The 54281-nt window shown below is 71.0% G+C and carries 59 protein-coding genes and 1 tRNA gene; 33 read left to right on the top strand and 27 right to left on the bottom strand.

Going from position 1 to position 54281, the window contains the following annotated elements; translation table 11 throughout:
- Nucleotides 1–119: 119 nt before the first annotated feature.
- Nucleotides 120–263: a hypothetical protein gene (locus tag ABD329_RS37445; protein ID WP_198281867.1), complete on the bottom strand. Its 144-nt coding sequence runs from the start codon at nt 261–263 to the stop codon at nt 120–122.
- A gap of 148 nt (nt 264–411) precedes the next feature.
- On the opposite strand from ABD329_RS37445, the gene ABD329_RS37440 reads away from it, so the two are divergent.
- The 3 genes from ABD329_RS37440 (at nt 412) to ABD329_RS37430 (ending at nt 3102) form a co-directional block, all read left to right on the top strand.
- Nucleotides 412–1404 carry an MASE1 domain-containing protein gene (locus ABD329_RS37440; RefSeq protein WP_198281865.1) on the top strand — a complete coding sequence of 331 codons (993 nt, stop codon included), beginning with the start codon at nt 412–414 and terminating at the stop codon, nt 1402–1404.
- Between the two features lie 159 nt (nt 1405–1563).
- Nucleotides 1564–2244, top strand: coding sequence for a histidine phosphatase family protein (locus ABD329_RS37435; protein WP_198281866.1), 681 nt, complete (start codon nt 1564–1566; stop codon nt 2242–2244).
- A 459-nt stretch (nt 2245–2703) separates the two neighbouring features.
- Complete coding sequence (locus ABD329_RS37430) at nt 2704–3102, top strand: helix-turn-helix domain-containing protein (RefSeq protein WP_425574431.1); 399 nt, start codon at nt 2704–2706, stop codon at nt 3100–3102.
- An 85-nt stretch (nt 3103–3187) separates the two neighbouring features.
- Here the strand turns inward: ABD329_RS37430 and ABD329_RS37425 are convergent, their stop codons facing one another.
- Both ABD329_RS37425 and ABD329_RS37420 read right to left on the bottom strand, forming a co-directional pair.
- Nucleotides 3188–3793 (bottom strand): ClpP family protease, encoded by a 606-nt coding sequence (locus tag ABD329_RS37425; protein ID WP_344317536.1) that lies wholly within the window; start codon nt 3791–3793, stop codon nt 3188–3190.
- Between the two features lies 1 nt (nt 3794).
- Complete coding sequence (locus ABD329_RS37420) at nt 3795–4448, bottom strand: ATP-dependent Clp protease proteolytic subunit (protein WP_210949954.1); 654 nt, start codon at nt 4446–4448, stop codon at nt 3795–3797.
- A 205-nt stretch (nt 4449–4653) separates the two neighbouring features.
- Here ABD329_RS37420 and ABD329_RS37415 point away from each other — a divergent pair, with 205 nt between their 5' ends.
- Nucleotides 4654–5349, top strand: coding sequence for a restriction endonuclease (locus tag ABD329_RS37415; protein ID WP_425574430.1), 696 nt, complete (start codon nt 4654–4656; stop codon nt 5347–5349).
- 60 nt (nt 5350–5409) lie between these two features.
- Here ABD329_RS37415 and ABD329_RS37410 read toward each other — a convergent pair whose 3' ends face one another.
- A complete protein-coding gene (locus ABD329_RS37410; protein ID WP_344317533.1) occupies nt 5410–6138 on the bottom strand; it encodes an SDR family oxidoreductase in 729 nt (242 codons plus the stop codon).
- 145 nt (nt 6139–6283) lie between these two features.
- Between ABD329_RS37410 and ABD329_RS37405 the strand changes: the two genes are divergently transcribed.
- Nucleotides 6284–6760 (top strand): RrF2 family transcriptional regulator, encoded by a 477-nt coding sequence (locus tag ABD329_RS37405; protein WP_344317549.1) that lies wholly within the window; start codon nt 6284–6286, stop codon nt 6758–6760.
- Between the two features lie 6 nt (nt 6761–6766).
- On the opposite strand, the gene ABD329_RS37400 is transcribed toward ABD329_RS37405, so the two are convergent.
- On the bottom strand, nt 6767–7435 hold the full coding sequence (locus ABD329_RS37400; protein WP_344317547.1) for a nitroreductase: 669 nt from the start codon (nt 7433–7435) through the stop codon (nt 6767–6769).
- Nucleotides 7436–7560: 125 nt separating this feature from the next.
- On the opposite strand from ABD329_RS37400, the gene ABD329_RS37395 reads away from it, so the two are divergent.
- Nucleotides 7561–8211, top strand: coding sequence for an FMN-dependent NADH-azoreductase (locus ABD329_RS37395; RefSeq protein WP_344317532.1), 651 nt, complete (start codon nt 7561–7563; stop codon nt 8209–8211).
- A gap of 226 nt (nt 8212–8437) precedes the next feature.
- Here ABD329_RS37395 and ABD329_RS37390 read toward each other — a convergent pair whose 3' ends face one another.
- On the bottom strand, nt 8438–8923 hold the full coding sequence (locus ABD329_RS37390) for a MarR family winged helix-turn-helix transcriptional regulator (protein ID WP_198279689.1): 486 nt from the start codon (nt 8921–8923) through the stop codon (nt 8438–8440).
- A gap of 122 nt (nt 8924–9045) precedes the next feature.
- On the bottom strand, nt 9046–9864 hold the full coding sequence (locus tag ABD329_RS37385; RefSeq protein ID WP_198279688.1) for a TetR/AcrR family transcriptional regulator: 819 nt from the start codon (nt 9862–9864) through the stop codon (nt 9046–9048).
- Between the two features lie 149 nt (nt 9865–10013).
- Between ABD329_RS37385 and ABD329_RS37380 the strand changes: the two genes are divergently transcribed.
- Together ABD329_RS37380 and ABD329_RS37375 are read left to right on the top strand one after the other, a co-directional pair.
- Entirely contained in the window at nt 10014–11156 is a 1143-nt protein-coding gene (locus ABD329_RS37380; RefSeq protein WP_198279687.1) for an FAD-dependent oxidoreductase, read from the top strand.
- Between the two features lie 26 nt (nt 11157–11182).
- Nucleotides 11183–12049 (top strand): class I SAM-dependent methyltransferase, encoded by an 867-nt coding sequence (locus ABD329_RS37375; protein WP_198279686.1) that lies wholly within the window; start codon nt 11183–11185, stop codon nt 12047–12049.
- Here the strand turns inward: ABD329_RS37375 and ABD329_RS37370 are convergent.
- Nucleotides 12013–12534 (bottom strand): cupin domain-containing protein, encoded by a 522-nt coding sequence (locus ABD329_RS37370; protein WP_198279690.1) that lies wholly within the window; start codon nt 12532–12534, stop codon nt 12013–12015. The two genes, ABD329_RS37375 and ABD329_RS37370, sit on opposite strands and share 37 nt — an antisense overlap.
- Before the next feature lie 303 nt (nt 12535–12837).
- Here ABD329_RS37370 and ABD329_RS37365 point away from each other — a divergent pair, with 303 nt between their 5' ends.
- Nucleotides 12838–13086: a hypothetical protein gene (locus tag ABD329_RS37365; protein WP_198279685.1), complete on the top strand. Its 249-nt coding sequence runs from the start codon at nt 12838–12840 to the stop codon at nt 13084–13086.
- 232 nt (nt 13087–13318) lie between these two features.
- Entirely contained in the window at nt 13319–13549 is a 231-nt protein-coding gene (locus ABD329_RS37360) for a cold-shock protein (RefSeq protein WP_198279684.1), read from the top strand.
- Here the strand turns inward: ABD329_RS37360 and ABD329_RS37355 are convergent.
- Nucleotides 13507–14610: an aldo/keto reductase gene (locus ABD329_RS37355; protein WP_198279683.1), complete on the bottom strand. Its 1104-nt coding sequence runs from the start codon at nt 14608–14610 to the stop codon at nt 13507–13509. The genes ABD329_RS37360 and ABD329_RS37355 overlap by 43 nt on opposite strands.
- A 163-nt stretch (nt 14611–14773) precedes the next feature.
- Here ABD329_RS37355 and ABD329_RS37350 point away from each other — a divergent pair, with 163 nt between their 5' ends.
- A complete protein-coding gene (locus tag ABD329_RS37350; RefSeq protein ID WP_198279682.1) occupies nt 14774–15610 on the top strand; it encodes a helix-turn-helix transcriptional regulator in 837 nt (278 codons plus the stop codon).
- A gap of 30 nt (nt 15611–15640) precedes the next feature.
- Here ABD329_RS37350 and ABD329_RS37345 read toward each other — a convergent pair whose 3' ends face one another.
- A complete protein-coding gene (locus ABD329_RS37345; protein WP_198279681.1) occupies nt 15641–16672 on the bottom strand; it encodes an AraC family transcriptional regulator in 1032 nt (343 codons plus the stop codon).
- Between the two features lie 82 nt (nt 16673–16754).
- Between ABD329_RS37345 and ABD329_RS37340 the strand changes: the two genes are divergently transcribed.
- Nucleotides 16755–17183, top strand: coding sequence for a pyridoxamine 5'-phosphate oxidase family protein (locus ABD329_RS37340; RefSeq protein ID WP_198279680.1), 429 nt, complete (start codon nt 16755–16757; stop codon nt 17181–17183).
- Between the two features lie 151 nt (nt 17184–17334).
- On the opposite strand, the gene ABD329_RS37335 is transcribed toward ABD329_RS37340, so the two are convergent.
- A complete protein-coding gene (locus ABD329_RS37335) occupies nt 17335–18186 on the bottom strand; it encodes a helix-turn-helix transcriptional regulator (RefSeq protein WP_344317530.1) in 852 nt (283 codons plus the stop codon).
- An 88-nt stretch (nt 18187–18274) separates the two neighbouring features.
- On the opposite strand from ABD329_RS37335, the gene ABD329_RS37330 reads away from it, so the two are divergent.
- Both ABD329_RS37330 and ABD329_RS37325 read left to right on the top strand, forming a co-directional pair.
- Nucleotides 18275–19099: an SDR family NAD(P)-dependent oxidoreductase gene (locus tag ABD329_RS37330; RefSeq protein WP_344317529.1), complete on the top strand. Its 825-nt coding sequence runs from the start codon at nt 18275–18277 to the stop codon at nt 19097–19099.
- 107 nt (nt 19100–19206) lie between these two features.
- Nucleotides 19207–19572, top strand: a complete 366-nt coding sequence (locus tag ABD329_RS37325) for a VOC family protein (protein WP_198280180.1) — start codon at nt 19207–19209, stop codon at nt 19570–19572.
- Here ABD329_RS37325 and ABD329_RS37320 read toward each other — a convergent pair.
- The 3 genes from ABD329_RS37320 to ABD329_RS37310 form a co-directional block, all read right to left on the bottom strand.
- Nucleotides 19562–19702, bottom strand: coding sequence for a hypothetical protein (locus ABD329_RS37320; RefSeq protein WP_198280179.1), 141 nt, complete (start codon nt 19700–19702; stop codon nt 19562–19564). The genes ABD329_RS37325 and ABD329_RS37320 overlap by 11 nt on opposite strands.
- A gap of 72 nt (nt 19703–19774) precedes the next feature.
- Nucleotides 19775–21115 (bottom strand): NsdA family TPR-like regulatory protein, encoded by a 1341-nt coding sequence (locus ABD329_RS37315; RefSeq protein WP_198280178.1) that lies wholly within the window; start codon nt 21113–21115, stop codon nt 19775–19777.
- Nucleotides 21116–21140: 25 nt separating this feature from the next.
- A complete protein-coding gene (locus tag ABD329_RS37310; RefSeq protein WP_198280177.1) occupies nt 21141–21599 on the bottom strand; it encodes a DNA-processing protein DprA in 459 nt (152 codons plus the stop codon).
- 63 nt (nt 21600–21662) lie between these two features.
- Between ABD329_RS37310 and ABD329_RS37305 the strand changes: the two genes are divergently transcribed.
- From ABD329_RS37305 to ABD329_RS37270, 8 genes are all read left to right on the top strand, one after another.
- Nucleotides 21663–21908, top strand: a complete 246-nt coding sequence (locus ABD329_RS37305; protein ID WP_198280176.1) for a hypothetical protein — start codon at nt 21663–21665, stop codon at nt 21906–21908.
- Entirely contained in the window at nt 21905–22501 is a 597-nt protein-coding gene (locus tag ABD329_RS37300; protein ID WP_198280175.1) for a hypothetical protein, read from the top strand. The genes ABD329_RS37305 and ABD329_RS37300 overlap by 4 nt, the downstream gene beginning before the upstream one ends.
- Nucleotides 22498–22743: a hypothetical protein gene (locus tag ABD329_RS37295; protein WP_198280174.1), complete on the top strand. Its 246-nt coding sequence runs from the start codon at nt 22498–22500 to the stop codon at nt 22741–22743. Before ABD329_RS37300 ends, ABD329_RS37295 begins: the two co-directional genes overlap by 4 nt.
- A complete protein-coding gene (locus ABD329_RS37290; protein ID WP_198280173.1) occupies nt 22740–22883 on the top strand; it encodes a hypothetical protein in 144 nt (47 codons plus the stop codon). Before ABD329_RS37295 ends, ABD329_RS37290 begins: the two co-directional genes overlap by 4 nt.
- Before the next feature lie 199 nt (nt 22884–23082).
- Complete coding sequence (gene tgmA / locus ABD329_RS37285) at nt 23083–23343, top strand: putative ATP-grasp-modified RiPP (RefSeq protein WP_198280172.1); 261 nt, start codon at nt 23083–23085, stop codon at nt 23341–23343.
- Nucleotides 23344–23369: 26 nt separating this feature from the next.
- On the top strand, nt 23370–24329 hold the full coding sequence (gene tgmB, locus ABD329_RS37280; RefSeq protein ID WP_198280171.1) for an ATP-grasp ribosomal peptide maturase: 960 nt from the start codon (nt 23370–23372) through the stop codon (nt 24327–24329).
- Nucleotides 24326–25459, top strand: coding sequence for a methyltransferase domain-containing protein (locus tag ABD329_RS37275; protein ID WP_309142870.1), 1134 nt, complete (start codon nt 24326–24328; stop codon nt 25457–25459). The genes tgmB and ABD329_RS37275 overlap by 4 nt, the downstream gene beginning before the upstream one ends.
- A gap of 239 nt (nt 25460–25698) precedes the next feature.
- On the top strand, nt 25699–26325 hold the full coding sequence (locus ABD329_RS37270) for a hypothetical protein (protein ID WP_198280170.1): 627 nt from the start codon (nt 25699–25701) through the stop codon (nt 26323–26325).
- Nucleotides 26326–26587: 262 nt separating this feature from the next.
- Here ABD329_RS37270 and ABD329_RS37265 read toward each other — a convergent pair.
- Nucleotides 26588–26659, bottom strand: a tRNA-Val gene (locus tag ABD329_RS37265).
- Between the two features lie 324 nt (nt 26660–26983).
- Between ABD329_RS37265 and ABD329_RS37260 the strand changes: the two genes are divergently transcribed.
- The 3 genes from ABD329_RS37260 (at nt 26984) to ABD329_RS37250 (ending at nt 29641) form a co-directional block, all read left to right on the top strand.
- The gene (locus tag ABD329_RS37260) at nt 26984–28282 is read left to right on the top strand and encodes a coiled-coil domain-containing protein (protein WP_344317527.1); all 1299 of its coding nucleotides are present in this window, start codon (nt 26984–26986) and stop codon (nt 28280–28282) included.
- Nucleotides 28283–28346: 64 nt separating this feature from the next.
- Complete coding sequence (locus ABD329_RS37255) at nt 28347–28583, top strand: FmdB family zinc ribbon protein (protein ID WP_198281683.1); 237 nt, start codon at nt 28347–28349, stop codon at nt 28581–28583.
- A gap of 173 nt (nt 28584–28756) precedes the next feature.
- The gene (locus ABD329_RS37250; RefSeq protein ID WP_198281682.1) at nt 28757–29641 is read left to right on the top strand and encodes a DUF4383 domain-containing protein; all 885 of its coding nucleotides are present in this window, start codon (nt 28757–28759) and stop codon (nt 29639–29641) included.
- Nucleotides 29642–29729: 88 nt separating this feature from the next.
- On the opposite strand, the gene ABD329_RS37245 is transcribed toward ABD329_RS37250, so the two are convergent.
- The 4 genes from ABD329_RS37245 to ABD329_RS37230 all read right to left on the bottom strand — a co-directional run bounded on the left by ABD329_RS37245 (nt 29730) and on the right by ABD329_RS37230 (nt 35763).
- Nucleotides 29730–30392: an O-methyltransferase gene (locus tag ABD329_RS37245; protein WP_198281681.1), complete on the bottom strand. Its 663-nt coding sequence runs from the start codon at nt 30390–30392 to the stop codon at nt 29730–29732.
- Between the two features lie 170 nt (nt 30393–30562).
- Nucleotides 30563–31423 carry an HAD family hydrolase gene (locus ABD329_RS37240; protein WP_344317524.1) on the bottom strand — a complete coding sequence of 287 codons (861 nt, stop codon included), beginning with the start codon at nt 31421–31423 and terminating at the stop codon, nt 30563–30565.
- On the bottom strand, nt 31420–34479 hold the full coding sequence (locus ABD329_RS37235; protein WP_344317523.1) for a phosphoribosyltransferase domain-containing protein: 3060 nt from the start codon (nt 34477–34479) through the stop codon (nt 31420–31422). Before ABD329_RS37235 ends, ABD329_RS37240 begins: the two co-directional genes overlap by 4 nt.
- A gap of 96 nt (nt 34480–34575) precedes the next feature.
- The gene (locus ABD329_RS37230; RefSeq protein WP_198282163.1) at nt 34576–35763 is read right to left on the bottom strand and encodes an HpcH/HpaI aldolase/citrate lyase family protein; all 1188 of its coding nucleotides are present in this window, start codon (nt 35761–35763) and stop codon (nt 34576–34578) included.
- A gap of 234 nt (nt 35764–35997) precedes the next feature.
- Here ABD329_RS37230 and ABD329_RS37225 point away from each other — a divergent pair, with 234 nt between their 5' ends.
- The gene (locus ABD329_RS37225) at nt 35998–37125 is read left to right on the top strand and encodes a TerD family protein (protein ID WP_344317522.1); all 1128 of its coding nucleotides are present in this window, start codon (nt 35998–36000) and stop codon (nt 37123–37125) included.
- Between the two features lie 37 nt (nt 37126–37162).
- Here ABD329_RS37225 and ABD329_RS37220 read toward each other — a convergent pair whose 3' ends face one another.
- From ABD329_RS37220 to ABD329_RS37195, 6 genes are all read right to left on the bottom strand, one after another.
- A complete protein-coding gene (locus ABD329_RS37220; RefSeq protein ID WP_344317521.1) occupies nt 37163–37891 on the bottom strand; it encodes a TerD family protein in 729 nt (242 codons plus the stop codon).
- Between the two features lie 208 nt (nt 37892–38099).
- Nucleotides 38100–39293, bottom strand: coding sequence for a DUF475 domain-containing protein (locus ABD329_RS37215; protein WP_198280315.1), 1194 nt, complete (start codon nt 39291–39293; stop codon nt 38100–38102).
- 51 nt (nt 39294–39344) lie between these two features.
- Nucleotides 39345–39920, bottom strand: a complete 576-nt coding sequence (locus ABD329_RS37210) for a TerD family protein (RefSeq protein ID WP_037962224.1) — start codon at nt 39918–39920, stop codon at nt 39345–39347.
- A gap of 141 nt (nt 39921–40061) precedes the next feature.
- Nucleotides 40062–40637, bottom strand: a complete 576-nt coding sequence (locus ABD329_RS37205) for a TerD family protein (RefSeq protein WP_037962225.1) — start codon at nt 40635–40637, stop codon at nt 40062–40064.
- Nucleotides 40638–40785: 148 nt separating this feature from the next.
- Nucleotides 40786–41244, bottom strand: a complete 459-nt coding sequence (locus ABD329_RS37200; RefSeq protein ID WP_138915865.1) for a peroxiredoxin — start codon at nt 41242–41244, stop codon at nt 40786–40788.
- 163 nt (nt 41245–41407) lie between these two features.
- The gene (locus ABD329_RS37195) at nt 41408–41848 is read right to left on the bottom strand and encodes a DUF3052 domain-containing protein (protein WP_014060347.1); all 441 of its coding nucleotides are present in this window, start codon (nt 41846–41848) and stop codon (nt 41408–41410) included.
- A 472-nt stretch (nt 41849–42320) separates the two neighbouring features.
- On the opposite strand from ABD329_RS37195, the gene aceE reads away from it, so the two are divergent.
- The gene (gene aceE / locus ABD329_RS37190; RefSeq protein WP_198280316.1) at nt 42321–45050 is read left to right on the top strand and encodes a pyruvate dehydrogenase (acetyl-transferring), homodimeric type; all 2730 of its coding nucleotides are present in this window, start codon (nt 42321–42323) and stop codon (nt 45048–45050) included.
- A 386-nt stretch (nt 45051–45436) separates the two neighbouring features.
- Here aceE and ABD329_RS37185 read toward each other — a convergent pair whose 3' ends face one another.
- Entirely contained in the window at nt 45437–45799 is a 363-nt protein-coding gene (locus ABD329_RS37185) for a peptidase inhibitor family I36 protein (protein WP_198280021.1), read from the bottom strand.
- Between the two features lie 117 nt (nt 45800–45916).
- A complete protein-coding gene (locus ABD329_RS37180; protein WP_198280022.1) occupies nt 45917–47518 on the bottom strand; it encodes an MFS transporter in 1602 nt (533 codons plus the stop codon).
- Nucleotides 47519–47645: 127 nt separating this feature from the next.
- Between ABD329_RS37180 and ABD329_RS37175 the strand changes: the two genes are divergently transcribed.
- The 6 genes from ABD329_RS37175 (at nt 47646) to ABD329_RS37150 (ending at nt 54177) form a co-directional block, all read left to right on the top strand.
- On the top strand, nt 47646–48314 hold the full coding sequence (locus ABD329_RS37175) for a TetR family transcriptional regulator (protein WP_198280023.1): 669 nt from the start codon (nt 47646–47648) through the stop codon (nt 48312–48314).
- A gap of 100 nt (nt 48315–48414) precedes the next feature.
- Entirely contained in the window at nt 48415–49620 is a 1206-nt protein-coding gene (locus ABD329_RS37170; RefSeq protein WP_198280024.1) for an alpha/beta hydrolase, read from the top strand.
- Nucleotides 49621–49705: 85 nt separating this feature from the next.
- A complete protein-coding gene (locus ABD329_RS37165; RefSeq protein ID WP_198280025.1) occupies nt 49706–50704 on the top strand; it encodes a DUF4429 domain-containing protein in 999 nt (332 codons plus the stop codon).
- Nucleotides 50705–52093: a sensor histidine kinase gene (locus ABD329_RS37160; protein ID WP_198280026.1), complete on the top strand. Its 1389-nt coding sequence runs from the start codon at nt 50705–50707 to the stop codon at nt 52091–52093.
- On the top strand, nt 52090–52767 hold the full coding sequence (locus tag ABD329_RS37155; RefSeq protein WP_044575969.1) for a response regulator: 678 nt from the start codon (nt 52090–52092) through the stop codon (nt 52765–52767). The genes ABD329_RS37160 and ABD329_RS37155 overlap by 4 nt, the downstream gene beginning before the upstream one ends.
- Nucleotides 52768–52965: 198 nt before the next feature.
- Nucleotides 52966–54177, top strand: coding sequence for an alpha/beta hydrolase (locus ABD329_RS37150; protein ID WP_198280027.1), 1212 nt, complete (start codon nt 52966–52968; stop codon nt 54175–54177).
- Nucleotides 54178–54281: the final 104 nt, after the last annotated feature.

Here is a 54281-nt window from a genome sequence, read left to right as displayed (position 1 = left end):
ATGCGCATATGCGTGCCCGCGATACGCCCCGGGAAGGGGCCGTATCGCGGGCGCGGGGGCGTCCGTGTGACGGAGGGTCCGGAGGGAGTTCACCGGGACCCCGGAGGACTCCCCGGCCTTCAGGCCGGGGATGCGTTGTTGATGACGTGGCTGATGGTGCCGGTGCCGCCGTGCGACACGATGACCATGTGGTGGAAGCGGACGCCCGGGGAGTCGGGGACCTCGAAGGCGCGGGCCGCGACGACACCGGGGGCCACGTTCACGGAGGAACCTGATGAAATCGTGCGCGTGCTGTGCTGCGCACGATCGTGCGCGTGCTGTGCTGCGCACGGGCGAGCCCGCCCCGGTGGCCGCGTGTCAGCCGCGCCGTCCGGGGGCGCCCGTAGTCTCATGGCGGCTGTGGGGCGCGATATGGGGATCCGGCGGAAGAACGGCCTCCGGCGCCACGGCGCCACCGCGCTGCGGCTCGTGGCCGTCGCCGCCCTCTACTACGCGGGCGCCAGGATCGGACTGCTCCAGGAGCTGGTGCGCGGTCAGGTCACCCCGCTGTGGCCGCCGACCGGAATCGCCCTGGCCTGTCTGCTGACGCTGGGCCCGATGGCCTGGCCGGGCATCGCCCTCGGCGCCGTCGCGGTCAACGCCCCCATCGGCCCGTCGCCCCTGGCGGTCCTCGCGATCGTGGCGGGCAACACCCTGGCCCCGGTCTGCTCGTATCTGCTGCTGCGGCGCATGGGCTTCCGGCCCGCCGTGGACCGGCTGCGGGACGCGCTGGCCCTGGTCTTCCCCGGCGCCCTGGCGGGCATGCTGATCAGCGCCACGGTGGGCACCGCCGCGCTTCTGCTGTCGGGCGCGCTCCCGGCGAGTGACCTCTGGACCGCCTGGTCGGTGTGGTGGACGGGTGACGCGATGGGTGTGCTGGTGATCACCCCCGTACTGCTGGTGCTCCGCCGCGCCCGGCTCCCGCGCGGCGTCGGCCCGTACCGCCCGCTGGAGGCGGTGGCCCTGCTGCTGGGCACGGCGGCCGTCACGCTGGTGGCCACGCGGACGGAGGTCAGCCTGCTCTTCCTGGTCTTCCCGTTCCTGATCTGGGCCGCCCTGCGCTTCCAGCTCGCGGGCGCCGCCCCGTGCTCGCTCATCGTCACGGTGCTCGCGATCGCCTCGACGGCGGAGGGCACGGGTCCGTTCTCCGACCACTCGCTCCCGGCCCGGATGGTCACCCTCCAGGCGTTCAACGGCTCGACGGCCCTGACGGCCCTGCTCCTGTCCGCGATCATCGCCGAACGCAACGCCACCCGCCGCCAGATCGAACGCGTCTGCGCCCAGCTGGCCGACGTGGTCTTCCGCCTGACCCCGGACGAGCCCCGCCCGCCCGAGGGCGACCGGAGGTCTCCGGACAGGCGATAGCGGGCCGCACCGCGGTGCCGCAGGAACACGCGGGGCGCCACCAGAACCCGCCGGGCGCCACCAGAACCCGCCGGGCGCCACCAGAACCCGCCGGGCGCCGCAGGAACCCGCTGCCCCTCACCGGCCGTCCCTTCCAGTGACTCTCGACGGACAGGGACCATGACCGCGACCCACACGGCTCACACGGCTCACACGACCGACACACCCCCCAGACCCCATGCCACCCGCTATCTCTATCTGACCCGCCACGGCGAGGCCACGCCGGACGAAGGCGCGCTCACGCCCACCGGCCGCCGCCAGGCCACGCTGCTCGGCGAGCGGCTCCGGGGCGTTCCGCTGTCGGCGATCCACCACGGCCCGCTGCCCCGGGCGGCCGAGACCGCCCGGCTGATCGGCGATCAACTCGACGGCGTACCGGCCCATGTCTGCGAACCGGCCGGGGACTATGTGCCGTACACACCCCGGCGGGACGAACTGCCCGCCGATTCCGCCGACTTCCTGCTCGAATTCGTCCACCGCTTTCCCGCCGGGGAGCGCGCCCGCGGTCCGCTGCTGGCCCGTGCCGCCGAGGAGCGCTTCACGGGTCCGGTGGACGGACCCGAGGACCGCCATGAGCTGGTCGTGACGCACAACTTCCTCATCGGCTGGCTGGTCCGGGCCGTGCTCGACGCCCCGAAGTGGCGCTGGCTCGGCCTCAACCAGTGCAACGCGGCGCTGACCGTCATCCGCTACCCTCCGCTCGGCCGACCGCCCTCGGTGCTCTTCTCCAACGACATGGCGCACCTGCCCGCGCCACTGCGCTGGACCGGCTATCCGCCGGAGCTGCGGATCACCTCCTGACCCGGGCGGTCGAACGGTCTTTCCGCCGGGGGCCGGACCCGCGCTGTTGGGCCCGGCCCCCGCCGTGTCCGAGTTACGCAAGCAGCCCAGCAAGCGTGAATAAGGACAGCCATACGCTAGGGCCCGGCACTGACAACGGGGCTCCTCGCCGGGGATGCGCGGGGTGTGCGCGGTCCGTTCACGCCACCCGCCCCATGCCGAACGCCTGAGCGATTCGCCAAGGGCAGAACGTTGTCCCCTTCCCGTTGGGCGCGACGCTCCTACCCTGAGGGGGTGAGCAGCCACGCGTCGAACCGAGCCCGCGTCATTCCCCTGCGTCCGGCCACCGCGGACCCGGCACCCCGGGCGGGAGCCACCGCCGGGGCCGGAGCCCCCGCGGCCGCCCCCGCCCCGGCGTCCCCCGCCGCTCCAGGCACCCCGGGTGCTCCCGGCCGACCGGAGCGGCCGGGCCGGGAGCCGGTGAAGGAGCCCTTGTGGCGGGATGTCGTCGGTGGCGTGCTGCGGCGCGAGCGCCTCGCCCAGCAGCGCACCCTCAAGGACGTGGCCGAGGCGGCGCGGATCTCGATGCCGTACCTCTCCGAGCTCGAACGGGGCCGCAAGGAGGCGTCGTCCGAGGTCCTCGCGGCCGCCGCCCGCGCACTCGGCCTGCGCCTGGCCGACCTCCTCGCGATGGCCCAGGGCGAGCTGATCCGGCTCGTTTCCGGCCCGCGGCGGCGCGACGGCGCGGCGGTGTCGCTCACGTCTGTCACGTCCGTCACCTCGGTCACGTCCGTCACCTCGGCCACGTCCGTCGCGGACCGCGCGGCCCGGGGGGTCCGGAACGCGGGGCGGCAGGGGGACGTACTCCTGGCCGCCTGAGGCACCGCCGCCCGAAGCGCCTCCTGAGGCCCCGACCCCTGAAGCACCGCCTCCTGAAGCACCGCCCCCCTGAGGCCCCGAGCCCTCAAAAGGCCCGGGCCATCCGCCGGCTCAGCACCTCGTCGGCGAGCCCGTACGCCACCGCCTCCTCCGCCGTGAAGACCTTGTCGCGGTCCATATCGGCGCGGAGGGTGGCGGCGTCGTGGGGCGTATGGCGTGCCAGCACCTCCTCGACCTGCGAGCGGATCCGGAGCATCTCCTTGGCCTGAAGGCTGAGGTCCGAGACCGTCCCCTGCGCACCACCGCTCACCGGCTGCCCCAGCAGCACCCGGGAGTGCTCCAGCACGAACCGCCGCCCGGGGTCTCCCCCGGCCAGCAGCACCGCCGCGGTCGAGGCCGCCTGCCCCACACAGAACGTGGAGATGGGCGCGGACACGAACGTCATCGTGTCGTAGATCGCCATCAGCGAGGTGAACGAGCCGCCGGGTGAGTTGATGTAGATCGAGACCTCCTGCTCCGGGCTCGACGATTCGAGGTGGAGCAGCTGCGCGATGACGACGTTGGCCACGCCGTCGTCGATCTCCGTACCGAGGAAGATGATCCGCTCGGACAGCAGCCTGCTGTAGATGTCGTACGCCCGCTCCCCCTGTGTGGTGCGCTCGACGACCGTCGGAATCGTGTACTGCCCCATGTCAGATCCCCATCCTGCGCCGCGTACCGGCGGGCCGTACGTCCGCGAGCGACTCCACGACCCGGTCGACCATTCCGTACTCCTTCGCCTGCTCCGGTGTGAACCACCGGTCGCGGTCACCGTCGCGCGAAATGGTCTCCACGCTCTGTCCGGTGTGCTCCGCCGTGATCCGCTCGATCGACCGCTTCATGAATTCGAGATTCTCGGCCTGAATCGCGATATCGGCCGTGCTCCCCCCGATACCGGCGGACGGCTGATGCATCATGATGCGGGAATTCGGCAGTGCGTAGCGCTTTCCCGTCGTGCCGACGGTGAGCAGAAACTGCCCCATGCTCGCGGCGAATCCCATGACGAGCGTGGAGACGTCGTTCGGAATCAGCCGCATCGTGTCGTAGATCGCCAGCCCCGCCGTCACCGAACCGCCCGGGCTGTTGACGTAGAGGCTGATGTCCGAGCGCGGATCCTCGGCCGAGAGCAGCAGCATCTGCGCACACACCCGGTTCGCGGACACCTCGTCCACCTGTGTGCCGAGAAAGACGATGCGCTGGGTCAGCAGTTGCGCGGCCAGGTGATCGTCGAACCGCGTGGGTGCCGTATCCCCCTCCGCGGCTCGCGGACTCATTGCCGGCTCCCAGCCGGTGGCGAATGTTCCCATCGGACCTCCCTGTGAATACCGCGACCCACACCGCCGCGGTCCTTTCACCATCGACCCAATTCGCCTGCTCCGAAAGGATTCTCGGCCCGCAGCAGATTCGCCCACGGCAGACCCCGGCTCCGCGCGGGGCGGTCTTGCGGCGGCGTCCCGCCGCTCCCGACACTGCGGGAGGGGCGGTGAACGAGCCGACAGGGGGGCCGTGACAATGACTGTGCGACGGCGGCGCAAAGCGGCATTACGACGGTTGAAGACACGGCTGCGCCGCACGGCCTGGAGCGGCGGCGCGGTGGCGGCCCTCGCGCTGGCCCTGGTCTGGAGGTCGGTATGGCCGTACGTCGCCGGAGTGATCCTCGTCGGGCTGCTCGGCGCCATCGGCTGGTGGCTGCGGAAAACGCATCTGCGCGCCGTGGCGCGACACCGGGCCTGGCAGACCGAGGAGGAGAACGCGGCACGTGAGCGGTCCATGGCCGAGGTGGACGCCATGACCTGGCAGCGGTTCGAACGTTACGTCGCGGAGCTGTGCCGCCGGGACGGCTGCACCCAGGTCGTCGTCTCCGGAAGGTCGGGCGACCTGGGCGCGGACGTCATCGGCCGCATGCCGGACGGCCGCCTGCTGGTGATCCAGTGCAAGCACTACGCACCCCATCGCACCGTGCCGAGCGGCGATATGCAGAAGTTCCTCGGCACCGCGAGGGCCGAACACGGCGCGGATGTCGCGGTGTTCGTCGCCACCTGCGCCTTCACCCGGGAGGCGGAGAAGCTCGCGATGAAGCACGACATCCTCGCCCTGCACCGGAACCTCCTCGGCGCCTGGGTGCGGGGCGCCACCCTGGAGTCCCTGCTCCCCCTCAACGGCACGGGCAGCGGTACAGGCCACGGGCGACGGCCGCACCGGCCGTAGGCCCTGAGCACTGTTTTCGCCGCGCCCCGGGCCGGACCGCTCCTTACGCTGGGGCGAGTGTCAGGAGAGCCAGTCGACGTAGCGGGTGGGGGCCAGCTGGGCACCCGTGTCCGTGAGGACGTCACCCTGGACGACGGCGAACATCCCGGCGGTCGGGTCGGTGACGACGGTGCGGGGGTCGCTCTTGTGGGCCAGGGTGATCCGGCCCAGCTCGTCGAGCGGGAAGACCTCGGGCCCGGCGACGTTGCGAATGCCCCGCAGCGGGGCGCCCCCGGCGGCCTCCGTCACCGCGGCGGCCACGTCCTTGGCGGCGATCGGCTGGATCGGCGTGGCGGGCAGCCGGACGGTGTCGCCGTCGGCGGTCCAGGACAGTACGGCGTCCATGAACTCCATGAACTGCGTCGCCCGGACGATCGAGTACGGGATCGGTCCGGCCGCGAGGATCTCCTCCTGGAGCGCCTTGGCCCGGTAGTAGTCCAGCTCCGGCACCTGGTCCACGCCGACGATCGAGAGGATCACGAAGTGGCCGACGCCGCCCTTCCGGGCCGCGGCCAGCAGGTTCTCCATCGAGGTCTTGAAGAAGGCCGGGGATGCTTCGTCGAAGGTCGGGGAGTTCGTCAGGTTGACGACGACGTCGGCTCCCGCGACCGCCTCGTCCAGCCCCTGACCGGTGATGATGTCGACGCCGGTGGACAGCGCGTGCGGCACCGCCTCGTGCCCGGCGGCGTTCAGGTTCTTGACGACCTGGGACCCGATCAGCCCGGTACCGCCGATGACCGCGAACTTCATGACATGCCTTTCGTCGGGTTGGGGCGTACGCGTGGCCGCGCCGCCCATCAAACTCGGACACATCTTGTCCGAGAAAATACCCGGACACAAGATGTCCGAGTAAGCGATGCGCGCCGGCGAGCTGATTAGAGTGGGGCGGGTGAAGATGTCCGGCGGAGTCGAGTGGGCCCTGCACTGCTGCGTCGTGCTCACATCCGTCGAGGAGCCCGTCCCCGCGACCAAACTGGCGGAACTGCACGACGTCTCGGCGAGCTATCTGGCCAAGCAGCTACAGGCGCTCTCCCGGGCCGGGCTCATCCGCTCGGTCCAGGGCAAGGCGGGCGGCTACGTCCTCACCCGGGAGCCCGCCTCGATCACCGTGCTCGACGTGGTCGAGGCGGTCGACGGCCCCAGCCCGGCGTTCACCTGCACGGAGATCCGCCAGCGGGGCCCGCTGGCCACCCCGGCCGAGGCATGCACCACCCCGTGCCCGATCGCCCGCGTGATGGGCGGCGCGGACGCGGCCTGGCGAGAGGCGCTGCGCACCGTCTCGATCGCCGACCTGGCCCAGGACGTCGCCGCCACCTCAGGCCCCACCGCACTGGCCCGCGTCAGCGCATGGCTGACCACACCCCAGCCCTGAGGCCCCTCAGCGGCCGTCGACGAACCTGACCGTCTCGCCGAGCGGCGCCCGTCCCGTACGGGGGTGGCTCACGGCGACGTCCTCGTACCCGATCGACATACCGCAGAACAGGATGAGCTCCTCCGGCGGCGACACGATCTCCGCGACGGTCCTGTGGTACTTCGCCCACGCCATCTGCGTACAGCTGTGCAGCCCCTCGGCGCGGAGCAGCAACATGACGGTTTGCAGAAACATGCCGACGTCGGACCACTGGGGCCCGCCCAGGTCGCGGTCGATGTAGCAGAACAGGGCGGCGGGCGCGCCGAAGCACTGCCAGTTCGCGGAGGCGGCCCGCTGCCGCGCCTCAAGGTCCTCGCGCGGAATGCCGAGCGCACCGTAGCGCTGCTCGCCGAAGGCGGCCCGGCGCTCGCGGTACGGGGACTTCAGCGCGGACGGGTACTGCTCGTACTCCGGCTCGTCCCAGGCGTCCCCCGTGGCCAGCCGCTCACCGGCGCGCTTCTTGAGCTCGGCCAGCGGCCCACCGGTCAGTACGTAGGCGTGCCACGGCTGGAGGTTCGACCCGGACGGCGCCCAGGCCGCCGCGGACAGCACCCGCTCCAGCACCTCCCGCGGGACCTGCCGGTCGGTGAATCCGCGCACCGCGCGTCGGCTCGTGACGGCCTCGTAGACGTCCAAGATCACCCTTCTCCCCTCGGCTCAAGGCGTCGCGCCTTCGTCGTACATCTTCGATACGATCGAGACAGTATCATTCGATACCATCTTACTCCGAACCATCACTGAGCACCCTTGGGAGAAAGTCCATGGTCACGCTGTTGCACATCGACTCGTCCGTACTTCCGGGCGAGGCGTCCGCGTCCCGTTCGGTCGCGGCCGCCTTCCGTACCGCATGGGAGGAGCAGCACCCGGAGGGCACGGTGATCCACCGCGACCTCGCCGCGAACCCCATCCCCCACATCACCGCCGCCGCCTGGTCCGCCGGCTACACCGCGCCGTCCGAGCGCACCCCTGAGCAGTCGGCGGCGTTCGCGGCGCGCGAGAAGCTCATCGAGGAACTGGAGCGGGCGGACGCCGTCCTGATCGGCGCTCCCATGCACAACTTCTCGGTCCCGTCGACCCTCAAGACATGGCTGGACAACGTGCTCCTGCTGGGCCGCACCGCGGGCGAGTCCCCCTCCGCCCAGGGCACCCCGACCGTCGTCGTCGCCAGCCGCGGCGGCTCCTACGGGCCGGGCACCCCGCGCGAGGGCTTCGATTTCGTCCAGAACTACCTGGAGGCCGTCCTCCACCGCACCCTCGGCCTGGACGTCGACTTCATCGTCCCGGAGCTCACCCTGGCCCCGCGCAACCCGGCCATGTCCGAGCTGATCCCCCTGTACGAGGCCTCCCGCAAGCGCGCCTTCGAGGACGCGACCACGAAGGCGAAGGAGCTGGCGGAGCGACTGGCGGCGTAGCGCCTGACGGCGTGCCCCGCTAGCCCATGGACGCCGTGTGACGCCTCAAGGACACCGAGGCCGTCACACGGCGCCCGCATCCCCTCCGAAGACGAGGCCGCACACGGTGCCCACACCCCTCCGAAGGCGAGGCCCCACACGGTGCCCACACCCCTCCGAAGGCGAGGCCCCACACGGCGCCCACCCGCTCCACCCGAAGCGGGCCGCCACATAGCGCCCAACGCCCCTACGCCCCGCCCTCCGCGGGATAGGCGAACCGGGTCAGCAGATCCTTCAGCCGCTCGGCATCATCGGACCCCAGCTCGCCGACCAGCCGCTCGGCCAGCGGCTCCGCCGCCACATGGGCCGCATCGAAGAGCTCGAGCCCCCGCGGCGTGATCTCCACCGCCCGCACCCGCCGGTCCCCCGGCACGGCCTTGCGCACCACCAGCCCCTTGCGCTCCAGGTCGTCGACTACGCGCATGATCCCCGCCTTGTCCGACCCCGTCGCCGCCGCGAGATCCCGCTGCACCGTGGGCCCGCAGTCGACCAGCACGATCAGCACGGCAAAGTGCCGCAGCTCAATCCCGAGCGGCCGAAGCGCCTCCGCCATCACCGCCCCCGCCCGCCAGTGCGCCCGACGCAGCAGCAGGCCGAGCGCGAAGGGCGAGGTGTCCCCGGCACGGCCGGTCGCCCGCGAGGCGGTGGTGTGGTGAGGGAGATCGGCGCTCATGGGGCCACATTACAGCCATTCATTCGTTCGATACCGTATCAATTGAAACCAAATCCGGCGGACGAGCCCGTTGCTCAGGCCACCAGACCCCGGGGGCTGGGGACCGCAGTTCCTCACCCCGCTCAGGTGGCGGGTGGCGGGGTGCCTCCCCGTTCGCTCGGCAGGTGGAGAGCCGTGATGCCGGTGAGGACGAGGTCGATCCCGGCGAGGAACTGCTCGCGGTCGTCGTGTTCGCGCATCTGGGCCGCGACGGCGCGGGTGAACGAGTAGTCGTCGGGGTCAAGTTCTTTCCACGCCTTCGACGCGGTGTCGAGGAACTCGGCGCGGTCCACATCGGGCGCGAGGGTGCGGGCCGCCGCGTTGTTCGCGGCGTTCTGGCCGGCGGCGCCGAGGATGTAGTGCACCAGCGCCGAGGTCGCCGTGAACCAGTGGCCCTCGGGCACGCCCAGCGCGCGGACCTGACGGCCGATGCTTTCGAAGATCTGCGGCGTCACCGCCCCCCAGGGGCTGCGGGAGAGCTGGAGGGCGAGCTGCGTGGGGAGCCACGGGTGGTCCTCCATCGCGCCGAACAGGCCGAACGCGATGGCGCGGATCTTGTCCTGCGGCGAGTCCGGGGACTGGGCGGATTCGGCGGACTGGACGGACTCGGCGGACTCGGCGGGCTGAGTTCGGTCGGCCCGCTCAGCGCGCCCGGCGGACCCGGCGCGCTCCGCGGCCAGCGCGGCGGCGACTACCCCGTCGGTCGCGGCGTCGAGCAGTTCCTCCTTGTTGGCCACATGCCAATAGATCGCTCCGGGCCCGGTGGCGAGGCGCTCGGTCAGCGCCCGGAACGTCAGGCCGCCCTCGCCGGCCGTGTCGAGCAGTTCGACGGCGGCCTCGACGATGCGCTCGCGGGAGAGCGCCTCTGTGCGCCGCTGGGACCGGCGTGTCCGTGGTGCCATGCCGCCATTTTGACATGACTGGAGCGTTGTTCCAACATGGAGCGACGTTCCAGAATGGAGCGGCGTTCCAGTTATGGAATGGCATACCAGCGAGGTTGGCCGGGTCGGCACCGGGCCGGGCGGTCTCGATTCACCAAGGAGTAGTCACGATGCGCACTCCCGTCACGATCATCGGCGCCGGACTCGGCGGCCTCACGCTCGCCCGCGTCCTGCACGTCCACGGCATCCCGGCCACCGTCTACGAGGCGGAGGCCTCCCCGATGGCACGCGCTCAGGGCGGGATGCTCGACATCCACGACTACAACGGCCAGTTGGCCGTGCGCGCGGCGGACCTGATGGACGAGTTCCGCGGCCTCGTCCTGGAGGGCCGCCAGGCGATGCGGGTCCTCGACCGGGAAGGGACCGTGCTGTTCGAGAAGGCCGACGACGGTACGGGGGGACGTCCCGAGGTGCAGCGCGGCGAGCTGCGGCGGATGCTGCTCGACTCGCTCCCGGACGACACGGTCCGGTGGGGGCACAAGGTCAGCGGTACGCGTGCCCTCGGCGAGGGCCGTCACGAGGTGACGTTCGCCGACGGCAGCACCGTCGTCACGAGTCTGCTGGTCGGCGCGGACGGCGCGTGGTCACGGGTCCGGCCGCTGCTGTCCGCCACCATGCCCGAGTACACCGGCGTGTCGTTCGTCGAGACGTACCTGTACGACGCCGACACCCGGCACCCCGCCGCCGCCAAGGCGGTCGGCGGCGGGTCGATGATGGCGCACGCGCCGGGTCGGGCGATCCACGCGCACCGGGAAAGCGGCGACACCCTGCACACCTACGTACTGCTCCCCAGGTCGCAGGACTGGTTCGCCGAGATCGACTTCACCGATGCCGCCGCGGCCACCACCCGGATCGCGCGGGAGTTCGACGGCTGGGCGCCGGAGCTCATCGCGCTGATCAGCGACGGCGACACACCGCCGGTGCTGCGCCCCCACTACGCCCTGCCGATCGAGCACCGGTGGGATCGGGTGCCGGGGGTGACCCTGGTCGGCGACGCCGCCCACCTCACCGCCCCGAACGGCGAAGGCGCCAACCTGGCCATGCTCGACGGCGCCGAACTCGGCAAGGCCCTCGCCGCGCACCCGGACGACGTCGAGGCCGCACTCGCCGAGTACGAGCGGGCCATGTTCCCCCGCAGCGCCGAGGTCGCCGCCGAAGGCGTCGGCAGCGACGAGCTCATGTTCGGCGACGACGCGCCCCACACCCTGGTCAGGATGTTCAGCGAGTTCATCGGACGGGAGCGGGCCCAATGACCCCGTGACCGCCGTAAGTTGAGTGAGTGACGACCACCGCATCGCAAGAGGCATTCCTCCAGGCGTTCCACGCCCAACGTCCGGCGGTGACCGCGGAGGCGTTCGGCCGCGGTCGCGCTCCGGACGGCCGGTCCAGCTATGAGCTCCTGTGCGACCGGGTGGCCGGAAGCAGTCGCGTACTGGACCTCGGCTGCGGTGACGGCCTGCTGTTGGAGTTCCTGGCCCGGGAGGACGGGAGGCAGCTGGTGGGGGTGGACCTGTCTCCGCAATCGCTGGCGCTGGCACGACGTCGGCCGGCCCTCTCCGGGGCCAGGCTGGAGGAGGGCCGAGCGCAGGCGCTCCCCTTCGCCGACGACAGCTTCGACGCCTGCGTTTCCCATCTGGCGCTGATGCTGATGGGCGAGATCGAGCAGGTCGCGGCCGAGGTCGCCCGGGTGTTGTGCCCCGGAGGAGTTCTGGCGTGTGTGGTGGGGGGCGGGGCGGTCGGCGGCGAGTCGTACGAACGGTTCCTCGGGCTGTTGCGCAGCACGATCGAGGAGGTGCCCGCCGCGCGGCGCATCCCCGCGCTGGGCGACAGAAGGACGCGCGGTCGCGATGGGCTCGACGAAGTGCTCGGGCCGGCGGGCTTCGGCGCGGTGGGCTGGGAGACCGTTCCCATCGATCTGAGCGGCCCGGTGGAGGAGGTGTGGGCCGCCGTCTCCGGCCTGTACGACCTCGGCCCGCTCGACGGGGAGACGGTGGAGCGGCTGCGCGAGACCTTCGCTGCCGAGGTGCGCGATATGACGACGCCGGAGGGGATCGTCCCCTGCGCGTTCACGATCCACCTCGCCACGGCGCGGCTGGATCGCACGCTCCCCTACTCCCCCTCGGGCTCGAAATCCTCGACGAAATAGCTGTCGTGCCGGATCCGAAACCGCTTGAGTTCCTCGCCACCGCGCTGCGACATCTCCGCGACCCGCTCGAAGTACTCCTCGCGCGGGGCGCCCGGGGAGAAGAGCAGGAGCATGGACATGGGCTCGTCGGTCACGTTCTTGAAGGCGTGCAGTCCGCCGACCGGTACGTACAAGAAATCGCCCGCACGGCCCGTGACCCACCTCTCGCCGTTGTAGAGCTCCAGCTCACCGGAGAGAATGTAGAAGGATTCCGACATCGCCTTGTGGAAGTGGGTCTTCGCTCCGGCGGCCCGCGCACCCAACTCCACCTTGTACAGGCCGAATTCCCCGCCCGTCGACTCATTGGTGGCGAGGTAGTGCGTAGCGCCGCCGCCGGGCGAGGAGATGTCGGGCGGGGTACTGGCCGGGCGAAAGGCCGCGTTCACCTCGCCCCTGTCGCCGTGGTAGCGGGGCTCCGGGTATTCGAGGAATTCCGGGTACGACATGGTGCGCTCCTCTCCGCAGGTCATCACCAGCATGGTGGCTCCCACCGCTGGAGCGCCGCATCGGGCCCACGGACGATCTCGGGTCCGCCTCGGGTCCGCCTCGGGTCCGCCCGTACGGAGGACTGGGGACTTAGGGCCCGCTGCGGGCCGGGCGGGCCAGGCGGCGCCCGGCGATGCGGCGCCCGGCGATGCGGCGCCCGGCGGTGCGGCCCCTGCCGACGCGGCGGCCCCCGCGATGCCGAGGTCGCGGCCACGATCGCCATCGGACGTTCCACCGTCGCCGCGTTCGCGCTGCGGCTGGCCGTGGATGTGGACCACGACCTCAATTCCGGGTGGGACTGGGACGACGAGGGGCCACCGCTCGGCGAGATGGAGTGGGACGAGGGCGGCGTCACCACCGCGCTCGCCGCGCAGAGCGTCGCGGCAGCGCGGGCGGCACTCGACGCCGACCCCGGCCTGGAACGAGGGTCCCTCGACGGCATGGTGCGACTGGACCTGGAAATACATCCGCCCGGCAGGTCCGTCACCACCTACGACCTACCTACGACCTGATCGCCCGGGTGCCGGACGCTCCGGATACCGGTCCCGTTCGCCATCGACTGGTCGGGCATCCCCCTTGATGAGCCCCTGGAATCACCGCTGCCCGCCGGGCGCCTTTTGCGGCTGGACGACAGGGCCTGCTTCTACGGTTCACCCTCGGCTTGAATGCGGAGACGAGCGACCTAAGGAGACGAGCGACTTAAATGCGGAGACGCGACCGGACCGAGCCCATAGGGTCCATCCCATGGTGATTGCGACTGTCCGCGAGTGGAGCGACGAGGAGGGGTGGGGCGTGCTCGACTCCCCCGAGACTCCCGGCGGCTGCTTCGGCCACTTCTCCGACATCCAGGTGACCGGCTTCCGCACGCTGTCCGCCGGACAGCAAGTGGAGCTCACCTGGGAAGCCCCGGGCTTCCAACAGGACGGGTACGACTACCGCGCGGTGAGCATCGTGCCGCGGCCCGCCGATTCCTGACTCGCCCCTTCGACCTTCAGGTCGCCGCGGGTCAGCGTGCGACCGAAGTCGCTGGCGAGCAGTGCGTGCGGGGCGCCGAGCTCGATCGCGCTGACCTCGTCGAGGCGGGCCAGTTGGGAGGCGGTGAAGTCGACCTCCAGGGCACCCAGATTGCTCTCCAGCTGCGCGGGGGTGCGTGCGCCGATGATCGGCGCTGTCACGCCCGGGTTCCGCAGGGTCCAGGCCAGCCCGACCTGGGCGGGGGTGTGGCCCAGTTCCGTGGCGACCTCCTTCAGGACATCGGCGATGGCGAGGTTGCGTTCGGTGAGCGTGCCCAGGGCGAGGTTGAAGTTCTTACGGGTGCCGTCGTCGGGTCCGGCGTTCGTCGCGGTCAGGTCGTCGCGGCTGTACTTGCCGGTGAGGACCCCGCCGGCCAGCGGTGAGTACGGGACCACACCCAGCCCCATCTCGCGTGCCATGGGGATCAGGTCGCGTTCCCCGGTGCGCTCGATCAGGTTGTACTCGATCTGTAGCGCGACCAACGGTGACCAGCCGCGCAGATCGGCGATCGTCTGCATGCGCGACACCTGCCAGGCCGGGGCGTTGGAGATCGCCACGTACAGGACCTTGCCCTGCCGGACCAGATCGTCCAGGCCGCGCAGGATCTCCTCGACCGGCGTCGTGAAATCCCACACGTGCAGATAGAGCAGATCGATGTAGTCCGTATTCAGCTGCCGCAGACTGGTTTCCACCGACGCGAACAGGTTCTTGCGGTGCGGGCCCCCGGAATTCGGGTCGCCGGGCCGGCGCAGCGTCGTGTATTTCGTCGCCAGCACCAGGCTCTCGCGGTTGTCGCGGGTGAATTCGCCCAGCAGGCGCTCGGAGCTGCCATTGGTGTAGGTGATGGCGGTGTCAATGAAGTTGCCGCCGCGCTCGACGTAGAGGTCGAACAGCTTGCGCGCCTCGTCCTGCTCGGCGCCCCACCCCCATTCGGTACCGAAGGTCGCCGCGCCCAGCGCCAGCGGTGAGACCCGTAGCCCGGAGCGGCCCAGCAGCCGATAGGTGTCGAGGGTGAGCGACATCGTGTCCTCCTGTGCTTGTGACCGTTGTGCTTGCGATCCGTTGCGCTTGCGATCCGTTGCGCTGCGATCCGTTGCCGAAGACAAGCCTGGGACCATCGCGAGCCGGGGATAAGGGAAGGAAGTTCCTGGGAACACCAGTCCTACCCTGGCTGTTGGATCGGACATGACGACCACCACCGTGGACGCGACACAGGAGCTGGCCGCGTTCCTGCGGACCCGACGCGAGCGCCTGAACCCGGACGATTTCGGCCTGCCGTCGCGTCGGCGGTCCCGGCGGACCCCTGGGTTGCGCCGCGAAGAGGTCGCCGAGCTGGCCGGGGTCAGCATCGACTACATCGTGCGGCTGGAGCAGGGCCGCGGACTGCGGCCCTCGGCGGACGTGGTGGAGGCGCTGTCCCGGGCGCTGCGCCTGGGCCCCGACGAACGCGTCTACCTCTTCGACCTGGCTCAGCAGCGCCGCCCGCGTAACGCCGACAGCCCCGCCACCGCCGCGGTGCCGCCGCTGGCCCGGCTGGTCACCGATCTGTCGCCGCTGCCGGCCATGCTGATGAACCACCGCTACGACATCCTGGCCTGGAATCCCGAAATGGCGAGGCTGCTCCTGGATTTCGACACCCTGCCGCCGGCGCGGCGCAATGCGATGTGGCTGTGTCTGATGCACCCGCGGATACGTGAGTTCTATGTCGACCGCGAACGCGTCGTACGGGAGGGAATAGCCCATCTGCGCGCCGCGTGGGCCGCGCATCCGGAGGACAAGGCGTTGATCGACCTCATCACCGAATTCACCGCTCATGACGAGGAATTCGCGCGCTTGTGGGCCGAGCGGGACGTCAAGGTCAACGGCCGCGGGCGCAAGGTGATACGGCATCCTGACGTCGGTGTGCTCGCACTGCAATTCGAAGTGCTGATGCCGCTTGAAGATCCGGACCAGCGGTTGCTGATCTACCGCGCCGCGGACGATGAGAGCCAGTCGGCAATGGACCGGTTGTGCGCACGGTGATGTCGAACCGTGGGTTCGTGTCCTGAGCTCTCAGGGGGCGGTCGCGGTGCGGCGGAAGTCGCTGGGGTTCACGCCTCGGACCCGTTTGAACGCCGCGCTGAACCCGAACGGGTCGGAGTAGCCCACGGTGCGGGCGACGTCCGCGACGGTCGCGGCCTCCCGCTCGACCAGGAGGTCCGCCGCGAGCGTCATGCGCCAGCGGGTGAGGTAGGTCAGCGGGGGCTCGCCGACCAGATCGGCGAACCGCTTGGCCAGCGTCGAACGCGACACCCCGGTGCGCCCGGCCAGCGCGGCGACCGTCCAGGGCGCCGCCGGTTCGGCGTGCAGCAGGCGCAGCGCATGGCCGACCACCGGGTCCCGCTGGGCGGCCCACCAGGCCGGGGGCTCGCCACCGGGCCGGTCGAACCACTCGCGCAGCGTGCAGACCAGCAACCAGTCCAGCAGCCGGTCGAGGACGACCTGCTGGCCCGGGGTGTCCACGGCGACCTCGGCGGCGAGGTGGTCCAGTACGGGGTCGGCCGTGCCCCCGGCGTCCACGCGCAGCACGACGGGCAGCGCGTCCAGCAGTCGGCGGCTGATCTCACCGCGTACGGGATAGGCGCCGACGATCAGGGTCGTCGCACCGCCGTCGTCATCGGCACCCTCGCCACCGGCCTCCCCGCCATCGTCATCGGCACCCTCGCCACCGGCCTCCCCGCCATCGTCATCGGGACCCTCGCCACCGGCCTCCCCGCCGTCGTCGTGCCAGCCGCGCCGGTGCCTGGTCCCGCCCTGCTCGGGCGCCGCGCAGTGCTCGCCGCAGGCGACCGGTTCGGCCCGGGTGCCGATCTCGTCGACGAAGGTGAACGTCCCGGGGCCGCGTACGACGATCGTCTCGTGGGCGCGGAGCCGCTCGGGCGGATGGTGCTCCGGCACGATCCAGCCCGATCCGGTGAGGACGGTGCACAGGGTCAGCGGCGCGCCGTCCACGAAGTGGAGTGCCCAGGGCGGGGACAGGGTCGAGCTGCCGAACAACGAGCCGTGGGCTCGCACCCCGCGGATCAGGTCACTGAACGCGTCCACCTCAGTGAGTTTAGACGAATACACAGGTGATCCGGCTCTTCACCCATGGGGTCGTCCGATCCGGCCGTGTTCAATCGGCGTCATGAGCAACCACGCCAGTTCGCTGACCGCCCAGGACCTCGCATTCCTCCGCCGCCCCCTGCACGGATTCCTGTCCGTGGCAGAGGGGCCGGTTCCGCCGCAGCCCCGGCCGGTGTGGTTCGAGGCCACGGCCGAGGGCACGATCCAGCTGTTCACGGCCCCGGACTCGGTCAAGGTGCGGCGCCTGCGCCGCGACCCCCGCGCCTCGATCGTCGTCGCCGCCCCCGTGGGTGAGCGCGAGCGCTGGCTGTCGGTCGCCGGCCGCACCTCGGTGGAGTCCGACGGAGCACATGAGCTGTGCGCCCGCCTGGCCGCCCGCTACTGGGACCTCGACGACCCGGCCCGCGCCGAGGACCTCGCCGAGATCCTGGCGACGGAGCAGATTCGGCTCGTCATCCACCCGGAGACCGTACGCCGCTTCACCTTTTGACCCCCGCGGCGGCCTGTTGAGGCACAACGCCATATGGGGACAACGTCGTGCTCGGCGGCATCGGCTTCGCGGTCGCGGCGGGATCGGTCTTTCCCACGCTCGGTCCGAACGGGGCGGGCGGCCCTGACCCGGCGGCCCTGGCACAGCGCGGTCAGCCGGGTACGTCCATGCGCTGTGTGCCGATCACCGACAGCAGCCGCAGGGCCTCCTCCGCCGGGGAGCCGGGATCGGCCGTGTAGATCACGACCCGCTGGTCCCGGTCGGCGATGTCCAGGACGTCGCAGTTGAGGGTGATGGGACCGATCAGGGGGTGCCGAAAGGTCTTGTGCGGGGCGGGTTCGACCGACATCTCGTAGGCGGCCCACAGTCGGGCGAACTCCGCGCTGCCGGTGAGCAGGTCATCCACCAGCGTGGCCACTTCGGGGTCGTCGGGGTAGCGGGCGGCGGCGGCCCGCAGATGCCGGGCCGCGGTACGGCCGAAAATGTCCATGCCGGACCGGCTGTACCACTGCCGCTCCCCCACTCGCGGATCGAGGAAGGTACGGCGCAGGAAGTTGCGCTCGCGCCGGGGCAGGGCGGAGAAGTCCTCCAGGAGGGCGGCCGCCAGGTCGTTGTGGGCGATCACCTCGTAGGCCGCGGACAGTACGAGTGCCGCGGCGTGCGGTAGCCGTCGCAGCAGGTCCAGGATGCTCGGGCGCACCTCGCGGGAGGGTCCCGACGGCGGGGCGGGCGGGGTCCCGGCGAGGTAGTGCAGATGGACGCGCTCGGCGTCCGACAGCCGCAGGGCACGGCTCAGGCCGGCCAGCACCTCGCGCGAGGGGCGCGGGCCGCGGGCCTGCTCCAGCCGCGTGTAGTACTCGGTCGAGATGTACGCCAGCTGCGCCACCTCCTCGCGCCGCAGCCCCGGGGTACGACGCCTCGGCCCGGCGGGCAGCCCCACATCGGCGGGGGTGATCCGCTCGCGCCTGCTGCGCAGGAAGCCCGCCAGCTCTGGTCTGTCCATGTTCCCGAGTGTGCACGGGGCCGCCGGAGCCGATCCAGGTACCGCCGGTGCCTGGATGAGGTCCACGGCCGGACACAGGCTCATCGGCATGGACAACACACGGACCACCGCCACCTCCGCCGCCTCCGCCCCCGCCGCCTCCGCCGCCTCGGGCCTGCTGACCGACAAGGTCGCCTTCATCAGCGGAGCCGGCCGCGGCATCGGCGCCGCCGCGGCGCGGCTGTTCGCCCGGGAAGGCGCCCGGGTACTGCTCGCGGCCCGTACGGAGGACCAGCTCAAAGCGGTGGCCGACCAGATCCGCGCGGCGGGCGGCACCGCGGAGTACGCGGTGTGTGACCTGGCCGACGCGACAAGCGTGCGCGCCGCCGTCGACCGCACCGTGGAGGTGTACGGCCGGCTCGACGTCGCCTTCAACAACGGGGCCGTCGGCACACGGCGGATCGGCCCCATGGACCAGGTGCGGGAGCCGGACTTCGACCAGCAGTACAGCGTCAACCTCAAGGGCGTCTGGCTGGCCCTGGCCGCTCAGGTCGCCGCGATCAGGACGACCGCCGGCACGGGCGCCATCGTCAACACCTCGTCCGTCGGCGGCTGGAGGGGCAACCCCGTACTGCCCGCGTACAGCGCGATGAAGCGAGGCGTCCACAGCCTCACCGAGTCGGCCGCCGTCGCCTACGGCCCGGAAGGCATCCGCGTCAACGCCATCGCCCCCGGCACCACGCTGACCGAGATGATGCGCGGCTGGGAAGCGGAATCGCCGGGCGTCATCGACCAACTCAACGCCCGCACCCCACTGCGCCGCGCCGCCCAGCCCGAGGAGGTCGCCGAGGCCGCCGCCTGGCTGCTGAGCGACCGCGCCTCCTACGTCACCGGAGTGGTCCTCCCCGTCGACGGCGGCATGCAGGCCTCGTGAGCCGAGACAGTGTTCTGGCTTCCGCTCCCAGCGGGCGGCGACGCAGGCGTCGGCAGGACCTCTAGGGTGTGCGTCCCAAAGGTCCATCGATCGGCCCCGGAGGTGCCATGCCCCCGCAGATGACGTTGCGTGCGATAACGCTCGATTGCCCTGACCCACTGGCTTTGGCGGCGTTCTACCAGCAGGCCACGGGCCTCGAACCGCACCCGAAATCCGATGCCGACTTCGCCGGTCTCACCTGTGAGGACGGCCTCTTCATCGGCTTCCAACGGGTCGACGACTATCGCGCTCCCCGCTGGCCCGAACAGAGCGTTCCCCAGCAGTTCCACCTCGACTTCGCCGTTGACGACCTGGATGAGGCCGAGGCACGACTGCTGGAGCTGGGCGCGGGCAAGCCGGATCACCAGCCAAATGACAGGTGGCGAGTCCTCACGGACCCGGCTGGGCACCCCTTCTGCCTGGTCAGGGGCTGATTGCGGCGAGGCGGGCCACGGTCCGTTCGATCCATCGGGTGGCGTGCTCGTGGCCGTCGAGTCCGGTCAGCTTGGCGTGCTCGGCGTCGGCCGCTGTCTGGAGTTCGATGAGTCTGTCGGGGATGCCCACGGCCGGATCATAAGCCGGTCACCACGCGCCCCCCGTCTGGCCTGCGGGCTGGACAAAGGGGATCTCGTCGTGTCAGCTTCCCAGCACGTCGATGAGGTGATCGTCCAGATCGGCGACGAAGCCCTCGCGCCGCCACGGGCGCAGCTGTTTACGCGCCTGGCGCAGGCGCAACGCTGGTACACGTCCGCCGGTGCCGGCTGCCGAATTGGCGCAGCCGTGCAGGAGATCTGCGGCCCTCTCCGGCGCATCGAGGCGAATGCAGGCCAGGGCCTGATCAGTGGAGACGATGGCTCGCTGCACCCGCTCGCGCGGCGTGTCCAGGGCCTCCGCGCTGCTGGCGAAGACGTCGTGAGCGACCGCCGCATCTCCTACGTACAGCTCGCACAGACCCTCGAAGCCGCGTAGATGATCAGCAGTGAAGCTCTTTGGTGCCGGATCGCCGTCCACGCCGCGGTCGAGGTCGTACCAGGCGAGCGACAGCGCGGTCTGCGCGTGCCGCTCGGCGCCCGACCGGGCCGCGATCTCGGCCTGTAGCGCATGCGCTCGGGCCCGCACGCGGACGCTATCCCCGGTACGGGCATCGCGCACCGCAGCGTCGACCAGCTCACGCGCCGCTTCGATGCCTGGTACCGAGTAGAGCGTGACCAGGGCATGGCTCATGTGTACGACTGCTCGGCGCCACGGGGCGCCGAGTTGTCCTGCCGCGTCGGTGGCGGCCGCGTAGAGCGCGCGGGACGCCCGGTCATCCCGGGTCTCGAACGCCAGCCGCCCGGCGAGGGTATACGCCTGCGCCGCGACCGTGCGTAACTCAGGCCGCAGCGGCTCGGGCACGCCACCGGCCAGCAGCCGCTGACAGGACTCGATCACCGGGGCGAGCAGCAGTTGCAGCCGGGCGAAAGGCAACGAGCCCACCTGTGCATTGACGTCGCCGACGGCTGCCCGCATCCCGGCGAGTAGCGCATCGTCGACGCGCGTCGGATCGGCGAGCGCGGCTGCCATCGATAGCTGAGTCGTGGGTCCGAGGAGGGCGAGCAGCCCGGTGCCGCCGTCGGTGGCCGTTCGTACGAGAAGGGCGCTCAACTCACGTAGCTGCGTCTCTGCCGCTCCCAAGTGGGCGAGGGCATCGAGCAGATGGGCGAAGTCAATTCCGGAACCGAGGGCGATCTGGCCATCGCGGCCGCGGGCGTAGAGGTGCGCGAGCAGCAGCTGGTACCGCTCGCTGGGGAGGATGGGGCGTTTCGTGCTCTCCCACCGGGCGACGGACCGTTGCACGCTCGTGGCCGAGGAGGCGAGCGGTTGGCCGAGTTGACGCGCTGTCTCTACGAGCGCCCGCGCTGCGTCGGCCAGGGACCAGCCTCGCGCTTTCCGGAGGGACTTGAGGGCAGCAGCGCCGCGAGCTTCGCACGTGCTCATGCCCTCATCATGCCGGTGATCCGCGTCACACGGGCACGATCAGGCGTGGTTTCCCCTGTTCGGCAGCGTATTTGAGAGTATGCCACGTCCCTGATGTACCCTGCGGGCCTTCAAGAGGGAAGCCGATCACCATGTCGGAGCGATCGACCATCCACCGGTTTCGGGCATGGAAGGCCGGGCTGCGTAGGTCTCCCGCGCCGAGTTCGACGACTTCTGTGATGCGGTCGCGGCTGCGGGTGATGGCTTGCCGTGCTTCGGCGGGCTGCTGTCGGACGGTGCCGGGGACGACGATGGTGATCTGCGCGTCGGAGTTCCCGGCGAGCCAGAGCAGGGACAGGCTGTCGATGCCCTTGGCGCCGCCGAGATAGAACCGGGTCTCGGAGGTGGCGAAGGGAGCGAGGTAGTTGGTGAACAGCTCGGCGTAGCTGGCGAGATCGCGGTGCCCTGTCGACCGGGTACCGGTGATGGCCACAGCCCGAGTCATGGTCCACTCCGTGTCATAGGTTGTCATATCCCGTCGCGACTGCCGGTGCGGTGACATCGACGCATGGACGCATCCGGTTACCTCGACCTCGCCGATCGACTGAAAGCCTACGGACTGTCGATAGCGGCGAAGGGTGCCCAGCTGTGTGTGACGAATCCGCTCAGCGTCAATCTGGTGGAGGAGATTGCCAACCAGGGGGGACGCTACGTCACTGCTTGGGGGTATGAGCTCGGCGAGCGTGGCGACGAGAGCGGTACCGCTCTTCGCCTCGCCTTTCTTCTCGGCGCGTCTTCGGGAGGCGCGGTATGAAGACCAGAACTCTTCCGTGGACACCGCCGAACACCGCAGACATCGAGGCGTTACCGGTCGGCAGATGGTGGGACGCCGTCCGCGCAGCCCCGACCGTCGGCGAACGCGCCTTGAAGTCCCTCGGCGACCAGAACGGCGCCGTCATCCAGGACAAGAACGGCACCCTGTACTGGCTCGTCGCCGTGGGCTCAGCGACGAGCTGGCACCTGCGACAGGTCCGAGTCCTCACCGAGCTCGCCGACGAGAGCACCTATCTCGGCGTGCCCCCGGCCTCCTGGACGGAGGGCCCCAAGACCCACTGGCGCGTGCCGCTCTCGCTCGACCGCTACCTGACCGACGCCTGGAAGCTGTGGGAGGCACTGGCTGAGGCCGACCGGGCCGAGTACGGCCGCAGGCCCGAGGGCCGTCAACTCTGCTACCGCTGCCAGCTGCCCACCGACGAGCCCATCCCGGTCGACACGGAGGATGGCCGCAGCGACGTCGGCAAGATCACGTACGCCTGCCCGCCGCACGCGCCGCTCTACTCGAAGCGCCGTCCGCGGAGCCTCGCCAGCGCGGCCGCGGCCGAGCATGAGGGGCGGCGGCCCCGATGACGACCTGCCAACAGCCCTCCCTGCTCCCGGGCATCGAGCTGCCGGACCCCGAAACCCTGACCGGGCCCCAACTACAGGGCTGGAACTGCGCCCTGTGCAAGCGGCGGCTGCTCGCCGACCAGCTGCTCGGCACAGTCGAGTGGACCTGCGGAGGCGTCACCAAGGAGGCCATCGAGTTGTACGTGTGCCGGCCGCTGTGCAACGAGGGTCGTGCAGCTCAACAGGGTGGTGGTCCCGGATGACGCACCGTCGACCGTCCCTCGCAATGCGGGCCGGGCTCCTCGTTTTCCGCGCCGCCCGGCTGGGCCTCCTGCTCGCCGCGGTCCCCACCCTGCTGGTGCTCGCGGTCTACCTCTGCTTCGCCAGCACCCCGGACCCATAGACCGGGTGGGCCGTCGGCGGCCCGGGGATCCCCCGCCCCGGGCTGGATTTCGCCGCTGGCGGCCCGCCCTCCCAGACACCCTGCGGCCGGTGCAGCCGGGACAGCCGCCGACCGCAGGGCAGGGACTCCGGCCCCCGAGATGGGGATCGCGAGGGCCGGAGTCCCCTCACAGAAGATCCGCATACGAATGGAGAACGCCATGACACTGACCATGGACCGCACGGCGACCCGCCCCACCACCTCGGCTGTGAGGCCGTTCGGCCTGGGGAAGGCCGTCCCCGTGGCGGGCGAGCCGGTCGTGATGCCCGCCCTGTACCTCTGCCCGGAGCGGCAGATCAGCGTGACCGAGATCGGGACGCCGTTCATCCACGAGCCGTCGATGAAGTCGCAGTTCGAGACCACGAGCCAGACCAGGGAGGACAGCCAGCTGGCCGACGACAAGGAGAACGACACGGACTGACGTCGGCTGACAGAAGGATCTGAATCATGACCGTCCTGGTGCTGACCCGCCCCACTGATGCGACCGCTGACCTGGTCATAGCGGAGCTCAACAAGCGATCCGTGCCCGTCCATCGCCTCGATCCCGGGGACTTCCCGGAGGCCCTGACGATGGCGGCCAGGATCGGCCCCGACCGCACGTCGTGGGAGGGCGCCTTACGCGGTCAGCACCGGGACGTCTCCCTCACCGACGTCCGGTCGGTGTACTACCGGAGGCCGGCTGCACACCGCCTGCACCCGGACATGTCCGGGCAGGATGCGCGGGCGGCCGCTGAAGCACGGGCCGGGTTCGGCGGCCTGGTGGCCGCACTGCCCTGCCTGTGGGCGAACCATCCCCAGCGAAACGCTCTCGCCGCCCTCCCGCCCGTCGCTCTGGCCGCGGCAGCCCGCAGCGGACTCTCCGTACCTCGGACGCTGATCACCAACGACCCGGCCGAGGCCCGTGAGTTCGTCGCCGCGCTGCCCGGCCGAGTCGCCGCGTACAAGGCGCTCGGCACCACCCATCCCAGCGACCACGACGACCGCCCACAGGCCCTGTGGACCACGCAGGTCCGGCCCGACGAGATCAACGAGTCCGTCAGGCGCACCGCCCACCAGTTCCAGGAGTGGGTGGACAAGGCGTACGAGGTGCGGCTCACCGCGGTCGCGCACAGCCTCTTCGCCGCCGAGATCCATGCGGCGTCGGACGCTGCCCGCCTCGACTTCCGGGCCGACTACGACAGCTTGACGTACAAACCGTGCGAGGTGCCCGAACTCATCGCCCGGGGAGTTCACATGTTGACGCTCATGTTCGGACTGCAATACGTCGCACTGGACTTCCTCGTTAACCCACAGGGGCGCTGGTACCTGATCGACGTGAACCCGAACGGGCAGTGGGGATTCATCCCCGACCTGCGCACGCCCATCACCCGAGCACTCGCTGACCTACTGGAGAGGGCCCATCCGTGAGCATCACCGCCGCACCGTCCGCTGACGAGCTCCGCCGGCACATGGCCGACCACCTGGTGCGGACCGGCTGCATCCGGTCCAAGCCCTGGCGTGCTGCCTTCCTGAGCGTCCCCCGGCACGCCTTCGTCCCCGACTTCACCGTCCGGGCACAGGGCAGCCTGCACCGGTACAGCCAGGGTGACCCCGCATGGCTGGCCGCGGCCTACCAGGACATCTCCCTGCTGACCCAGTTCGACCAGGACGGCACCGCGACGAGCTCGTCCACGCAGCCGTCCCTCATGGCCCAGATGCTCGAGGCCCTGGACGTGCGGGACGGGGACACCGTGCTGGAGATCGGCGCGGGCACCGGCTACAACGCCGCGCTGCTCTCCCACCGCCTCGGGCCCGACCACGTCGTGACGGTCGACGTCGACCCCGAACTCGTCGTCGCCGCGAAGACCCGCCTTCGCTCGGCCGGGTACGAGCCCACCCTCGTCGCCGGGGACGGGATGGCCGGCTGTCCGGAGCGCGCGCCGTACGATCGGCTGCTGGCGACGTGCGGAGTGGGCCGCATCCCGAACCCCTGGCGGGAGCAACTCCGGCCCGGCGGAGTGATCGTGGCCAACATCGGCTGCGGCATCGTGCGCCTGGTGGTCCAGAGCGACCACTCCGTCGGCGGACGGTTCCTCCACGGCCTGGCCACGTTCATGACCGCTCGGCCGACTCCTGACACCGTGGGGACCGCCGCGGGGCGGCTCGTGCAGCCGCTGCTGACGTGGTCCGGCCAGACCCGTGAGATCACCCTCCCCGCGGTTCTCGAGGCTCCTGGAGCGCAGTTCCTCGCCTCGCTGCCGCACCCCCAGGTCAAGGAATTCGCCTTGGGTAACGGGGGCCAGGAGATCCGGTGTCTCTTCGACTCGGAGAGCTCGTCGTGGGCGCGCATCACCATGACCGAGGCCGGGGTCATGACCGCTCGGCTCGATCACGGTGGGCCGCGTGATCTGTGGGCTGAGCGGGAGCCGCTGCTCACCCAGTGGCGGGATGCCGGGCGGCCGGGGCATGAGCGCTATGGGCTGACCGTCGCTTCGGACGGGGCGCATACGCTGTGGCTGGACGAGCCGGATGGCATGAGCTGGCGACTGCCGAACTAGGCCATCTCGGCCTGCCAGTTCACGAAGGAGTTACCGCCGATTGCGGCCAACGCGGTGGTAACGCCGACGAGTACCGTTTCCACCTCTGCGCCCTCCTCTGGGACCGCCCTCATCGCCGGGGGCCTCGACGGCAAGACCCCCGTTCCGGCGAGGAGGTCGTAGCCGCACGCGCCCTTGTGAACCGTCCATCTACGTGTCACACAGTTAGTGGGTGGGCTGACACGGCAGGGGGGCTGCGCATGTCTGAGCAGGGTGAGCGTCGCGCCAAGCCATCGGCTTGGGCTATCGAACGGTTCGGTCGGCAGGCGGGCAAGCTCGCCTGGGCGGTTCCGGTGCAGCTGGCGCGAGCTCACGCGCGGGCTCACGCTGTGCACCTGACGGCAGGGTTGAAAAAGCGAGGCCCGTACGGTTCCACCCTTGCCGAATGCGTACGCGTGAACCTGGCCGACACTGCCCGCGAACTTGGCGAATCTGTCCGGGAGATCCGGGGGTTCGAATACGCGGTGATCAACGACCACGCCGTCTTCCCTTACAAGTACGCAGACCGGCCAAGGCCACTTGACCAGGCCCGACTTCCCTCCAACGCGTCACCCACGCGGCGTCGGCTGTTCCGCGCCCACGGGCCGGAACCACAGGACGGGCTGTTCGAGCTCGACGACGACCTGACGACAGAGGAGTACCGCCAGCTGGAGGAGACATTCGAGGAGCTAGGGGCCTCCACGAAGCTGGTGTGCGTCTTCTTCACAGCCGATCCAGAAAACGGCATCCATGCCATCCATTGGGGAGAGGCCCACCTCGAGCCGGACCGCACCTTTACGTGGCTGCACAGCGAACAGCTTCCCGTCGCCATCCCGCCGCCCGAATGACGGGGGTCGGTGCGGAGGCACAGGATGCGTCCAGGCGCTCGAATGACATCCACTGACGTCCACAGACGACATCAACGGCAGCGGACGACGACAGCATCCGGCAATCGTGCATGCCACCGCAGTCCGGTGCGCGCGCTGGCCTTCTCGGCGGCGGCGTGTGGACGGGGTGTTCGCCATGGCTGCGGAACCTGTTCATGGTTAATGCCATGGCTACGGCGAACAGCGCGGGCCGCCGAGGCGGGATCCGCGCTGGTCCAGAGGGTGGGCGCAGACGGGTTCGAACCGCCGACATCTGCCTTGTAAGGGCAGCGCTCTACCGCTGAGCTATGCGCCCCAGGGGAGCTGTCAGCCTACAGGGTTTCCGGGGTGGTGCCGCAATTGTGGGGAAGGGGTCGCGGAGGGGGTGGGCTCGGGGTGGAGAAGTCCGCAGATCGCGAACCGAACCGAACGCTGTGCTCGTCAGTGTCGGGTGGGAGAATGACATTCGGACCGGGCGATCCATCGGGAGCGGGCAGTGGCGGCGTCATCAGCAGAGTCTGCGCGTCCAGCGCGCCGTCCGCGTCGTCCGGCCGACCGTGTTGCCCCGGTCGTCGCTTTTGTCCGGCTTGCCCGTGTGCGTCGGTCGCGTCCGTCACGTGGTCCCTCCGTGCTCGGGCTCATGCTGCTGCCCGTGCCGTTGCTGGTCGCGGTGGGGTCATTGTCGTTCGCCGGTGGGGGCGGGGGGCGGCGGTGGTTCGGGGGGCGGGGGGAGAGTCAGCGGGCGGAGGCGCAGGCGGCGAAGGATGCCGCGGCGGCGGCGTTCTATGAGCTGGACACCGCGCAGCGGGATCTGCGGATCTCCATCGAGACGATCACCGCCGTGGACGATTCGCCCGCCGCGCGCCGGACGGCGGCCGACTTCTCGGCGCTGGAGGGGCGGATCGACCAGGTCAGCCAGGACTACATCACGGCGGTGGACGCCCATGATCTGGACCGGGACGATCTGGACGCGGCGACGGCCTCCCGGGCCCGCGCCGATCTGACCAGGGCGAAGGATGCGCTGGAGCGTACGAAGGCGGATCTGGACCGGTTCGGGCAGGGGCTGGGGGCGCTGCTGGAGCAGGCCGAGACCCGGCTGGCGCGGTTGGCGCCGGCGGTGGAGCGGGCGCGGCAGGCGCTGCTCGCGGCGAGTAACGCGTTGGACGCGGTGCGTGCGTCGGGGCTGCGGGCGGACGATCTGGCGGCCCGGCTGGCGGCGCTGTCGCCCGAGCTGACCAAGCTCAACCAGGGGGCCGGGCAGCACGGTGTGCAGGAGACCCTGCGGCGCGCCGACGATGTGCTGCGCAAGGCCGAGGCGGTGCGCGGGGAGGCCGAGCGGCTGCCGGAGCGGGCGGCGGAGATCGACAAGCGGCTGGTGTCGCTGCGCACCCGCGCCCAGGCGATCACCACCCGGGCGGCCGGGGTCGAGCCCGTCCTCAGCGAGCTGCGCCGCCGCTACACCGCGGCCTGCTGGCAGGATCTCCAGCCCGTCCCCGCGCAGGCGGCGCGGGATGTGGCGCAGGCCGAGGAGAAGCTCAAGGAGGCGCAGTCGGCGCGCGAGGAGCAGCGCTGGCCGGATGCCACCGCGCTGCTGGCCACCGTACGGGCGCTGCTGAACAGTACGGACGAGGCCGTCTCGGCGGCCGGGGACCGGCTGCGGCGGCTGGACGAGGTGTCGTACGACCAGCAGAAGGAGGTCGAGCGCACCCGGTTCGCGATCCGCGACGCGCAGCGGCTGGCCATGGCCGGGCGCAGCACCCCCGATCCGCGCCACGCGCGCCCGCTGGACGACGCCGTGGAGCGCCTGGACCGGGCCATCGCGGGTCTTGAGGGGCGGCATCCGGACTGGTGGCACTTCCTCTCCGAGACCGAGGCCGTACGGCGGACCGCCGGCCGGGTCGTCCAGGAGATCCGGGACGAGCGGGGCGGGGGGCATTGAGCCCGCGCCGAGCGAAGGGCTCGTTCGGGGGGCTGACCTGCGGTTCGGTGGTTATGCTCCTGCCATGCCTCGCTATGAGTACCGCTGCCGCGCCTGCGGCACCACCTTCGAGCTGAACCGGCCCATGGCCGAGTCCTCCGCTCCCGCGTCCTGCCCGGACGGGCACGACGACACGGTGAAGCTGCTGTCCACCGTGGCCGTCACCGGCACCGCGTCCTCATCCGCCGCCACTTCCCCGGCCCGGCCCCCGTCCGGCGGTGGCGGTGGCGGCGGCTGCTGCGGGGGCGGCTGCTGCGGTTGAGCCCTGGGGGACGGGGGCGGATCCTGGAGATACGTACCCGTGCCGCGCCTCCGGTTGTGCGCGTGCGTGTCGTGTACGCCGCCGCGCGCCGGTGACGTGGCGGTCCACGGGTACGGCCCCGGCCGCGGAGAGCGCGCGGCCGAGGTCCGGCGCCAGCAGCAAGGAGGCCGGAGATGGCCACGGGCCGCCCCTCCCCCATCGGTCCTCATCCCGCCGGAGTCGCACGGCACTTCCCGGAGCGGATCGGCGCGCACACCACGCTCGATGAGCATCTGCCCGTCGATCACCGGCTCAGCAAGGTCTATCGCGTCGGTGCCGGGCTCATGGGGCTGGTGCTCGTGGCCTTCGGCATCCTGGGCCTGATCCACCGGGTCGGCTTCTTCGACACCGGCAGCAACACGGTCGCCGAGCTCAACACCAACGGCACGCTGAGCGTGCTCTCCATCGTCATCGGGCTGCTGCTGTTCATCGGCATGCTCATCGGCGGCAACTTCGCCTCGTCGCTCAACATGGTGCTCGGGCTGCTCTTCCTGCTGAGCGGGTTCGTCAATCTGGCGCTGCTGGAGACCCCGTACAACTTCCTGGCGTTCCGGATGCAGAACGTGCTGTTCAGCTTTGTGGTGGGGCTGCTGCTGATGTGGTTCGGGATGTACGGGCGGGTCAGCGGCGGGCTGCCGCATGACAATCCGTACTGGGTGACCCGCCACCCCGAGCAGGCCGAGCGCGAGGCCGCCCACGCGCGTGAGCTGATCGCGGCGCGGGAGCGGGCCGCCGAACGGGGCGGTACGGCCGTCCCGCCCGGCGTCCCGCTCACGCCCGAGGCCCCGGGCGCCCCCGGTGGGCCGATTGAACGCGCCCCCGGTGGGCCGATTGAACGCGCCCCGGGTGGGCCGCCCGAACGGTCCGGTCAGCCGCCCGGCAAGTGGGGCAAGCTGGATCAGCCCGGGGGCGGTCGGCCCGCCGAGCGGGCCGCGTCCTCCGGCCGACCCGAGGCGCCCGGGCGCTGGGCCCGGGTCCGGCAACTCCGGCAGCGGATCCGCGACCGACGGCTCAGCTGACCCCGGGACCGACGGCTCAGCTGACCCCGGGACCGACGGCTCAGCTGACCCCGGGACCGACGGCTCAGCTGACCCCGGGACCGACGGCTCAGCCGACCCGGCGCGCGAGCGTCAGACCGTCGGCGACGGTGAGCATGACCGCCTCCATCCGGGCGTCCGCCGCCACATGGTCGTTGAACGCCTGGATCGCGGCGCCCCCGGGCGACGGCGCCGCCTCCATGACCTGCGCGTGGTAGAAGACGTTGTCCGCGACGATCAGACCGCCCGGGTTCAGCCGCGGAACCAGCTCCTCCCAGTACGGGATGTAGTTCTGCTTGTCCGCGTCGAGGTAGGCGAGATCGATATGGGGCTCGGCGGGCATCGCGCGCAGCGTGTCCAGCGCGGGCGCGAGCCGCAGGTCGATACGGTCCTCGACGCCCGCCTTGGCCCACGCCTTCCGCCCGTACGCCGTCCACTCCTCCGACACATCGCAGGCGATCAGCCGGCCGTCGGCGGGCAGCGCCTGGGCCATGGCCAGCGCGGAGAAGCCGGTGAAGGTGCCGACCTCCACGATGTGGCGGGCGCCGATCAGCCGGACCAGGAAGGCCAGCAGCGGGGCCTGCTCCTCGGCGGACTGCATCCCGGCGTGGCCGGGGAGGTTGCGGTGGGTGACCTCGACGAGCTCGCGCAGGACCGGGTCGAGCGGCGGGTTGTGCCGCAGGACGTAGTCGTACAGCTCGGCCGTGATCGGTGTGCTCTTGCTCTCGGCCATCGCGGCCTCCCTTTCGGCTTCTCGCCGGTTCGTCGCACTCCGTGCACTCCGTTCGGCTTCAGCTTCCCAGATGGCGCACGACCGCCGCGATCGCCGAGCGGCTGCCGCTGGTCCGGCCCGCCGATATCGGCCGGACCGAGCGCTGGTCCGGCCGGTATCGAGCCGGCCGGTCAGTCCCGGCCGCGGGAGACGGCGCGGATGACCTGGCTGCGGGCGCGCGCCCAGGTGACGGAGGAGCGTTCGCCCAGGGCCCGGACGATGGCCTCGCCCGCCGCGACGCCCTTCTCCTCGACCACGGTCAGCTGGGGTGCCGACCAGCCGATGTCGGCCAGTTCGCCGTGGCCGGGGCGCCAGGCGCGGTCGGCCGCGAGCAGCAGATCGGTGTCGAGCAGCGAATCGCCCGCGGCGAGCACCTCGTCGGCTCCGGTGCGGCTCTTGATCTCGGCTACGGCCGCGCTCTTGGTGAGCGGCTTGGGCACGGCGTAGATCTTGCGGCCCTGGAGGGAGACCGTCCAGCCGCGCGGGTCGGCCCACTGGGTGAGCTCCTTGACGTACCCCTCGGGCAGCAGCTCCCGCCTCACCACGAGATAGGCGAACAGCTCCTCGGCCACCCGCTCCTTGAGCAGCCAGGCGGGGTCGGCGGTGGCGCTGAGGTGGGCGCGCACCTCTTCGAGGGGGGCGCAGCCGTCGTCGAGGGCGTCGCGCACCCGCTGGTGCCAGTCGGCGTCGGGCTCGCCGTTGACCAGCAGCTGGCCGCCGTTGGCGCAGATCGCGAAGCGGGAGGCGGGGCCGGGGAGGCGGATGCGGCGGTACTGCTCGACGGTGCGGGTGGTCGTGGGGACGAAGACGGAGGTGCGGACCAGTTCGGCGAGCAGCCCGGCGGCGGTCTCGGTCAGGTACGACAGCGGCTTGCCCTGGTACGTCTCGACGCACAGCAGCCGCGGGGCCTCGGCGTCCGGCATCTCGAGGCCGAGCGCGGCCGCGGAGTAGATCAGGGTGCGGTCGAGGTCGCTTGCCACCAGAACGCTCATCGTGCCGCCACCGTTCTCTCGTGTCTGCCGGCGGCCTTGCCCGCCGTGTTCGCGGTGTTCGCCTTGTTGGCCGTCCTGTCGGCTGTCTCGTCGGCCGTCCTGTCGGCCGTCTTGTCGGAAGCCGTGCCGACCGTCTTTCCGTCGGCCCCGGTGGCGCCCCGGGTGTAGCGCGGGTGGATCAGCCCGACGCAGGTGTACGGGAGGTCGTCGGCCTCCTCGACCGGCACTCCGCGCTGCTCGGCGAGCAGCCGCACATGGTCCAGGTCCGCGCCCGCGCCGCGCTGGGCGAGGATCTTCCACGGAACGCGGCGCAGCAGCACCCGGGTGGTCTCGCCGACGCCCGGCTTGACCAGGTTGACGTCGTGGATGCCGTACTCCTGGCTGATCCGCTCGACCGCGGCCCAGCCCTCCCAGGTGGGGGTGCGGTCGGTGGCCGCGAGCCGTTCGGCGTCGGCCAGGGCGGCCTCGGCGACCTCGGCGAAGCGGGCCGAGACGGTGTCCAGGAAGTGCTCGGAGACGTCCGCGCCGGCGAGTTCGCGGTAGTACTTCGCGCCGTGGAAGTCGTTGGGGCCGACGAGGTCGGCGCGGAGCACGGTACGCGAAATCAGCCCGGAGACAGTCGAGTTGAGGCACGCGGAGGGGACGAGGAAGTCGTCCCGGGTGCCGTAGGTGTCCACACAGCGGCCGGGGTCGGCGAGGACCGCGATCCGCGGGTCGAAGTCCGGGTACGGGGCGAGGGCGTCCGACAGCTCGCGGGTGATGGCGCCCTTACCGGTCCAGCCGTCGACGAAGACGACGTCGGAGGGGTCGTGGTGGTCCGCCAGCCAGCGCAGCGCGGCGGTGTCGATGCCGCGGCCGCGCACGATGGAGATCGCGTAGTGCGGGAGGTCCAGCCCGTGGGCGTGGCGCGCCCAGCGGCGCATCAGCACGCCGACGGGGGTGCCGGCGCGGGCGAGCGAGACGAGGACGGGGCGCGGGGAGCGCTCGGCGAGCACGGTCTCGGTGACCGCGCCGACCGCGCGGGCGATCCGGGCGGCGGAGGTGTCGAGGGCGGCCCGGAACAGCTCCTGGTAGCGCTCGCTCGGCTGGTACTCCACGGGCAGCGACTCGGCGTAGTGCGCGCCCCCGCTCTGGATCGCCTCCTCCCGCTCCTCGGTGGGCGCCTCGAGGGTGACGTGGGAGAAGTCCTGGAGCAACCAGCCCACCTCTTCGGGGGCGTAGGACGAGAAGTCCGGCCCGCGCAGGGGCTCGTGCGACGGTTGGTGCATGGGCGGTGCCTGTCGTTCGGGGACGGTGCGGGGGGTGGGTGGGGTCTGGGGGCGGTAGGACGGCACCACGGCCAGCACCAGCCGGTCCGTGTGCGCGGCGAGCGCGGCGAGCAGCCCGTCGGGGGCGTGCAGCGCGGGCGTGTCGGCGGCCGAGTCGACGACGGCGACGACGGCGTCGAAGCGGCGGTCGGGGTCGGCGCCGGGCGCCACGTTGTAGGCGTAGCGCGGCCCGGGGCCGTCGGCGGGCCCGTCGTGCGCGGGGAAGGTCAGCCGGGTCCTGATGGCGTACCCGGGGTCGTCGACGGCGAGCACGGGCGAGCGGGTGGTCGTCGAATACCGCACCTCGACGCCGTCGAGCGCCTCGTCCAGCGCCTCCGCGATCCGCAGCGGCGCGTACATCAGCTCCTCGAACCCGAGGACGAGGACACGACGGAGGGGGCGGGGCGGCCGGGGCCGGGACAGGCCGGGGGCGCGGGCGCCACCGGCCTGACCCGGCCCGGCCGGGGCGGTGACGGTCCGACGCGGGGCCGCGGCGGGGGTGTCGGCGGGCGCGGCGGGGTCGTTGGCGGACGCCGCAGTGTCGTCGGCGGGCGCGTCCGACGAGGTATGGCCTCCGGCGGACGCGGGGACCCCGTTGGCGGGCTGGGCCGGCTGGTCCGGTGAGGTGTGTTCCCCGGGAGCCGCCGGGGTGCCGTCGGCGGGCGGGGTGCCGTCGGCGGGCGGGGCCGCATGGCCCCCGGCGGGCGGGGCCGGGTCGTCCGGCGCCTTCGCCAGCGCGTTCGCGAGGTTCGGCGCTTGCGCCAGCGCGTCCGCGAGGCGGGCCGCCATGGTGGGGAGTGACGCTTCCAGGCGGGTGCGGTGGGTGGGGGTGAAGCCGTGGCGGCCGCCGTCCGGGAGCCCTTCGGGCCAGCCGAGGTCCACGCGGGTGGTCCCCGGACCCGCCGGGGACCCCGTGGGGGCGGTCATGCCCTCACGGGCCTCGGCGACCGCCTCGTGCTCGGCCACCAGCCGCGCGCCGCGCTCCAGGACGTCGTCGGGCAGATGCACCGCTCCGGCCGCGGCGGCGACCAGGTCGACGCGGGCGCCGAGATCCGCCGCGAAGGCCTCCAGGCGGGCGCGGTCCTCCGGCGAGCGCATGTCCACCAGGGCCACCACCACATAGTGGTCACGGGGGAAGCCGCGATGGAGGGCGGCGATGGTGTTGAGGACCGTACGGCCGGTGGAGAACTCGTCGTCCACGAGGACCAGCGGGCCCGTCGCGGCCAGGAGCCCGGGGTCCTCGGGGAGCAGCAGATGGGAGGTGGCGTGGCTGTGCTCCTCCTCGAAGCCGCCCACCGTGGCGACGCCCGGGACCGGGCGGCGGGTGGAGTGGAGGTACGGGGCGAGGGCGAGCCCGTCGGCCACGCTGTGGCCGAGGCCGGTGGCGGTCTCCGCGTACCCGAGCACCACCGCGCGCGCCGCCGCCTCGTCGCCCAGCAGCTCGCGCACCCGGCGGCCGAGCCGTACGCCCGCGCCGTGGACGGTGGCGGGGCGCTGCGGGACGTGCTTGCCGAGCACGTTGGAGACCAGCAGATGCGCCCGCTTGGGGTTGCGCCGCAGGGCCAGCCCCAGCAGCTCACGCAGCTCCGCGCCGCCGTCACCGCTCGGTCCGCCGTCACCGCTCGGTCCGCGGCCGCCGCTCGGTCCGCCGTCGCCGTTCCGGCCGCCGTCACCGTTCCGGCCGTCGGCCAGCCGCACTCCCAGCCGGTCCGCGACCCACTGTCCCGACCACACGTTGTCCACGCTCACGCCGCCCTGCGCCTCGTTTCCATCGTCCCTCGCCCCTCGCCCCTCGCCCGTCGCCCCTCGCCCGTCGTCCCCGGCCCGTGCCGGGCCCGGTTCGCGCTACGTCCGCAGGCTCGCCGCCAGCAGCTCCACGAAGCTCACATCCTCCCGGGCCACCCCGAAGACCTCCGCGCGCCGCAGGGTCCGCTCGGCCCAGGCCCGGTGCGGCTTCACCTCGTTCATTTTGTTGGTGTACGCGGAGCGCAGCACACCGCCCCCGCAGCGCTCGGGCTCGAGGATGTCCACCGCGTCGCTGAACTCCTCGTGGCTGACCACGGAGAGCGCGTGCACCGGGGCCACATGGCTGGGGTGGATGCAGGTCTTGCCCTGGAGACCGTTGGCGCGGTCCAGCTCGATCTCGCGCAGCAGTCCGTCCATGTGGTGCTCGATCAGCGCGGTGCGCAGCTTCTCGGCGCGGCCGCTGCTGAAGGGGCTGATCCGCAGTTGCGGCTTGAACATCCGCTCATGCGGTTTGAAGTACTCCCACACCGGCCCGGTGATCGTGAAGCCCGTGCCATCGGCCCGGCCCAGCATGTTCACCACGTCCGCGATCACGGACGCGACCAGCTGGACGTCATAGACGGTCATATCGGGCGCCCTGCGCAACCCGTACGCCGAGCACAGATCGGTGACCCCGAGGCGCAGCGCCAGCACCCGCTCCCGGTACTTGTCGACAATCCGGCCGATGCCGCTGAGGCTGTCGGTGCGCGTTTCGCGGTGCATCAGCTCGGGCGATTCGAGGACCGGCATCGCGAACAGCCGCCGTCCGCCCAACTCCTCGGCCACCTGGGCGGTTTCGGCCGACATCAGCGCCTCGAGAAAGGCCCTGCCACTTTCCTCGGTGAATTTCGGCAGTACGAATCCGGACAGCAGCCGCACGCCCGCTCCGAGCCGGGAGACGAGATCGACGATCTGCTCGGGGGTGCGGACCCGGATGAAGAGCAGCGGCAGGGAGGTGTCCGAGTCGCGCCCGGACAGCTCCGCGAACTGCCGTACGAGGTTCTCCTCCGCGCCCGGCACCTCGGCGTCGTCGATGGAGTCCTCCAGGCACAGCACCATGGAGACCACGCCACGACCTGCCTGTTTGACGATGTCCTCGGCCAGCCGGGGCCGGGTCGCCGGGCAGTACAGGGTGGCGCCGAGGGCGACGGCCAGTGTCCGGGTGGGCGAGTCCACGCTGAATTCACCGGGCTCCCGGTGGAAGAGGTTGGCTCGCACCTCGACGGGCAGATGTTCGAAATGCCGCATACAACTCCCCGCGCTGCCGATACGCCGCCTTGGTCACGCTGACCCACGGTTGGCCGATTATCGTACGTGTGGCCATGGGTCAAAAGTTCCCCAAGGGCGTGAAAATCACGTAACCCATGTGCGTCCGCGTGGTGTCCGGCATGCCCGCCCCGCCGCCCCGTACCACCCCCGCACTGCCGCCCGCCGCGTACCCTGCGTTGTCCCCACACCCACCGGGAGGGCAGGATTGCCGCCATGACGCAGGCGATGCTGAAGGGATCGAACATCCCGCTGGAGGCCACGGCCATACGCGCGGTGCTGCGCTGGACCCCCGGCACGGACGTACCCGACGTGGACGCCTCGGCGCTGCTGCTGGGGCCGGACGACCGGGTGCGCTCGGACGAGGACTTCGTCTTCTACAACCAGCCGCAGCACCCCTCGGGTCTGGTCCGGCATCTGCCCAAGAAGCCGAACCAGGACACGCTGACGGACACCATCGAGGCCGAGCTGATCGGGCTGGAGCCGGAGGTCCGCCGGGTGGTGATCGCCGCGTCCGCCGACGGCGGCGCCTTCGGGCAGGTGAGGGATCTGAGCCTGCTGCTGTACGACGCCTCGCCCGGTGCGCCCGACGCGGCGGACGCCGAGCCGGTCGCGATCTTCGCGGTGCTGCCGGACACCGGCAAGGAGACCGCGCTGATCTGCGGTGAGGTCTACCGGCGCGGCGACGGCTGGAAGTTCCGGGCCCTGGGACAGGGCTATGAGTCGGGGCTGATCGGGCTGGCCACGCAGTACGGGATCTCGGTGGAGGACGGCGAGGGCGGCCCGGAGGACGACGGCACCACGGCCAAGCCGGAGGCCATCGCCGCTTCCGAGCCCTCGGCTCCCGAAACCCCGGCGCCCACTCCCGAGCCCTCGGCCGCCGCGACCCCCGCACCCGCTTCGGCCCCCGGCACTCCGCCCCCGTCGCCCTCCGACGCGACGACCCAGGCCCACCCCCCGGCGTACGGCTATCCGCACCCGGTGTCGCCCGACCCCTGGGATCCGCAGCGCACCCAGCCCATGCACCCCGCCGCCGCGCAGGGCGACAGCGGCTACGCCTATGTGCCGTCACAGGTGCCGCCCCCGCCCCCGCACGCCCCGGGCGCGGGGTATCCGCAGCCGCCCGGCCAGGCCCCCGCGCAGCCCGGCTATGGCTATCCGCAGCCGCAGGCGCAGGCGCTGCCGCAGCCGGGATACGGCTATCCGCAGCCCCCCGCGTACGGCTATCCGCAGCAGGTGCAGCCGACGGGGCCGGTGGGGCCGCCCCCGCCGCCGATCCCCGCCCAGGTGCCGGACCCGCATTTCGTTCTGCCGCCGCAGGGCCCGCAGTTCCAGAACAGGTGAGGACGGGCGGGGTCGGGGGCCGGAGGGCGGGCCGGGGTCAGACCTTGGACTTGTAGCCCCGGCCCCACTGGAGGCCCCAGCCGTACAGCCGGTCCAGCTCCGCCTGGAAGCCGTAGACGTACTTCACCTCGCGGCGGACCACCATCTCGCCCTTGACGTTCTCGATCAGCACGACGGCGCAGGAGCGCGCCTGCGGGGCGCGCTCGTCGAGCGCGATCTCCACCCGCGGCCCGTTGCTCGGATAGAGCGTGACCAGGCCGTGGGTGCGGTCGAAGGCGGGGGTGCCGTCGTAGATGTAGACGAAGACGAGCAGTCGCTTGATGTCGTCCTTGTGGTCCATGTTGACGTAGACCGTCTCACCGGACCCGGAGCCGAACCGGTCGTCGCCGCTGAGCTTGACGTACGGCGCCTCGTTGAGATTGCCGAAGAACTCGCCCAGCGGCTGCACCACGCCCTTGGAGCCGCTCTTCAGCTCGTACATCACCGCGAGGTCGAGGTCGACATTGACCAGCGCGGGTCCCTGGGCCTGCACCGGCTCGGGCTTGAACATCTGGAGCGGATGGCGCAGCGAGCCGCGCCGCGCCCTGCTGTTGAAGTCCGAGGTGCGCATCTGCCAGGAGAGGTTGATGCGCAGATTGCCGGTGGCGGCTCCCTGCTTGGTCAGCGAGATCGACGCGTTCCGCTTGGTCAGCTCGACCACACCGGACGCGTCACCGCTGTCGAACTGACGCCATGCGGACCGTCCCCAGTTGTTCCAGAACGCCATGGTGCGCACCCCCACCCTTCATCGCCAGCTGCCTCCCAGCTGCCCAGAGGCTGCCCGGGAAACGGCCCCGCAAGCCGCCCGTCCAGCCGCTCAACCGCCGCGGGGCGGCCTGGAGGTCGGAAGACCCCGGCCGCCCCGCTCAGAGCGTTCCTCAAACGCCGCCGTGTCACACCCGCCGTGTCACACCCCGGCGGTCAGACTCCGGAGGTCAGACTCCGGAGGTGACTTCCGTCTTGGCCTCCGAATCCTCCCCGGCGGCCGCCTCCTTACGGTTGCGCCGGACCGAGGACCAGTACGAGGCGGCGATCAGCACCACGCCCACCAGGCCGGTGATGACCTCGTTGATCTCGTACTTGATCGTGACCAGCAGGATCACGGCGAGCGCGCCGATCGCGTAGTGCGCGCCGTGCTCCAGGTAGACGTAGTCGTCCAGGGTGCCCCTGCGGACCAGGAAGACGGTCAGCGACCGGATGTACATGGCGCCGATGCCCAGACCCAGCGCCATCTCGAAGATGTCATTGGTGATCGCGAAGGCGCCGATGACCCCGTCGAAGGAGAAGGACGCGTCGATGACCTCGAGGTAGAGGAAGAGGAAGAACGCGGCCTTACCGGCCAGGCCGACCACGGAGGCGCCACTGGAGCCACGGCCGCCGCTGCCGTTGAGCTGGGCGCTCGGAGCGGCCTTCGCGCCCTCGTCGCCCTCGTCCCCGGCCGCACCGGCCTCGTCGTCCTCGTCTTCGTCCTCCTCCTCTTCGAGCTTGTCCTCGAAGTAGCCGGAGATGCCGCCGACGATCAGATAGGTGAGCAGACCGGCGACGCCGGACAGCAGGACGGTGGCGCTCTTGTCACCACCGCCGTGGGCCACGTCCGTGGCCACGGTGGTGGCGGTGACCAGCAGCCCGATCAGGGCGACCACGATCGAGAACGTGTCCAGCTTGCCCAGCTTGGCGAGCGGCTTCTCCAGCCACCCCAGCCACCTGATGTCCCGCTCCTCGAAGATGAAGTCGAGGAAGATCATCAGCAGGAAGATCCCACCGAAGGCCGCGATCGCCGGATGCGCCGCCGTGACCAGGTGTTCGTACTGGTTCTTGTCGTTGATCGCGAGATCGACGGCCTCGATGGGGCTCATCTTGGCCGTGACGGCGACGATGATCACCGGGAAGACCAGCCGCATGCCGAAGACGGCGATCAGGATGCCGACGGTCAGGAAGATCTTCTGCCAGAAGGCGTTCATCTTGCGCAGAATGCCCGCGTTGATGACCGCGTTGTCGAATGAGAGCGAGATCTCCAGGATCGAGAGGATCCCGACGATGGCGAGCCCCTGCCACCCCCAGAGGACGCCGGCCAGGGCCAGACCGATCACCGTGATGGCGAACGACCAACCAAAGGTTTTGAGGAGCACTGCCTACCCAATCCTTCGTCGTAAGGTCTCCCCCGCGCGCTTTACGCGGTTTTACGAAACGTTGACTCCGAAGTCTAGAGCGATGCCGCGCAGACCCGACGCGTACCCCTGCCCCACGGCCCTGAACTTCCATTCGCCGCCGTAGCGATAGACCTCGCCGAAGATCATCGCGGTCTCGCCGGAGGCGTCCTCGGAGAGGTCGTAGCGGGCCAGCTCCTGGCCGTCCGCCTGGTTCACCACCCGGATGAAGGCGTTGCTGACCTGCCCGAACGTCTGGCGCCTGGCCTCGGCCTCATGGATGGAGACCGGGAAGACGATCTTGTCGACCTCGGCCGGGACCTTGCCCAGATCGATCAGCAGGGACTCGTCGTCACCCTCGCCCTCGCCGGTGAGGTTGTCGCCGGTGTGCTCGACGGAGCCCTCGGGGCTCTTGAGGTTGTTGTAGAAGATGAAGTACTCATCGCCGAGCACCCGCCCCGACTGGCACAGCAGGGCGCTGGCGTCGAGGTCGAACGGCGCTCCGGTGGTGGAGCGCGCGTCCCAGCCCAGGCCGATGAGCACCTGTGTGAGGTTGGGAGCGGCTTTGGAGAGGGAGACATTGCCCCCCTTGGCGAGTGTGACGCCCATGATGCTGTTTCCTCCCCGGGTGTTGCATGGGTGATACGCGTCCGGCGCCGCACCCCTGCCCCTGGGGCGCGGGGGGTGCGGCGCCGGAATGACTGCCCTGTCGACGGCCTTCGGCGGCCCTCGACGGCGCTCTGACGTCGCTCAGACGTTGACGCCGAAGTCCTGCGCGATGCCGCGCAGACCCGAGGCGTACCCCTGGCCGATGGCGCGGAACTTCCACTCCGCGCCGTTCCGGTACAGCTCGCCGAAGACCATGGCGGTCTCGGTCGAGGCGTCCTCGGAGAGGTCGTAGCGGGCGAGCTCATTGCCGTCGGCCTGGTTCACCACGCGGATGAAGGCGTTGCGCACCTGGCCGAAGCTCTGCTGACGGGTCTCGGCGTCGTAGATCGACACCGGGAAGACGATCTTGGCGACATCGGCGGGGACACCCGCCAGGTTCACCTTGATCTGCTCGTCGTCGCCCTCGCCCTCACCGGTGAGGTTGTCACCGGTGTGCTCCACCGAGCCGTCGGGGCTCTTGAGGTTGTTGAAGAAGACGAAGTTCTGGTCGTTGCCGACCTTGCCCTCGGCGTTGGTCAGCAGGGCGCTGGCGTCGAGGTCGAAGTCCGTGCCCGTGGTGGTACGGGCGTCCCAGCCGAGCCCCACGACGACCGCGGTCAAGTTCGGGGCTTCCTTGGTCAGCGAGACGTTGCCGCCCTTGCTGAGGCTGACTCCCACGAGTCCTCCCAAAAAAGGTTCGTCAGGAGCACTGCGTGCCCCTTCATCAAAGGTTTCCCATCAGGATCAACGCGTCGATCCTAGTGAGCGGTTCCCGGCCGCCACAGGGTTTCGCCGGGCCTTGGCCACAGGGTTTCGCCGGCCTCGGCTACAGGGTTTCCAGGGCCTTGACGTAGTCGTTGAGGTCCCGGGCGTCGGGCAGGCCGTTGACGACCGTCCAGCGGACCACGCCCTCCTTGTCGATCACGAAGGTGCCGCGCACCGCGCAGCCCTTGTCCTCGTCGAAGACGCCGTAGGCGCGGCTGGTCTCGCCGTGCGGCCAGAAGTCCGACAGCAGGGGGTACTCCAGGCCCTCCTGCTCGGCGAAGACGCGCAGGCTGAAGGGCGAGTCATTGGAGACCGCGAGCAGCTGCACGTCGTCGTTGACGAACTTCGGCAGCTCGTCGCGGAGCGCGCACAGCTCGCCGGTGCACACACCGGTGAAGGCGAACGGGTAGAAGAGCAGCACGACGCTCTTCTCGCCCCGGAAGTCGGAGAGCCTGACCGACTCGCCGTGCTGGTTCTTCAGCTGGAAGTCGGGGGCCTTCGCGCCGACCTCTATCGCCATGGGAGCCATCCCTTCATTCACATTCGGAAGATCATGTTCGACATGACCGGGCTTCGCATTGATCAAGGTTTGAATTGATCATGTACTGCGCGGCCCAGCCTACGCTCAGAGCCCCCCTCCGTAAGGGAACGGAGGGGGGCTCTGGGGTGTGGATTCGCCGGCCTCAGCGCTTGCCGCTGCGCGCGGCTTTGGGCGTGACCAGGCGGCTGCCCGTCCAGTCCTTGCCCGCGTTGAAGCTCTTGGTCTGGGACAGGCCGGCGGTGGTCGCCGCCTCATTGATGTCGCTCGGCTCGACATAGCCGTCACGGCCGGTCTTGGGCGTCAGCAGCCAGACCGGCGCGCCGTCGTCGATCATCTGGATGGCGTCCACCAGCGCGTCCGTCAGATCGCCGTCGTCCTCCCGGAACCACAGCACAACGGCGTCGGCCACATCGTCGTACTCCTCGTCGACGAGCTCCTGGCCGGTGATCTCCTCGATGGACTCGCGGAGCTCCTGGTCGACATCGTCGTCGTAGCCGATCTCCTGGACCACCTGTTCGGGCTGGAAACCCAGCCTCGCGGCAGGGTTGGTCCGCTCCTCCGCGTGGTCCGCGGTCGCGCTCACGGATTGCCTCCTGTCATCTTGCATTCACTCTTCGAGTCTGTACGCCCCGCGCGCGTACGCGAGGGCTTGGGCGTAGTCCACACGGGCCGGGCGGATCGCGCAAGTACCCGGCCAGCGATCCCGCCCAAACGTTGACGTGTCGCCGCAACTCCCATCATGGAGGAACGACACGCAACGACGCGCGGCCGACCGGATTGCCCGAGGATGTCCGGCTTACGTGTGTGTCTAGCCACCCTACGCCGCTCCCGTGCCGAACGGTCGTACGCAGACGACCCCGGCCGTGGGCGTAAGGTTGCGATTCGGCCGTCGCACGTGAGACGGCCGCCGGAGCGCCCCGTCTCGCCTGGTGTTGGTTACCACTCGGTAGAGGTGACGTATCCCGTACCCGAGGTACACGATGGAGAGCGGCGCGACAGCAGCAGAGCACGAATCCATGTCCGTGCACCGCACGACCGAAAAGCGAAGGAATAGCGTGGCTTCCGGATCCGATCGCAACCCGATCATCATTGGCGGCCTTCCCAGCCAGGTCCCGGACTTCGATCCCGAAGAGACCCAGGAATGGCTCGACTCGCTCGACGCAGCCGTCGATGAGCGAGGCCGGGAACGTGCCCGCTACCTGATGCTTCGCCTGATCGAGCGCGCCCGCGCGAAGCGCGTCGCCGTGCCCGAGATGCGCAGCACGGACTACGTCAACACCATCGCCACCAAGGACGAGCCGTTCTTCCCCGGCAACGAGGAGATCGAGCGCAAGGTCCTCAACGCGACCCGCTGGAACGCGGCGGTGATGGTCTCCCGGGCGCAGCGCCCGGGCATCGGGGTCGGTGGCCACATCGCCACCTTCGCCTCGTCCGCCTCGCTGTACGACGTGGGCTTCAACCACTTCTTCCGTGGCAAGGACCACGACAGCGGCGACCAGATCTTCTTCCAGGGCCATGCCTCCCCCGGCATCTACGCCCGTGCCTTTCTGCTCGACCGACTGAGCGAGGACCACCTGGACGGATTCCGTCAGGAGAAGTCCAAGCTCGGTCACGCGCTGTCCAGCTACCCGCACCCTCGGTCGATGCCGGACTTCTGGGAGTTCCCGACGGTCTCCATGGGCCTGGGCCCGCTCGGTGCGATCTTCCAGGCGCGGATGAACCGCTATATGGAGGCACGCGGCATCGCCGACACCTCCAACTCCCACGTCTGGGCGTTCCTGGGCGACGGCGAGATGGACGAGCCGGAGTCGCTCGGCCAGCTTTCCCTGGCCGCCCGTGAGGGCCTGGACAACCTGACCTTCGTGGTCAACTGCAACCTCCAGCGGCTCGACGGCCCGGTGCGCGGCAACGGCAAGATCATCCAGGAGCTGGAGTCGCAGTTCCGCGGCGCCGGCTGGAACGTGATCAAGCTGGTCTGGGACCGCACCTGGGACCCGCTGCTGGCGCAGGACCGCGACGGCATCCTGGTCAACCGGCTGAACACGACGCCGGACGGTCAGTTCCAGACGTACGCGACCGAGACCGGCTCCTATATCCGCGACCACTTCTTCGGTGATGACCAGCGGCTGCGCAAGATGGTCGAGGGCATGACCGATGACCAGATCCTGCACCTGGGCCGCGGCGGTCACGACCACAAGAAGATCTACGCGGCGTACTCGGCGGCCAAGGCCCACAAGGGCCAGCCGACGGTGATCCTCGCGCAGACCGTCAAGGGCTGGACGCTCGGTCCGAACTTCGAGGGCCGCAACGCGACCCACCAGATGAAGAAGCTGACGGTCGACGACCTCAAGCGCTTCCGCGACCGGCTGCACCTGCCGATCCCCGACAAGGAGCTGGAGTCCGGCCTCCCGCCGTACTACCACCCGGGCCGGGACTCGGAGGAGATCCAGTACATGCACGACCGCCGCAAGGCGCTGGGCGGCTACGCGCCGACCCGTGTCGTGCGGGCCAAGCCGCTTCAGCTGCCGGGCGACAAGACCTACGCCACGCTGAAGAAGGGCACCGGGCAGCAGCAGATCGCCACCACCATGGCGTTCGTCCGGCTGCTGAAGGACCTGATGCGGGACAAGGAGATCGGCAAGCGGTTCGTGCCGATCGCGCCCGACGAGTACCGCACCTTCGGCATGGACTCGCTCTTCCCCTCGGCGAAGATCTACTCGCCGCTGGGCCAGATGTACGAGTCGGTCGACCGTGAGCTGCTGCTGGCCTACAAGGAGTCGCCGACCGGGCAGATGCTGCACGACGGCATCTCCGAGGCGGGCTGTACGGCCTCGCTGATCGCGGCGGGCTCCGCGTACGCCACGCATGGCGAACCGCTGATCCCGGTCTACGTCTTCTACTCGATGTTCGGCTTCCAGCGCACCGGTGACCAGTTCTGGCAGATGGCCGACCAGCTGGCGCGCGGCTTCGTACTGGGCGCGACCGCCGGTCGTACGACCCTGACCGGTGAGGGCCTCCAGCACGCGGACGGCCACTCCCAGCTGCTGGCCTCGACCAACCCGGCGGTCGTCGCGTACGACCCGGCGTTCGGCTTCGAGATCGCCCACATCGTCCAGGACGGTCTGCGCCGGATGTACGGCGAGAACAGTGAGGACGTCTTCTACTACCTCACCGTCTACAACGAGCCGATCCAGCACCCGGCCGAGCCCGAGAACGTGGACCGCGAGGGCATCCTCAAGGGCCTCTACCGCTACCGGCAGGGCGAGAAGGGCTCCGTACCGGCGCAGATCCTCGCCTCCGGGGTCGCGGTGCCGTGGGCGCTCGAGGCCCAGCGCATCCTGGCCGAGGACTGGAACGTCAAGGCGGACGTCTGGTCGGCCACGTCCTGGAACGAGCTGCGCCGGGACGCCATCGAGGTGGAGGAGCACAATCTGCTCCACCCGGAGGAGGAGCAGCGCGTCCCGTACGTCACCCGCAAGCTCGCGGACGTGGAGGGCCCGAAGGTGGCCGTCTCCGACTGGATGCGTGCGGTTCCCGACCAGATCGCGCGCTGGGTGCCCGGCACGTACCAGTCGCTGGGCGCGGACGGCTTCGGCTTCGCCGACACCCGCGGCGCGGCGCGGCGCTTCTTCCACATCGACGCCGAGTCGATCGTGCTCGGCGTCCTGACGGAGCTGGCCCGCGACGGCAAGATCGACCGCTCTGCCCTCAAGCAGGCGATCGACCGCTACCAGCTCCTGGACGTCTCCGCCGCCGACCCGGGCCCGGCGGGCGGCGACGCGTAGCCGTCTACGACGGCGGTGAGCCGTGACGCGGGGCGGGCTGGAGGTGTCCAGCCCGCCCCGCGTCGTCATGTCCCCCGATCCCGCCGGGGGTTGGTGGGGGGGCGGGGGCATGGCGCCCCCGCCCCCCCACCACCACAGGATCCAGGGGCTCCGCCCCGGATCGCAGATTCCCGGGCCCGGTCCCCGGGCGTCGGGGGCCGACCCGGGCTTGGGGCTCCGCCCCGGGCGCCGCGCCCGGCATCCGTCGCCGCCGATGGCGGCGGAGTCGGCCGGATCGGCTGCCACCGTGGGCGGCGGCGGGGGTCCAGGGGCGACGCCCCCTGGTTCGGGAAGGGGCGGGTCGGGGAACGATCAGGCCCCCGACCCGGGCCCTGGCCCTGGCCCGGTCAGCGTTCCCAGATTTTGAAGGCGCGGACCTGGTACGGGGTTTCGGGGGACCAGGTGCCGGTGGGGTACGTGTGGAACTCCGCCGTCTCGGCGCATTCACGGCTCTGATAGGCCGTCACCGGGCGCCCCGTGCGGTTCGCCAGGGACGCGGCCGTGGTGCCGGATGGCAGGGGGACGCAGCTTTCGATGTCCACGTCGGCCAGTTCATGGGTCTGCCGCGCCCCCGTGAAGCCGCCGCTCCGCCACAGACACAGCTGCCCGGCGGCGCAGTTCCCCAGCCGCGGCGGAGCCGCGAGCGCGGCCGGGGCCAGGGTGGCGGTGAGGGCCAGCGCCGAGACGGCGGCTGTAATGATCTTACGCATAACGATTTCGCTCCCCGTGTGGAAAGAACAGAACGGGAGCCAGACTGTCCGTCGGCTCCCGTTCGCCACCATGGGGTCGATCAAGGTCCACCCTGATAGGGGGTTGACCGCGAGGGTTCAGATGTGGACGGCGCCCCCGGACGCGTCCGCGTTCTCACCGCGCTTGGTGAAGGCCGCGACCAGCGCCGCGACCACCGAGACGACGGCGGCCACCGTGAAGGCGAGCCCCATCCCTGACACGAAGGTGTCATGCGCGACGGCCGTGATCTTGCCCGCGACCTCCGGCGGAGTGCCCTTGGGAACGGGGGCGATACCGACCTCGACGGCGTCCGAAGCCTTGGACTCCGCGCCCTTGGGCATCGGCGGCAGCCCGGCGCCCGCCCACTTCTCCGGCAGCGCGCTGTCCACCCGGCCCGCCATGACCGCGCCCAGGACGGCCGTACCGAGGCTGCCGCCGACCTGCATCGCGGCCTGCTGAAGGCCGCCGGCCACACCGGCGTGCTGGATCGGGGCGTTGCCGACGATGACCTCGGTGGCGCCGACCATGACCGGGCCGAGGCCGAGGCCCAGCAGGGCGAACCACACGGCCATCTCGAGACCGCCGCTGTCCGCGTCCAGCCGGGAGAGGCCGAACATCGCGACGGCGGTGATCGTCATGGCGCCGACCAGCGGCGTCCGCGGCCCGAACTTGGTGATCAGCGCACCCGCCAGCGGCGAGGCGACGATCATCATCGCGGTGAGCGGCAGCAGCCGCAGCCCGCTGTCGACGGGGCTCATCCCGTGCACGTTCTGGAGATAGAAGGTGACGAAGAACAGCCCGCCCATGAAGCCGAAGGCCATCAGCACCATCAGCACGGTGCCCGCGCTCAGCGGCACCGAGCGGAACATGCTCAGCGGCAGCAGCGGCTCCGGCGTCCGGTTCTCCCAGAAGACGAAGACGGCGAAGCAGACCGCCGCCAGGCCCAGGAAGAGCAGCGTGCGCTGGTCGCCCCAGTGCCAGTCGGCGGCGTTGATCAGCGCCCAGATGAGGCAGAACATCGCACCGGACAGCAGCACGATGCCGGGGATGTCGAAGGACCGCGGGGCCTTCTCGGCACGGTGGTCCACCAGGAGCAGCAGCCCCAGCACCACGGCCAGCACGCCGACGGGCGCGTTGATGAAGAAGACCGACTGCCAGTTGACGTGCTCGACGAGCAGTCCGCCGACGATGGGCCCGGCGGCGGTGGAGGCACCGATCACCGCACCCCAGATGCCGATGGCCATGTTGAGCTTCTCGGCGGGGAAGGTGGCGCGCAGCAGCCCGAGCGCCGCGGGCATCAGCAGCGCGCCGCACAGGCCCTGAAGCACCCGGAACGCCACGACGAGCGACACCTCGCCGGAGAAGCCGATGGCCGCCGAGGAGACGGCGAAGCCGACGACGCCGATGAGGAAGGTCTGCCGGTGGCCGAAGCGGTCACCCAGCTTGCCCGCCGTGATCAGCGCGACGGCGAGGGCCAGCAGATAGCCATTGGTGATCCACTGCACATCGGCGAGCGAGGCGCCGAGGTCCTTCTGGATGGCCGGGTTGGCGATGGCGACGATGGTGCCGTCGAGGGCGACCATCGTCACGCCGAGGGCGACGGTGAGAAGCGTCAGCCATGGATGACCCCGAAGCCCCTTCGGGGCATCGGCTATGGGAGGTTCCGACGCCGAATCGGCGACGGTGGTCGAAGAGGTCATGACCGGAGGCTAATGTCAGCGTCTGACAATTGACAAACCGATTCATCCGCCGGTAACTGACGTTTTTGTCACAGGTATCCTGAGCAGCCGCAACGCGGCCCCACACCGGTAGAAAGCGAGCCGATAGGTGACGACGGACGAGGCAGCGGCGGACACGACGACGCCGCCACCGGCCGGGCTGCGCGAGCGCAAGAAGCAGCGGACGCGAAGCGCCCTGGTGCGCTCCGCACTGGAGTTGTTCACCCGTCAGGGATACGAGCGGACGACGGTCGACGAGATCGCCGAGGCCGTCGAGGTCTCCCAGCGCACCTTCTTCCGGTACTTCGCCAACAAGGAGGAGGTCGCCTTCGCGAGCCAGGAGGCGGCCGAGTGCCACTTCTTCGCCGCCCTGTGCGGACGCCCCGCGGGCGAGGCGCCGCTGGCCGCGCTGCGCGGCGCGATCCTCGGCGCCTGGGGGAACATCGGGGAGGCCATCGAGCAGCTGGTGCCGCCCGAGCTCCATATGCGGATGTACCGGGTGATCGAGTCCACGCCGAGCCTGCTCGCGGTCCATCTGCGCCGCACCGCGGAGATGGAGGAGCGGCTGGCGCGCGAGATCGCCCGCCGCGAGGGGCTGGACATCGACACCGACCCGCGGCCGCGGCTGGTGGTCGCGATGTTCGGCGGGGTGATCCGGGTGGCCGGGAAGCTGTGGACCGAGGGCGAGGAGGACAGCAGCGTCGTCACATTGCGAGACCTCACCGCGTTCCATCTTGATTACGTGGGCCCCGCCCTCGCCGAAAAATGGGACAAGTAGCATCAATTCCGGCATAGCTCCCAAGCATTCCTGCTTTCAAACGTGATATGAATCACGGGATTTGGCACGCGGCGCCGCGCTTCTCCTAGGGTGTCCCGCGGTGACTTCCTTCTCGGAGCTCGGCTCCCCCTCCCCCGGTTCCACCGCCTGGCGCGCCCTGCTCGCGCTGGCGGTGGTCTTCGTCCTCCTCGCCACCACCGGCTGGACGGCCGTACGGAGCCACAGAGGAGCCCCGGACGCGCTCTCCGCGTCAATGGACGCCTGGCGCCACGGATCGCTCGGCGGCCGCGCACTGCCCGATCCGTACGGCTCGCCGCGCACCCTCGGCCGCTGGTTCGGCTCGCTCACCAAGGTCCAGACGGACCGGGTGGTGCGGCGCTATCCGCTGGCCGTGGGCAATCTCAACGGCGCGCCGGTGGCCCTGCGCTACCGCGCCAACCGCGTCGCCCTGCTCAAGGCGCGCGCCGATGAGCGCAAGCGGATCCACGACCCGCGGCTCACCCCGATGGGCCGCTCGGACGCGACACGCCGGATGCACCGCTACGAGGACCTGCTGGGCTCCGGGCGGCAGATCCTCTCCTTCGACCCCTCGGGCGCCGGGCGGGCCGCCGAGGTCTTCGGCGACCTCGCCCACGCCAACCGGGTCTCGATCGTGGTGCCGGGCGTGGACACCGACATCCTGACGTTCCAGAAGACCGAGCGCCCGTACACCGCCACGGTCGGAATGGCCCGCGCCCTCTACGACAATGAGCGGGCCGACGCCCCGGACACCAAGACCGCCGTCATCGCCTGGGCCGACTACACCACCCCGGCCGGGATCGGCATGGACGCGGCCACCGGCAAGCTGGCCGCCCAGGGCGCGGTGCGGCTGCGCGCGCTGGTCAACGCGCTGCCCGCGCTCTCCCGGGTCTCGCTGATGTGCCACAGCTACGGCTCGGTGGTGTGCGGGGTCGCCGCCCGCGATCTGCCGCCCAAGGTCACCGACATCGCGGTGGCCGGCAGCCCCGGGATGCGCGCCAGTCACGTCTCCGACCTGGGCACCAGTGCCCGGGTGTGGGCGATGCGCGACTCCGGCGACTGGATCGAGGACATTCCGCATCTGGAGTTCGGCGGGCTCGGCCATGGCGCGGACCCGGTCTCCTCCGGCTTCGGCGCCCGGGTGCTGGCCGCGGACGGGGCCGATGGACACGCCGGATACTTCGAACCGGGCACGACCAGCCTGGACAACTTCGCGCGGGTGGGAATCGGTGCTGTCCAGTCCGTGAGCTGCGGCGACGGCGACGACTGCGTCGCGGGGCTACGCTGACGCCCGGCATAAACACCGGAAACTCTAGTGACGCGCGTAGCCTCAAAGGGGGACGGGCGGGCCACCGCCGCATACGATGAGCCGCATGGGTGATGTGCTGGCCGGTTTTCAGACCGTCTGGGAGTTCGACACCGACTCCATGCTCATCCGCTTCGAACGGGGGATCCGCACGCCGAAGCTGCTCCAGGCGCTCGGCGAACGCCGCATCCCCTTCGAGGCGCTGTCCGGGGTGGAACTCGCCGTGGGCAAACGGGGCACGGTGGTGCTGCGCGCCGTGCCGAGACCGGGCGCCGACCCATTGATGGACGCCGCCGACGGTCAGCTCAAGGAGGCGTACGACCCGTACCGGCTGGTGCTGCCGGCCGAGCGGGAGACCCTCGCCGACTACTACGCCGAGCGGATACGCGAGTCCCTCGGCCCCGAGGCGGACACCGCGGCCGAGGCGCATCTGGTGACCGTGCCCCCGGCGCCGCTGTCCTTCAAGGCGTACGACGGCAAGGCGTCCTTCGACGGCAAGGCCATCTCCTTCCGCTGGTTCTGGACCGGCGCCTCCTCGGAGAAGTGGAAGGTCGGGGACCAGCGCTTCCGGATCGACGAACTCACCGGTGTGGAGTGGCGTTCGCCGGAGAGCCGGGGCTCGGCGGGCACCGTCCCCAAGGAGGGCTCCGCCAAGGCCGGTGGAGCCAAAGGGGGTTCCGCCAAGGACGGCACGGCCAGGAACGGCACCGGCAAGGTCACCCCCAAGGGCGGTGGCCACGGCTATCTGCGGCTGCTGCGGCGCTCCACCGAGGACCAGCCCGCCGACCGCCCCGACCGGGACCCGGCGGCCGTCGTCTTCGGGATGGGCTACGGCCTCGTCCACCAGTCGCTGCCGTTCGCCGCGGCCGTCCTGGAGGCCATACGGGCCTCCTCCCCCGTGCCGTGCGCCGAGGGCGCCCCGGCCCCGAACCGGGCCGCCGCCCCGCGCCGCGACCCCGCCGACATCGCCGAGCGCATCCGTCATCTGGGCGAGCTGCACACGGCAGGGCTGCTGACCGACGACGAGTTCAGCGCGAAGAAGGCCGAGCTGCTGGCGGAGCTGTAAGTGTCCGGTCCCTCCTCCGCACCGGCCGGCGAGACGGCCGGCGCCCCATCGGCCGGCGCCCCATCGGCCGGCGCCTCCTCCACCGCCCACGAGAGCCTGCCCAGGGCCGCCCGGCGGCAGGCGGGCGGCCTCGCCCGGGCCCTGGTGACCCCCAGCTATCCGGCGACGCCGCTGTTCGCCCGGTCGCCCAGGAGGTGGCTGCGCAGGGTGCCGTACGGCGTGGCGATGATCCTCACCACGATCCTGGTGCCCACCACCGCCCAGCTGCTCACCAACGACTACGGGGTGGGCGGCGGCGTCGCCACGCTGCTCGGCATCGTCCAGGGCAGCCCGCTGCTGCTGTCCGTCACCCGCCCCCTCCAGGCGTGGTGGATCGTCTTCCTCGCCGACCTGGTCTGCGCCCTGGTGGTGCTCGGCACCGCGGACCACCTGGAGAACCGGGTGTGGCCCTGGCTGCCGGGCGCCATCATCGGCTATCTCTTCCTGCTGCTCGCCCTCGCGCTGCGCGAACCGCGCCGCACCCTGGTGGCGGTGTGGCTGGTCACCGGCACCGCGGGACTGGCGCTCGGCATGGCCTTCCCGGACAAGAGCAACGGCAGCAATGTGGTGCTGTTCGTGCTCAGCGGCGTGGTGCTGCTCGTCGCCGGGGCGCTGCGCGAGCGCGGGGACGCCCAGCGGCGGCTGGCCGAGCAGGAGACGATCAGCGAGGCCGAACGGGCCCATCGCACCCTGCTGGAGGAGCGCACCCGGATCGCCCGTGAACTGCACGACGTGGTGGCCCACCACATGTCGGTGATCACCGTCCAGGCGGACAGCGCCCCGTACCGGATCGGCGGGCTGCCCTCCGAGGCGGAGCGGGAGTTCTCCACCATCGCCGCCACCGCCCGCGAGTCGCTCGCCGAAATGCGGCGGCTGCTGGGCGTGTTGCGCAGCGAGGAGACCCGCGGGGAGCGGGCGCCGCAGCCGGGGCTGCGGCAGGTGCCCCAGCTGGTCGAGGCGACCGTACGGGCCGGGATACCGACCACGCTGACCATCGCGGACGACGTGGCCGAGCTCGAACCGCTGCCGCAGGCGGTGGGGCTGTCCGCGTACCGCATCGTGCAGGAGGCGCTGGCCAATGTGGTGCGCCACGCACCGGGCGCCACCACCCGCGTGGCCATCTCCGCTGAGGACGGCTCGGCGCTGACCCTGCTGGTGGTCAACGGCCCGGCCCACAGCGCGCCCACCAAGCCCCTGGAGACCAGCGGCACCGGCCACGGCCTCGTCGGCATGGTCGAGCGCGTACGGCTCGTCGGCGGCATGCTCGACACCGGCCCGCTGCCCGACGGCGGCTTCCGCGTCGCGGCCCGCCTCCCCCTGGTAGACCTCGAAGAGACGGACCCTTCATGACCATCAAGGTGATCATCGTCGACGACCAGGCGATGGTGCGGGCGGGGTTCGCCGCCCTGCTCGCCGCGCAGAGCGATATCGACGTCGTCGGCGAGGCGCCGGACGGGCGGGAGGGCGTGGAGGTCAGCCGCCGCAGCCACCCCGATGTGGTGCTGATGGACGTCCGGATGCCCGAGATGGACGGGCTCGAGGCGGCCCGGCAGCTGCTGGACCCGCCGCGCGGGGTCACCCACCGGCCCAAGGTCCTGATGCTCACCACCTTCGACGTGGACGACTACGTCTACGAGGCGCTGCGCGCCGGGGCCAGCGGCTTTCTGCTGAAGGACGCCCCGCCGGCCGATCTGATCTCCGCGGTCCGGGTGGTGGCGGCGGGCGAGGCGCTGCTCGCCCCGTCCGTCACCCGCCGGCTGATCGCCGACTTCGCCCGCCAGCGCCCCGCCCCGCGCCGCGACGGCCCGGCGCTGCGGCGCAGCGGGCTGACGCCGCGTGAGACCGAGGTGCTGGAGCTGATCGCCCGTGGCCTGTCCAACCAGGAGATCGCCGAGTCGCTGGTGCTCGCGGAGCAGACGGTGAAGACCCACATCGGCCGGGTGCTGGCGAAGCTGGGGCTGCGCGACCGCGCCCAGGCGGTGATCTTCGCCTATGAATCGGGCCTGGTGACACCGGGTCAGTGACCCCGGCCGGGCGGCCACCCCCTACTGGGGTATGACATCCCACTTGGCACCGGGGGGTGACGTACCGCCACCCGACGCCTCTCTACCTTTCCCTCCGCCACCGACGGAACCACCGCCGGTTCCACCGCCGGAACCACCGATGGAACCACGGCCGGAACCACCGCCGGAACCGCTGACGGAAGAGGGAAAGCCGCCGCCATGTCCCAGACGCTACGCACCAGGCACTACGCACGACGCCTGATCACCGCGGCGCTCACCATCACCGTCATGGCGGGGACGGCCGGCTGGACCGTGGCCCACGAGGAGCAGGCCATCACCGGGCCGCCGCCGGGGACCGCCGCGTGGCTGGCGGACCATTCGCTGGGCGGGGCCGGGCGCGAGCTGCCCGACCCGGCCACCGTCTCGCCCGCCGGGATCGCCCGGTTCTTCGACCGGCTCACCGAGGTCCAGCGGAAGGCACTGGTCATCCGGCACCCCGAGGTGGTCGGCAATCTGGACGGGGCACCGCTGAGCCTTCGGTACGAGGCCAACGCCCGGGCGATCCGGGCCGCCTGGCACAAGGAGCGCGAGGCCGACCCGGAGAGCCCGCTCGCCGAGCGGTACGCGGCGCTGCTGAGGCCCGGCCGTCAGATCCTCGCCTTCGATCCGCGCGGGCGCGGCCAGGTGGCGGAGGTGTACGGGGACTTGGCGGCGGCCCGCCGCACGGCCGTGATCGTGCCCGGCTCGGACATCGACCTGGACGACTTCGATCGCACGGGCGACCCGTACGGCGCCCCGGCCGGAATGGCCCGGTCGCTGCGGGCCCAGATGGCGGAGGACGCGCCCGCGACCCCGACCGCCGTCATCGCCTGGGTCGGCTACACGACCCCGGTCGGGCTGGGCCCGGACGCCGCCACCAGCCGGCTGGCCGAGGCGGGCGCGCCCCGCCTGGACCGGTTCCTGGCCGGGCTCGCCGTGACCACCGCGGCCACCGCCGACGCCCCGCCCGCCGTCTTCTGCCACAGCTACGGCTCGGTGGTCTGCGGTCTCGCCGCCTCCGCGATGGACCGCGCCCGCGTCTCCGATCTGGTGGTACTGGGCAGCCCGGGGATGCGCGCGGACAGCGCCGAGTCGTTGCGCACCGGGGCCCGGGTCTGGGCGGCGCGCGACCGCACCGACTGGATCCGGCGGGTGACCGGCTATGACTTCCTGGGCCTGGGCCACGGCGACGACCCGACCGATCCGTCCTTCGGCGCCCGGGTGGTCTCCTCCGAGAGCGCCCACGGGCACACCGGCTACTTCGCGCCGGGGACGGACTCGCTGCGCAACTTCTCGCGGATCGCGCTGGGGGACTTCGACGGGGTGCGGTGCGCGGGGGAGGACGGCGGCGGTCCGGGCACGGGGCCGGACTGCCGCCAGGGCCTCAGCTGACCGCGGCCATCACGCACGGACCGCGCTGTGCGCGTATCTCTTCGCACCGAGCCGCCCGGACGAGGGCGCGGGCGTGCGACGGGCGCGACCCGCTGGGCCCGGTG

Source organism: Streptomyces javensis (assembly GCF_039525925.1).
Classification (GTDB): Bacteria; Actinomycetota; Actinomycetes; order Streptomycetales; family Streptomycetaceae; genus Streptomyces; species Streptomyces asiaticus.
Note: the sequence above shows the minus strand (reverse complement) of the source record. Positions and strands in the feature narration are given on the sequence as shown.

Coding starts and splice junctions, on each gene's coding strand:
- ABD329_RS37440 (WP_198281865.1), top strand. CDS start 412: ATGGGGATCCGGCGGAAGAACGGCCTCCGGCGCCACGGCGCCACCGCG.
- ABD329_RS37435 (WP_198281866.1), top strand. CDS start 1,564: ATGACCGCGACCCACACGGCTCACACGGCTCACACGACCGACACACCC.
- ABD329_RS37425 (WP_344317536.1), bottom strand. CDS start 3,793: ATGGGGCAGTACACGATTCCGACGGTCGTCGAGCGCACCACACAGGGG.
- ABD329_RS37420 (WP_210949954.1), bottom strand. CDS start 4,448: ATGGGAACATTCGCCACCGGCTGGGAGCCGGCAATGAGTCCGCGAGCC.
- ABD329_RS37415 (WP_425574430.1), top strand. CDS start 4,654: ATGACTGTGCGACGGCGGCGCAAAGCGGCATTACGACGGTTGAAGACA.
- ABD329_RS37410 (WP_344317533.1), bottom strand. CDS start 6,138: ATGAAGTTCGCGGTCATCGGCGGTACCGGGCTGATCGGGTCCCAGGTC.
- ABD329_RS37405 (WP_344317549.1), top strand. CDS start 6,284: ATGTCCGGCGGAGTCGAGTGGGCCCTGCACTGCTGCGTCGTGCTCACA.
- ABD329_RS37395 (WP_344317532.1), top strand. CDS start 7,561: ATGGTCACGCTGTTGCACATCGACTCGTCCGTACTTCCGGGCGAGGCG.
- ABD329_RS37390 (WP_198279689.1), bottom strand. CDS start 8,923: ATGAGCGCCGATCTCCCTCACCACACCACCGCCTCGCGGGCGACCGGC.
- ABD329_RS37385 (WP_198279688.1), bottom strand. CDS start 9,864: ATGGCACCACGGACACGCCGGTCCCAGCGGCGCACAGAGGCGCTCTCC.
- ABD329_RS37380 (WP_198279687.1), top strand. CDS start 10,014: ATGCGCACTCCCGTCACGATCATCGGCGCCGGACTCGGCGGCCTCACG.
- ABD329_RS37370 (WP_198279690.1), bottom strand. CDS start 12,534: ATGTCGTACCCGGAATTCCTCGAATACCCGGAGCCCCGCTACCACGGC.
- ABD329_RS37360 (WP_198279684.1), top strand. CDS start 13,319: ATGGTGATTGCGACTGTCCGCGAGTGGAGCGACGAGGAGGGGTGGGGC.
- ABD329_RS37355 (WP_198279683.1), bottom strand. CDS start 14,610: ATGTCGCTCACCCTCGACACCTATCGGCTGCTGGGCCGCTCCGGGCTA.
- ABD329_RS37350 (WP_198279682.1), top strand. CDS start 14,774: ATGACGACCACCACCGTGGACGCGACACAGGAGCTGGCCGCGTTCCTG.
- ABD329_RS37340 (WP_198279680.1), top strand. CDS start 16,755: ATGAGCAACCACGCCAGTTCGCTGACCGCCCAGGACCTCGCATTCCTC.
- ABD329_RS37335 (WP_344317530.1), bottom strand. CDS start 18,186: ATGGACAGACCAGAGCTGGCGGGCTTCCTGCGCAGCAGGCGCGAGCGG.
- ABD329_RS37330 (WP_344317529.1), top strand. CDS start 18,275: ATGGACAACACACGGACCACCGCCACCTCCGCCGCCTCCGCCCCCGCC.
- ABD329_RS37325 (WP_198280180.1), top strand. CDS start 19,207: ATGCCCCCGCAGATGACGTTGCGTGCGATAACGCTCGATTGCCCTGAC.
- ABD329_RS37315 (WP_198280178.1), bottom strand. CDS start 21,115: ATGAGCACGTGCGAAGCTCGCGGCGCTGCTGCCCTCAAGTCCCTCCGG.
- ABD329_RS37310 (WP_198280177.1), bottom strand. CDS start 21,599: ATGACTCGGGCTGTGGCCATCACCGGTACCCGGTCGACAGGGCACCGC.
- ABD329_RS37305 (WP_198280176.1), top strand. CDS start 21,663: ATGGACGCATCCGGTTACCTCGACCTCGCCGATCGACTGAAAGCCTAC.
- ABD329_RS37300 (WP_198280175.1), top strand. CDS start 21,905: ATGAAGACCAGAACTCTTCCGTGGACACCGCCGAACACCGCAGACATC.
- ABD329_RS37295 (WP_198280174.1), top strand. CDS start 22,498: ATGACGACCTGCCAACAGCCCTCCCTGCTCCCGGGCATCGAGCTGCCG.
- ABD329_RS37290 (WP_198280173.1), top strand. CDS start 22,740: ATGACGCACCGTCGACCGTCCCTCGCAATGCGGGCCGGGCTCCTCGTT.
- tgmA (WP_198280172.1), top strand. CDS start 23,083: ATGACACTGACCATGGACCGCACGGCGACCCGCCCCACCACCTCGGCT.
- tgmB (WP_198280171.1), top strand. CDS start 23,370: ATGACCGTCCTGGTGCTGACCCGCCCCACTGATGCGACCGCTGACCTG.
- ABD329_RS37270 (WP_198280170.1), top strand. CDS start 25,699: ATGTCTGAGCAGGGTGAGCGTCGCGCCAAGCCATCGGCTTGGGCTATC.
- ABD329_RS37260 (WP_344317527.1), top strand. CDS start 26,984: ATGCTGCTGCCCGTGCCGTTGCTGGTCGCGGTGGGGTCATTGTCGTTC.
- ABD329_RS37255 (WP_198281683.1), top strand. CDS start 28,347: ATGCCTCGCTATGAGTACCGCTGCCGCGCCTGCGGCACCACCTTCGAG.
- ABD329_RS37250 (WP_198281682.1), top strand. CDS start 28,757: ATGGCCACGGGCCGCCCCTCCCCCATCGGTCCTCATCCCGCCGGAGTC.
- ABD329_RS37245 (WP_198281681.1), bottom strand. CDS start 30,392: ATGGCCGAGAGCAAGAGCACACCGATCACGGCCGAGCTGTACGACTAC.
- ABD329_RS37240 (WP_344317524.1), bottom strand. CDS start 31,423: ATGAGCGTTCTGGTGGCAAGCGACCTCGACCGCACCCTGATCTACTCC.
- ABD329_RS37230 (WP_198282163.1), bottom strand. CDS start 35,763: ATGCGGCATTTCGAACATCTGCCCGTCGAGGTGCGAGCCAACCTCTTC.
- ABD329_RS37225 (WP_344317522.1), top strand. CDS start 35,998: ATGACGCAGGCGATGCTGAAGGGATCGAACATCCCGCTGGAGGCCACG.
- ABD329_RS37220 (WP_344317521.1), bottom strand. CDS start 37,891: ATGGCGTTCTGGAACAACTGGGGACGGTCCGCATGGCGTCAGTTCGAC.
- ABD329_RS37210 (WP_037962224.1), bottom strand. CDS start 39,920: ATGGGCGTCACACTCGCCAAGGGGGGCAATGTCTCCCTCTCCAAAGCC.
- ABD329_RS37200 (WP_138915865.1), bottom strand. CDS start 41,244: ATGGCGATAGAGGTCGGCGCGAAGGCCCCCGACTTCCAGCTGAAGAAC.
- ABD329_RS37185 (WP_198280021.1), bottom strand. CDS start 45,799: ATGCGTAAGATCATTACAGCCGCCGTCTCGGCGCTGGCCCTCACCGCC.
- ABD329_RS37180 (WP_198280022.1), bottom strand. CDS start 47,518: ATGACCTCTTCGACCACCGTCGCCGATTCGGCGTCGGAACCTCCCATA.
- ABD329_RS37165 (WP_198280025.1), top strand. CDS start 49,706: ATGGGTGATGTGCTGGCCGGTTTTCAGACCGTCTGGGAGTTCGACACC.
- ABD329_RS37155 (WP_044575969.1), top strand. CDS start 52,090: ATGACCATCAAGGTGATCATCGTCGACGACCAGGCGATGGTGCGGGCG.
- ABD329_RS37150 (WP_198280027.1), top strand. CDS start 52,966: ATGTCCCAGACGCTACGCACCAGGCACTACGCACGACGCCTGATCACC.